Annotated in this window: 52 protein-coding genes; 17 read left to right on the forward strand and 35 right to left on the reverse strand. The window is 71.6% G+C overall.

The features are described 5' to 3' along the window. From JAP66_RS25195 to JAP66_RS25205, 3 genes are all read right to left on the reverse strand, one after another. Positions 1 to 155 (reverse strand): ATP-grasp domain-containing protein (locus JAP66_RS25195; RefSeq protein ID WP_199434334.1); only part of this gene is annotated, 155 nt, incomplete at its 3' end. 116 nt (positions 156 to 271) lie between these two features. Beyond that, positions 272 to 700: a hypothetical protein gene (locus JAP66_RS25200; protein ID WP_199434335.1), complete on the reverse strand. Its 429-nt coding sequence runs from the start codon at positions 698 to 700 to the stop codon at positions 272 to 274. Beyond that, a complete protein-coding gene (locus JAP66_RS25205; RefSeq protein ID WP_235999437.1) occupies positions 697 to 2412 on the reverse strand; it encodes a hypothetical protein in 1716 nt (571 codons plus the stop codon). Before JAP66_RS25205 ends, JAP66_RS25200 begins: the two co-directional genes overlap by 4 nt. A 668-nt stretch (positions 2413 to 3080) precedes the next feature. Between JAP66_RS25205 and JAP66_RS25210 the strand changes: the two genes are divergently transcribed. Next, complete coding sequence (locus JAP66_RS25210; RefSeq protein WP_199434336.1) at positions 3081 to 3908, forward strand: M23 family metallopeptidase; 828 nt, start codon at positions 3081 to 3083, stop codon at positions 3906 to 3908. A gap of 58 nt (positions 3909 to 3966) precedes the next feature. Here JAP66_RS25210 and JAP66_RS25215 read toward each other — a convergent pair whose 3' ends face one another. Both JAP66_RS25215 and pcrA read right to left on the reverse strand, forming a co-directional pair. Beyond that, positions 3967 to 4221, reverse strand: coding sequence for a hypothetical protein (locus JAP66_RS25215; RefSeq protein ID WP_199434337.1), 255 nt, complete (start codon positions 4219 to 4221; stop codon positions 3967 to 3969). A gap of 168 nt (positions 4222 to 4389) precedes the next feature. Further along, complete coding sequence (gene pcrA / locus JAP66_RS25220) at positions 4390 to 6843, reverse strand: DNA helicase PcrA (protein ID WP_199434338.1); 2454 nt, start codon at positions 6841 to 6843, stop codon at positions 4390 to 4392. Positions 6844 to 7025: 182 nt separating this feature from the next. On the opposite strand from pcrA, the gene JAP66_RS32775 reads away from it, so the two are divergent. The 6 genes from JAP66_RS32775 to JAP66_RS25250 all read left to right on the forward strand — a co-directional run bounded on the left by JAP66_RS32775 (position 7026) and on the right by JAP66_RS25250 (position 13229). Then, positions 7026 to 7412: a chorismate mutase gene (locus tag JAP66_RS32775; protein ID WP_307849710.1), complete on the forward strand. Its 387-nt coding sequence runs from the start codon at positions 7026 to 7028 to the stop codon at positions 7410 to 7412. A gap of 59 nt (positions 7413 to 7471) precedes the next feature. Continuing rightward, positions 7472 to 7786: a hypothetical protein gene (locus tag JAP66_RS25230; RefSeq protein ID WP_199434340.1), complete on the forward strand. Its 315-nt coding sequence runs from the start codon at positions 7472 to 7474 to the stop codon at positions 7784 to 7786. A gap of 259 nt (positions 7787 to 8045) precedes the next feature. Continuing rightward, complete coding sequence (locus JAP66_RS25235; RefSeq protein ID WP_199434341.1) at positions 8046 to 9266, forward strand: hypothetical protein; 1221 nt, start codon at positions 8046 to 8048, stop codon at positions 9264 to 9266. 291 nt (positions 9267 to 9557) lie between these two features. Next, on the forward strand, positions 9558 to 10418 hold the full coding sequence (locus JAP66_RS25240) for an NADH-quinone oxidoreductase subunit E (protein ID WP_199434342.1): 861 nt from the start codon (positions 9558 to 9560) through the stop codon (positions 10416 to 10418). 195 nt (positions 10419 to 10613) lie between these two features. Further along, complete coding sequence (locus JAP66_RS25245) at positions 10614 to 12236, forward strand: serine/threonine-protein kinase (protein WP_199434343.1); 1623 nt, start codon at positions 10614 to 10616, stop codon at positions 12234 to 12236. A gap of 60 nt (positions 12237 to 12296) precedes the next feature. Beyond that, on the forward strand, positions 12297 to 13229 hold the full coding sequence (locus JAP66_RS25250) for a serine/threonine-protein kinase (protein ID WP_199434344.1): 933 nt from the start codon (positions 12297 to 12299) through the stop codon (positions 13227 to 13229). An 80-nt stretch (positions 13230 to 13309) separates the two neighbouring features. On the opposite strand, the gene JAP66_RS25255 is transcribed toward JAP66_RS25250, so the two are convergent. Continuing rightward, complete coding sequence (locus tag JAP66_RS25255; RefSeq protein WP_199434345.1) at positions 13310 to 14200, reverse strand: LysR family transcriptional regulator; 891 nt, start codon at positions 14198 to 14200, stop codon at positions 13310 to 13312. Positions 14201 to 14281: 81 nt separating this feature from the next. Here JAP66_RS25255 and JAP66_RS25260 point away from each other — a divergent pair, with 81 nt between their 5' ends. After that, complete coding sequence (locus JAP66_RS25260) at positions 14282 to 15193, forward strand: DMT family transporter (RefSeq protein ID WP_199434346.1); 912 nt, start codon at positions 14282 to 14284, stop codon at positions 15191 to 15193. Between the two features lie 4 nt (positions 15194 to 15197). On the opposite strand, the gene JAP66_RS25265 is transcribed toward JAP66_RS25260, so the two are convergent. Beyond that, positions 15198 to 15872, reverse strand: coding sequence for a response regulator (locus tag JAP66_RS25265; RefSeq protein WP_199434347.1), 675 nt, complete (start codon positions 15870 to 15872; stop codon positions 15198 to 15200). After that, positions 15869 to 17227, reverse strand: coding sequence for an ATP-binding protein (locus tag JAP66_RS25270; RefSeq protein ID WP_199434348.1), 1359 nt, complete (start codon positions 17225 to 17227; stop codon positions 15869 to 15871). Before JAP66_RS25270 ends, JAP66_RS25265 begins: the two co-directional genes overlap by 4 nt. A 130-nt stretch (positions 17228 to 17357) precedes the next feature. On the opposite strand from JAP66_RS25270, the gene JAP66_RS25275 reads away from it, so the two are divergent. Together JAP66_RS25275 and JAP66_RS25280 are read left to right on the forward strand one after the other, a co-directional pair. After that, a complete protein-coding gene (locus JAP66_RS25275) occupies positions 17358 to 18617 on the forward strand; it encodes a PspC domain-containing protein (protein ID WP_199434349.1) in 1260 nt (419 codons plus the stop codon). Beyond that, positions 18610 to 18849 carry a hypothetical protein gene (locus JAP66_RS25280; protein WP_199434350.1) on the forward strand — a complete coding sequence of 80 codons (240 nt, stop codon included), beginning with the start codon at positions 18610 to 18612 and terminating at the stop codon, positions 18847 to 18849. The genes JAP66_RS25275 and JAP66_RS25280 overlap by 8 nt, the downstream gene beginning before the upstream one ends. A gap of 50 nt (positions 18850 to 18899) precedes the next feature. On the opposite strand, the gene JAP66_RS25285 is transcribed toward JAP66_RS25280, so the two are convergent. Next, a complete protein-coding gene (locus JAP66_RS25285; protein WP_199434351.1) occupies positions 18900 to 19685 on the reverse strand; it encodes an E3 ubiquitin ligase family protein in 786 nt (261 codons plus the stop codon). Positions 19686 to 19710: 25 nt separating this feature from the next. After that, positions 19711 to 21255: a glutamine-hydrolyzing GMP synthase gene (gene guaA / locus JAP66_RS25290; protein ID WP_307849711.1), complete on the reverse strand. Its 1545-nt coding sequence runs from the start codon at positions 21253 to 21255 to the stop codon at positions 19711 to 19713. 90 nt (positions 21256 to 21345) lie between these two features. On the opposite strand from guaA, the gene JAP66_RS25295 reads away from it, so the two are divergent. Next, positions 21346 to 22743, forward strand: coding sequence for an aldehyde dehydrogenase family protein (locus JAP66_RS25295; RefSeq protein WP_199434353.1), 1398 nt, complete (start codon positions 21346 to 21348; stop codon positions 22741 to 22743). Positions 22744 to 22753: 10 nt separating this feature from the next. Here the strand turns inward: JAP66_RS25295 and JAP66_RS25300 are convergent, their stop codons facing one another. The 3 genes from JAP66_RS25300 to guaB all read right to left on the reverse strand — a co-directional run bounded on the left by JAP66_RS25300 (position 22754) and on the right by guaB (position 27357). Continuing rightward, a complete protein-coding gene (locus tag JAP66_RS25300; protein WP_199434354.1) occupies positions 22754 to 24466 on the reverse strand; it encodes an FAD-dependent oxidoreductase in 1713 nt (570 codons plus the stop codon). Between the two features lie 94 nt (positions 24467 to 24560). Further along, a complete protein-coding gene (locus JAP66_RS25305) occupies positions 24561 to 25694 on the reverse strand; it encodes a GuaB3 family IMP dehydrogenase-related protein (protein ID WP_199434355.1) in 1134 nt (377 codons plus the stop codon). Positions 25695 to 25851: 157 nt separating this feature from the next. Continuing rightward, positions 25852 to 27357, reverse strand: coding sequence for an IMP dehydrogenase (guaB, locus tag JAP66_RS25310; RefSeq protein ID WP_199434356.1), 1506 nt, complete (start codon positions 27355 to 27357; stop codon positions 25852 to 25854). A 95-nt stretch (positions 27358 to 27452) separates the two neighbouring features. Here guaB and JAP66_RS25315 point away from each other — a divergent pair, with 95 nt between their 5' ends. Further along, positions 27453 to 27848, forward strand: coding sequence for a DUF5319 domain-containing protein (locus JAP66_RS25315; protein ID WP_199434357.1), 396 nt, complete (start codon positions 27453 to 27455; stop codon positions 27846 to 27848). Between the two features lie 61 nt (positions 27849 to 27909). Here JAP66_RS25315 and JAP66_RS25320 read toward each other — a convergent pair whose 3' ends face one another. The 5 genes from JAP66_RS25320 to JAP66_RS25340 all read right to left on the reverse strand — a co-directional run bounded on the left by JAP66_RS25320 (position 27910) and on the right by JAP66_RS25340 (position 32360). After that, a complete protein-coding gene (locus tag JAP66_RS25320; RefSeq protein WP_199434358.1) occupies positions 27910 to 28863 on the reverse strand; it encodes an anti-sigma-D factor RsdA in 954 nt (317 codons plus the stop codon). Next, a complete protein-coding gene (locus tag JAP66_RS25325; RefSeq protein WP_199434359.1) occupies positions 28864 to 29436 on the reverse strand; it encodes a sigma-70 family RNA polymerase sigma factor in 573 nt (190 codons plus the stop codon). A gap of 304 nt (positions 29437 to 29740) precedes the next feature. Further along, positions 29741 to 30337, reverse strand: coding sequence for a response regulator transcription factor (locus JAP66_RS25330; protein WP_199434360.1), 597 nt, complete (start codon positions 30335 to 30337; stop codon positions 29741 to 29743). Between the two features lie 141 nt (positions 30338 to 30478). Further along, entirely contained in the window at positions 30479 to 31348 is an 870-nt protein-coding gene (locus JAP66_RS25335) for a hypothetical protein (protein ID WP_307849712.1), read from the reverse strand. Positions 31349 to 31373: 25 nt separating this feature from the next. Further along, positions 31374 to 32360 carry a MerR family transcriptional regulator gene (locus JAP66_RS25340; protein ID WP_235999444.1) on the reverse strand — a complete coding sequence of 329 codons (987 nt, stop codon included), beginning with the start codon at positions 32358 to 32360 and terminating at the stop codon, positions 31374 to 31376. 329 nt (positions 32361 to 32689) lie between these two features. On the opposite strand from JAP66_RS25340, the gene JAP66_RS25345 reads away from it, so the two are divergent. After that, positions 32690 to 32992, forward strand: coding sequence for a WhiB family transcriptional regulator (locus JAP66_RS25345; RefSeq protein WP_199434464.1), 303 nt, complete (start codon positions 32690 to 32692; stop codon positions 32990 to 32992). A 140-nt stretch (positions 32993 to 33132) separates the two neighbouring features. Here the strand turns inward: JAP66_RS25345 and groL are convergent, their stop codons facing one another. Continuing rightward, complete coding sequence (gene groL / locus JAP66_RS25350; RefSeq protein WP_199434362.1) at positions 33133 to 34752, reverse strand: chaperonin GroEL; 1620 nt, start codon at positions 34750 to 34752, stop codon at positions 33133 to 33135. A gap of 80 nt (positions 34753 to 34832) precedes the next feature. After that, entirely contained in the window at positions 34833 to 35126 is a 294-nt protein-coding gene (gene groES, locus JAP66_RS25355) for a co-chaperone GroES (protein WP_106182079.1), read from the reverse strand. 363 nt (positions 35127 to 35489) lie between these two features. Here groES and JAP66_RS25360 point away from each other — a divergent pair, with 363 nt between their 5' ends. Then, a complete protein-coding gene (locus JAP66_RS25360; RefSeq protein WP_199434363.1) occupies positions 35490 to 37100 on the forward strand; it encodes an alkaline phosphatase D family protein in 1611 nt (536 codons plus the stop codon). Positions 37101 to 37285: 185 nt separating this feature from the next. On the opposite strand, the gene tsaD is transcribed toward JAP66_RS25360, so the two are convergent. The 4 genes from tsaD to JAP66_RS25380 all read right to left on the reverse strand — a co-directional run bounded on the left by tsaD (position 37286) and on the right by JAP66_RS25380 (position 40212). Beyond that, on the reverse strand, positions 37286 to 38332 hold the full coding sequence (tsaD, locus tag JAP66_RS25365) for a tRNA (adenosine(37)-N6)-threonylcarbamoyltransferase complex transferase subunit TsaD (RefSeq protein ID WP_199434364.1): 1047 nt from the start codon (positions 38330 to 38332) through the stop codon (positions 37286 to 37288). Further along, on the reverse strand, positions 38332 to 38805 hold the full coding sequence (gene rimI, locus JAP66_RS25370) for a ribosomal protein S18-alanine N-acetyltransferase (RefSeq protein WP_199434365.1): 474 nt from the start codon (positions 38803 to 38805) through the stop codon (positions 38332 to 38334). The genes tsaD and rimI overlap by 1 nt, the downstream gene beginning before the upstream one ends. Continuing rightward, positions 38802 to 39416 (reverse strand): tRNA (adenosine(37)-N6)-threonylcarbamoyltransferase complex dimerization subunit type 1 TsaB, encoded by a 615-nt coding sequence (gene tsaB / locus JAP66_RS25375; RefSeq protein ID WP_199434366.1) that lies wholly within the window; start codon positions 39414 to 39416, stop codon positions 38802 to 38804. The genes rimI and tsaB overlap by 4 nt, the downstream gene beginning before the upstream one ends. A gap of 76 nt (positions 39417 to 39492) precedes the next feature. Then, a complete protein-coding gene (locus tag JAP66_RS25380; protein ID WP_307849713.1) occupies positions 39493 to 40212 on the reverse strand; it encodes a FadR/GntR family transcriptional regulator in 720 nt (239 codons plus the stop codon). A gap of 182 nt (positions 40213 to 40394) precedes the next feature. Between JAP66_RS25380 and JAP66_RS25385 the strand changes: the two genes are divergently transcribed. Genes JAP66_RS25385 through JAP66_RS25395 form a run of 3 tightly spaced genes read left to right on the forward strand, consistent with a single transcriptional unit; the run spans position 40395 to position 44546 of the window. Further along, positions 40395 to 41741, forward strand: coding sequence for an SLC13 family permease (locus tag JAP66_RS25385; RefSeq protein WP_199434367.1), 1347 nt, complete (start codon positions 40395 to 40397; stop codon positions 41739 to 41741). Positions 41742 to 41782: 41 nt separating this feature from the next. Then, a complete protein-coding gene (locus JAP66_RS25390; RefSeq protein WP_307849714.1) occupies positions 41783 to 43219 on the forward strand; it encodes an acyl-CoA synthetase in 1437 nt (478 codons plus the stop codon). After that, a complete protein-coding gene (locus JAP66_RS25395; RefSeq protein WP_199434369.1) occupies positions 43212 to 44546 on the forward strand; it encodes a carboxyl transferase domain-containing protein in 1335 nt (444 codons plus the stop codon). The genes JAP66_RS25390 and JAP66_RS25395 overlap by 8 nt, the downstream gene beginning before the upstream one ends. Positions 44547 to 44561: 15 nt before the next feature. Here the strand turns inward: JAP66_RS25395 and tsaE are convergent, their stop codons facing one another. The 11 genes from tsaE to glmS all read right to left on the reverse strand — a co-directional run bounded on the left by tsaE (position 44562) and on the right by glmS (position 57293). Then, positions 44562 to 45026 (reverse strand): tRNA (adenosine(37)-N6)-threonylcarbamoyltransferase complex ATPase subunit type 1 TsaE, encoded by a 465-nt coding sequence (gene tsaE, locus JAP66_RS25400; protein WP_210770627.1) that lies wholly within the window; start codon positions 45024 to 45026, stop codon positions 44562 to 44564. Continuing rightward, positions 45023 to 46120: an alpha/beta fold hydrolase gene (locus JAP66_RS25405; RefSeq protein WP_199434371.1), complete on the reverse strand. Its 1098-nt coding sequence runs from the start codon at positions 46118 to 46120 to the stop codon at positions 45023 to 45025. Before JAP66_RS25405 ends, tsaE begins: the two co-directional genes overlap by 4 nt. Further along, positions 46117 to 47247, reverse strand: a complete 1131-nt coding sequence (gene alr / locus JAP66_RS25410) for an alanine racemase (protein ID WP_199434372.1) — start codon at positions 47245 to 47247, stop codon at positions 46117 to 46119. The genes JAP66_RS25405 and alr overlap by 4 nt, the downstream gene beginning before the upstream one ends. A gap of 64 nt (positions 47248 to 47311) precedes the next feature. Next, positions 47312 to 48724 carry a xylulokinase gene (xylB, locus tag JAP66_RS25415; protein WP_199434373.1) on the reverse strand — a complete coding sequence of 471 codons (1413 nt, stop codon included), beginning with the start codon at positions 48722 to 48724 and terminating at the stop codon, positions 47312 to 47314. Further along, positions 48721 to 49518, reverse strand: a complete 798-nt coding sequence (locus JAP66_RS25420) for a DeoR/GlpR family DNA-binding transcription regulator (RefSeq protein WP_199434374.1) — start codon at positions 49516 to 49518, stop codon at positions 48721 to 48723. Before JAP66_RS25420 ends, xylB begins: the two co-directional genes overlap by 4 nt. Further along, the gene (locus JAP66_RS25425; RefSeq protein WP_307849718.1) at positions 49511 to 50548 is read right to left on the reverse strand and encodes an NAD(P)-dependent alcohol dehydrogenase; all 1038 of its coding nucleotides are present in this window, start codon (positions 50546 to 50548) and stop codon (positions 49511 to 49513) included. The genes JAP66_RS25420 and JAP66_RS25425 overlap by 8 nt, the downstream gene beginning before the upstream one ends. 1 nt (position 50549) lies before the next feature. Further along, entirely contained in the window at positions 50550 to 51401 is an 852-nt protein-coding gene (locus JAP66_RS25430; protein WP_199434375.1) for a carbohydrate ABC transporter permease, read from the reverse strand. Continuing rightward, positions 51398 to 52321: a carbohydrate ABC transporter permease gene (locus JAP66_RS25435; RefSeq protein ID WP_210770629.1), complete on the reverse strand. Its 924-nt coding sequence runs from the start codon at positions 52319 to 52321 to the stop codon at positions 51398 to 51400. The genes JAP66_RS25430 and JAP66_RS25435 overlap by 4 nt, the downstream gene beginning before the upstream one ends. After that, entirely contained in the window at positions 52318 to 53775 is a 1458-nt protein-coding gene (locus JAP66_RS25440; RefSeq protein WP_199434377.1) for an extracellular solute-binding protein, read from the reverse strand. The genes JAP66_RS25435 and JAP66_RS25440 overlap by 4 nt, the downstream gene beginning before the upstream one ends. A gap of 200 nt (positions 53776 to 53975) precedes the next feature. Beyond that, a complete protein-coding gene (locus JAP66_RS25445; protein ID WP_199434378.1) occupies positions 53976 to 55421 on the reverse strand; it encodes an NAD(P)H-hydrate dehydratase in 1446 nt (481 codons plus the stop codon). Between the two features lie 9 nt (positions 55422 to 55430). Continuing rightward, the gene (gene glmS, locus JAP66_RS25450; RefSeq protein WP_199434379.1) at positions 55431 to 57293 is read right to left on the reverse strand and encodes a glutamine--fructose-6-phosphate transaminase (isomerizing); all 1863 of its coding nucleotides are present in this window, start codon (positions 57291 to 57293) and stop codon (positions 55431 to 55433) included. Positions 57294 to 57320 lie beyond the last annotated feature (27 nt).

The following is a 57320-nucleotide window of genomic DNA, read 5'->3' on the forward strand; positions in this document are numbered from 1 at the left end:
CCACCCGTCTTCACCTGCGCCTTCACCACAACCGGACCACCGATCCGCTCCGCCGCGGCCTGCGCCTCCTCCGGGCTACTCGCCACCTCACCGGCCAACACCGGGACGCCATGCGCGGCGAACAGATCCTTCGCCTGGTACTCGTAGAGATCCACTACTTCAGTCTCCTGACGACACACCACTGTGTGGAATTCGAAACGTGCTGCTGTTGGACTGAGACGACCCTAGCGATCCGGTTTTGGATCAGGGCCCCCGCATCCGGTGAACTCGGTCACCGATACCCCGCTGAGCTGGTGTCTGTGGCACAGATCGCGGCGCGCTTCACCCGGCCGGTGCCGTCGGCGTCCGCGATCAGGGTGGCGATGGCGGAGAGGCTGCCCGCGTCGAGGATCGCGACGCGTACGGCGGGCACGGCCGCGGCCACCGCGTCCGCGAGTGCATTCCCGGCACCGGGAGCGATCGTCAGCCCGAGCAGGTCGGGGTCCTCCTGCTCCACGATGGCCGCCACCGCACCGGGGTCGGACAGCACGCCGGTGTAGACGACCTCGGCACCGTCGTCGCGCAAGGCGCGGGCCAGCGCCACCGCCGCGTCTTGCGGGCCGCCCAGTTCGGCGAGCACGACGCGGGGGACATGGAGGACGCAGGGCACACGGCCGGAGCGCACGGCGTCGGCATCGGCGCCGCGGCGCTCGCCGGTCACGTTGCGGCGCGCCGGGACCGTCCGGCAACGGCGATACCCGCCGCGATCAGCAGCGCGGCGGCAGCGGCGAGGGCGAACCAGAAGCCGCTGCCGGGCCTCGCCCCGTCGATGTACGCACCGCTGAGCGGCAGCGTGGCCGCGCGCAGCCCGAGCAGAGTGGCGGCACCCGTCAGCAGCCCGGCCCCAGGCACGGGCCTGCTGCGCAGGGCCAACGCGATGGCGCCGAGCACGGTGAGAGCTCCGGCCAGGAGGCCCCAGGACGGAGTCCGGAACTCCGACCACAGCCCGGCGGCCACGTAGTCGGGTGCGGTGACGACCGGCATTCCGAAGGCGGCGACGCTGAGGATCGCCGCGGCGGCCAGCGGGGTGAGCAGGTTGACGTCGACCCGGGACTCGCCGGGCGCGCCGCTCTGGGTGCCGTCGATGTCCCCGATGTCCTCCCGCTCCACGACGCCGGTGACAGCGGAGCAGCATGCGGTCACCGCGGCACCGCACATAGCCAGCCAGGCCGGCAGGACTCCCGGCCCGGTGGAGACGGAGCCGCGGAAGCCGGTGGCGGTGATCGCGGTGTCGAGCACGGCGGTCGCGGCGATCAGCACCCCGGCCCAGGCGACCGACAACACCGGACGCACCACCGGAGCGAGGCGGGGCACGAACATCGCCGCACCGAGCACTCCGACCAGAGCTCCCGCCGTGAACAGCAGCCACCGGGCCGGGCTCTCCGGCGCGGGGCCCGGTCCTGCCGTGGCCAGCTGGGCGGCGAAGGATCCGGCGATCGCGGCCGCGGCCGTGAGCATCGCGAGCACGCCGGTTGCCACCTGCAGGCGGCGCCGTCCGGGTACGGAGGCCCCGCCCGCCTGGTCGTCCGCCTGTTCGGGCACCGCTCGCGCGACGGACGAGGTGCGCGCGAGCCAGAAGAGGCCGGCGGCTCCGGCCAAGGCCACGATCGGGCCGGCGCTGATGCCGGCCACCGGTACGACGGCACCGGCCACCACGCTCGGCAGCGCGAGCAGGACCACGGCGACGCCCAGCCCGGCGAGACAGCCGCGAGCGAAGTCCACGGAGGCGGACGTCATCGCGAGGGCTGCGGCCAGCGGAAGGGCACCGGCGATCAGCAGGTATCCGGCGAGGGCGAAAGCCGGGCCCTCGAACGCGTTCCGCGCCAGCAGGTACACGTCCTCGGAAACGACCGGTGCCATGAGCAGCCCGATCGCCGCGAGTACCGCGGCGAGCACCGCGGGCAGCAGCCACCGCCGACGCCACTGGTCCACGGCGTCGGGGCCTTCCGCAGAGGTCCCGGAGGTCCCAGAAGTTTCGGCCCGCCTGCCTGCCCGCACCGCGAGCACGCCCGCGACCGCTGCCATCACGTGGCCGGACAGCAGCAGCCACAGCCCGGCCGCCGGCGAGTGCTGCGCGAGATCGGTGGGCAGGTAGAGCTCGGTTCGGACCGCCGCCGAGGGGTCCGCCGCGAACTGCAGGTGCAGCACGACACTGCCGGGCGCGAGCGCGGCGAAACCGGCGAGGACACCCGCCGCGCCGGCCTGCCACCCGCGTGCCGCGAGGACGGCGGCCAGCAGGACGGGCAGGAGCGCCAGCGCGACCAGCAACGGAGCGCTGGTGAAGCCCGGCTCGCCACCGTCGACGACCGGCAGCGCGGCACCGGCCGCGAGCAGTGCCGCCGCCAGACCGGCCGCACCGAGGGCGGGCAGCATCGCGGACACGCCCTGCTCGGTTCCCAGCGGCGCCGGTGAACTCGGCGAACTCCGGGAATTCTGGGAACTCGGCGAACTCGGCGAACTCACAGCCACCGGCCTGGGAGGACTGGGCGCGGCCGGGTGGGACCGTACATCGACTCACCTCGGTGCTGGTCGGCTGTCATGAACCCGTGGTCGCCCGGAGCCCGCGGACCTCACTCGGCCTTTGCGGACCACCGTCTGGACTTTCGAGCGGGTCCGGGATGCTTTGACGGTGCCGACGCTAGCAACAGTGGCGCGAGCAGCCTGCGCCGCGGGGTGCGACCGTCCGAGCGCATGGAGCAAGCCGCTGAATAACCGTGAGTGGGAACGCGGAAACCTCCGGTTGCGCATATGTAACGCAAGTCACACCGATTGGAGCAATAGGCTCTCTACCTTGAGTCATTCCGGCATCCGGGGCCGCACACGGCAGCCACGTTCAGCCGACACGCGTGCCGGATCTTGCTCGCGACGGTGCCTCTTCGTTACTGTCCCCCGGTCCCCATTACGGTCAGGTCACGAAAGGACATGGCGAGCAAACCTCCCCAGGTCGGCGAGCCATCGAGCGGTCACCCCGAAGCCGCTCACCGGGATCCCCCGCCCGGCGTCCGAGGCTTGACTTCCCCAAGTAACGGAAGGCCCCTGTCTTGGCTCGACACCGCTCCCCCGGCGGCCAAGCTCCTTCCCCGGCGCTCGAAGATGCACTTGACGGTGCGGTTGTTCGCGTCCGGGGATCTCATAGGCTCCCCGCGCCCTCGTCGGCCCTGCGTGGCCGAGTGGTCGTCGCGGCCGTCGCCGCTGGCGCTTTCGCCGCTGCCGCCGCAGGTCAGACTCTGCAAGCCGCCACCACCTCCGAGACCTCGTCCGATTCCGACCGTGTGACGCCGCTGGCGAATGCTCGTGACGCCAGTGCGGCCTTCGGCGTTGGCGGCGACACGCCCGCGGGTGCTCCCGAACTGCTCCCGGTCGCCCGCACCACCGACGCCTCCGCCGAGGCGGAGAAGCTTGCCGACAGCGCACAGGTGACCGAGGAACGGCTGCAGCGCGAGGCGGAGGCCGCGCGCAAGGCCGCCGAGGAGGCCGCCCGCCCGAAGACGGTCGCGCCCGCGCAGGGCAGCTTCACCTCCGGCTTCGGCGCACGGTGGGGCACGACTCATTACGGCATCGACATCGCGAACAGCGTCGGAACCCCGATCGTCGCGGCCGCCGACGGGACCGTGATCGAGGCGGGTTCCGCCAGCGGCTTCGGCCTGTGGGTTCGGGTGCAGCTGGACGACGGCACGGTGCACGTCTACGGGCACGTCAACAGCTACTCGGTGTACGAGGGCCAGCGGGTGAAGGCAGGCGAGCAGATCGCCGAGATGGGCAACCGCGGCCAGTCCACCGGCCCGCACCTGCACTTCGAGGTCTGGACGGCCGACGGCCAGAAGGCCGACCCCCGCTCGTGGCTGGCCGCCCGCGGGGTCAGCGTCTGAGCACCCGCACCATGATCCGAGCGCGGCTGCGCTGACCCTCGCGGAAGTATCGATACCGTCATTCGGGCGGACGCCGGAGGAAGTAGCCCACGGCGACCTGCCACACCGTGCACAGCCTCCCTCCGCGCCGCCCGCGACATGCCCGGCAGCCGCGCCGGGCCGTCCGGCCGTGCAGCCGGAGCACGAGACGCCAGGCCGCGACGAGCCTGGCGACGTCCGGCGCGAGCGACCCACCATCCGCCGCCGCCCGGCCCGCCAGTTCGTCCAGATACTCCCGGACGCCGCCGCTGACGGCCCGGAACCACGGCTCCACGTCGGCCCCTCAGCAAGCCGCACAGCGGCCACGCACTTTGTCCACACCGCTACCCCCAAACTCCCGGGGACGGGGCACCCCGCCTCCGGCTGTCGAACTTGTGTTCGAATAAGGTTAGCGCGGGGGTACGACGAAATGGGTTGCCGCCGTGGGCTTCACCCGAAAAGGTCAGAGCTTGACCATCGGCACACTGCCGATCAGCATCAGCCGCACCTTGCCGGCGGCGCCGAAGTCGACGGTCGCCGTGGCGCGCGGCCCGGTCCCCTCTGTCGAGACGACCGTGCCGAGGCCGTACTTGTCGTGGCTGACGCGGTCACCGACGTCCAGCTTGAGCGCGACCGTGTCCTTCCAGCCGTCCTTCCAGCCCTTGAACGACGTGCCGCGCGTGCCGCCGGCCGCGATCCCGGCCTGTGCGGAGTCGGCGCCGAAGCCCTGCCGGCGTCCCCACGTCGTCGCCGCACGCGGCGAACCACTCTGGCCGAAGCCGCCGGACGGCTCCACCCGGCGCCAGTCGAGAAGCTCGGCGGGAATCTCGTCGATGAAGCGGGAGGCCGGGTTGCTCATCGGCTGACCCCAGGCAGTGCGCATCAGGGCGCGCGAAAGGTACAGCCGCTGCCGGGCCCTGGTGATCGCCACGTAGGCGAGCCTGCGCTCCTCCGCCAGCTCCTTCGGCTCGCTGAGGGCGCGCATGTGCGGGAAGATGCCGTCCTCCCATCCGGTGCCGAACACCACCGGATATTCCAGCCCCTTGGCGGTGTGCACCGTCATCAGCGTCACCACGCCAGAGTCGCTCTCCGCGTCCTCGGCGCCGTCCTCCCCGTCGGGCGTCGGGATCGAGTCCGCGTCGGCGACCAGCGCCACGCGCTCGAGAAAGGCGGGCAGGGAGGCCGGCTCCGGGGCTCCCGCGTCCGTGTCCGTGTCGGTGTCGGTGTCGGTGTCGGTGTCCGTGCCCTGATCGGCTTCCGGCCCGAGCAAGGTCTCCGCGAACTCGGCGAACTCGCGCGCCACGTTGACCAGTTCGTCGAGGTTCTCCAGCCGGGAGGCATCCTGCGGGTCGTCCGACTCGTCCAGCTCGGCGCGGTACCCGGTGCGCTCCAGCACCGCCTCGAGCACCTCGGCCACCGGCATGCCCGACTCGACCAGCTCGTACAGGCCGTCCATCAACTCGACGAACGACGTGATCGCCTTCTGCGAGCGCGGGTTGAGCAACGCAACCCGGCCGGCCACCGCATCCCGCAGGGCCGTGGCGAAGGAGACCCTTTCCCGCTCGGCGTGCGTGGCCAGCACCGCCTCCGCGCGGTCCCCGATCCCCCGCTTCGGCACGTTGAGGATGCGGCGCAGGCTCACCGTGTCCTCCGGGTTGGCGAGCACCCGCAGGTAGGCCAGCGCGTCCCGCACCTCACGCCGCTCGTAGAAGCGCACCCCGCCGACGACGCGATACGGCAGGCCGAGCCTGATGAAGATCTCCTCGAACACGCGCGACTGGTTGTTGGTCCGGTAGAAGACGGCGACATCCGAGTACCGGGCCTCGCCCCGGTCGGCCAGCGCGTCGATCTCGCCCGCGACGAACGCCGCCTCGTCGTGCTCGTTGTCGGCGACGTAGCCGACGATCTTCGCGCCGTCGCCGGAATCGGTCCACAACCGCTTGTCCCGCCGGTTGCTGTTGCGCGCGATGACCGAGTTGGCCGCCGACAGGATCGTCTGCGTGGACCGGTAGTTCTGCTCCAGCAGGATCGTGCGCGCGCTCGGGAAGTCGCGCTCGAACTCCTCGATGTTGCGGATCGTGGCGCCGCGGAACGCGTAGATCGACTGGTCGGCGTCGCCGACGACGCACAGCTCGGCCGGGTGCACGCCGGACTCGGTGACCTCCGTGCCGACCAGTTCGCGCACCAGCGTGTACTGCGCGTGGTTGGTGTCCTGGTACTCGTCGACGAGCACGTGCCGGAAGCGGCGCCGGTAGTACTCGGCGACGTCGGGGAAGACCTGCATCAGCTCGACCGTGCGCATGATCAGGTCGTCGAAGTCCATGGCGTTGGCCTGCGTGAGCCTGCGCTGGTACTCGGCGTACACCTCCGCGGCCCTGCGCTCGTAGTCGTTGCCCGACCGCGTGGCCGCCGAGTCGGCGTCCAGCAGCTCGTTCTTCAGGTTCGAGATGTGCGCGCCGAGCGCGCGCGCCGGGTACCGCTTCGGGTCGAGGTCGAGATCACGCGCCACCAGGGTGATCAGCCGCCGCGAGTCGTCGGCGTCGTAGATCGAGAAGTTGGACGACATGCCGAGTGTCTTCGCCTCCCGGCGCAGCAACCGCACGCACATCGAGTGGAACGTGGACACCCACATCGCGTTGGCGCGCCGCCCGACCAGCTCGCGCACCCGGTCACGCATCTCGGCGGCCGCCTTGTTGGTGAAGGTGATCGCCATGATCTGGCCCGGGTGCACGTCCCGCTCGGCGAGCAGGTAGGCGATGCGCCTGGTCAGCACCCGGGTCTTCCCCGACCCCGCACCGGCGACCACCAGCAGCGGACCGCCGCCGTGTTCCACCGCGGCACGCTGAGCGGGGTTGAGATCGTCGAGCAGGTCGGCGTGCCTGCTGGATCCCGGGGGGAGGTCGAAGAGGGTGCTCATCGTGGGTTCACGCTACCTGGGGGCTCTGACGAAGTGGCGCCGCTGTGCGGGTTCGCGGAGGCCGGCGCGCCCTTCCGCCGCCGTCGCCGTATATATGCCATACTCGTTTCCATGCGGTACTGCAGCACTCGAGACTTTCGATTTTTCTACGGGACCCGGACTCCGGCTCCCGTGATCGCGTAGTGCCAGACCGCCATCACAGTAAGCCCCGGAGTCCGCGGACCCGGGGCTTTCTTCGGCTCTGGGACCGCAGGCGGACCCGGAAACCACCGGAGGTCCAGATGAACGCCCAGACCCACGAGGACAGCGAGACCGGCGAGCCGACGGCGCAGGACATCGACGCGCTGCGGCAGGAGATCGACTGGCTCGACGCCGAGATCCTGCGGCTGGTGAAGCGCCGCGTCGAGGTGTCCAAGACCATCGGTGCCGCCCGGATGGCCGCGGGTGGCCCGCGCATCGTCTACAACAGGGAGATGGACGTGCTCGCCCGCTACCGCGAACTCGGGCCGGAGGGCCGCCAGCTCGCGATGGCGCTGCTGAACCTCGGGCGGGGCAGGCTCGGGCGCTGACCCGTTTCTCAGGGTAATACCCCGAGCCGGACCGTCGCCTGAACGGGCACACTGGAGCCATGGGAACCATCGTGGGCGTGATCGCCGCCGTGATCGCGATCGCCAGCCTGCTGGCCGCGCTGTATCACGCCGGATACCTCGCCGTCCTGAACAGTGCAGCCAACAAGCGCGCGGGAGGCGCACCGGTCGCGCAGTACGTCCGCAGCCGGTGGCCCGTCGCGGGTGGCACGACCGCAGCCGCACTGCTCGCGCTCCTGCTCAGCACCGGCGGGCCCGCCGCCGACATCCTCGCGATCGTGGTGGCGACGGGGAGTGGCGCCGTGGCCACCAGAGCACTGCGCTCGACCCAGGAGAGGTACCGCAGCGGCGGCTGATAGCACACGCTGCCGACTACTCCGGCCGTTCGGATGCGCCCAGAGGGGTGATATCCGACGGACTTGCCGCCCCAGGCACGCGTCAACCGCCGAAGGCACTTACTCTGGGCGGGGTGAGGAATCTCCGGTGCGTCACCGGCGCGGCAGACCGCCGCGCACGTGCATCGTGCCGTGCAGATGCTCGTGATCTCACTGGTCCAATCGGTTTAATCCGGGCAGGAACGCCGTCAGGTGGAGCACGACGAGGGGTCCACCAGGCATGAGCGGTAGGGCCGACCACACCGAGCACGACACGACCGTTCCCAGCGCACACCGGTCCCGTCCCGGCAGGCATCGCCGTGCCGGGCACGGCACCTGGACCCCGGCGGTGCCGCCCGCACGGCAGTCCGTGCCACCTCAGCAGCAGTACCGGCGCCACGGTGGCGGTCCTGCTGCACCCGATCCGCTCGCGTCGTCGATCACCGGGTCACTGCCGGTACCGGGTCCCGAGTACGCGGCCTCCCAGGGCGAGCTGCCCATCGGCGCCCCGGCCGCGGAAACGGCTGAGCCGCAGCCGGCCGGCTCGAACGAGCCCACGGTCCGGCGCACCAAGGTCTCGCTCACCGCACCGAAGACCGAGCCCGAGCGTGAGCGCGAGGACGACGAGGCGCGCGTCTACGTCGCGCCGCCACCACCGGACGGGCTCGGCAAGTTCGACCTCGGGTCCGTGCCTGCCTCCGTCACGCCACCGCCGACCTGGCGCAAGGCGGCCTGGTTCGCCAGCCTCGCCTCGGGTGGGGTGGTGGTCTCGCTCCTGGTCGCCGGTTCGGTGCTGGTCAGCCAGCCACAGGAGGATCAGCAGGCCATCCAGGGCTGGCCCGACCGGCACGGCGGCGCACCGATGCTGCCGGGCGAGTACGACCTGGACGGCACCGTCCCGCCGAGTACCGACGCGACCGAGTCCCCCACCTCGACGGCTGCCGGCAGCGAACCGACGACGACGCCCGCGCCCGGCACGAACCCGGGCAACGTGGCGGACCGGCTGTCCTCCGGCCGCCCGTCGGGCAGCGCACCGGCGGGCGGACCGGGTTCCGGCACCTCCGGCACCGACGCCCCGTCGTCGCCCACCGCCACGCGCGAGCCCCAGAAGCCGCCGGTCACACCCGCCTCCATGTCGACGTCGAAGCGGCGGTACCTGGTCCGGTCGCACGACCCCAAGACGATGGGTCAGCGCTCGCAGGACTACCTCAACACGGTCACCGAGGATCCCGAGACCGCCCACTCCATGACCACCGGCGAGCTCGCCGAAGGAGGGTCCGACGGGCTCCGCCGGAAGTACGCCGGCATCGCCTACTTCGTGGTCAAGCACGTTTACATAGATCAGAACGAGGGTTTCACCGTGAACACGGTCGAGGTAACCCATAAGAACGGCAACACCACCGAAGAGACACGCAAGCTGTACTTCGGTGACGGCACCAAGATCGAAAAGGACGCCAAGTAAGCGGTCCGCGCGGACCCCCGAATAGCCCCTTCACCTGCGAATGCACGTGCTTTTCGCACTTTCCGCTGCACGTGCAGCGCGGCGGACGGCGAGGAATTCACCTGATCGGATGAGGGCGCGTGCCGCTCGTCGTATCTCCACGACAGCCCACCGACAGAGGCTGGTCGACGGCCCCGTGACGGGGTTACCTATTGCGCAGGGGCGAACCAGTTGTCCACAAGACGAACCAGCTCGACCACGACGGCGGCCGACTCGGCCGCGCCGTCCCCACCGTGAAGACGAGGACCAGCCGTGCACGACCGGCACCGCACCGGACGCGGAACGACCGTTTCGGCCGAGGACGTCATCGATGACGACATCCTCGCCGACGAGATGGTCGACGACGAGTACCTGCGTGAGGTCTTCCGCGAACCACGTCAGTACCTGCCGCCGCCGCGGATGCGCTTCCGCCGCAGGGAACCGAAGCCACCGAGGGAGCCGGAGACCGCGTTCGCCCGGCGCGCCAAGCTCATCGGGCTGATCCTCGCCATCGCCCTGCTGACCGGCTCCGTCGTCGCGGCGGCCGTGCTCGGCGACGACCCCGGCGGGCCGCGATCCTCCGGTTCCGCCGAGCGTCCCGAGATCACCGGGGCCGCGGCGCTCGGCGGGTTCGTGCGGCCGGCCGACGACACGCCGCGCACCGGCTTCCGGCCCGCCGCCGAGCAGGTGGCCGCGATGCCCGCCACGTCGCCGACCGGCCGGCAGCCGGACCCGACGCCGGCGGAGATCGCGCTGCACGCCGCCCGCGAGGCCGCCACCGAGCCGGCAGCCACCGAGCAGCCGGGGCAGTCGGGGCGGTCGGGGGAACCCGGCCGGCTCGACATCGTCCGCGAGTTCTACGAGCTCGTGGGCCGCAGCCCGCAGGACGCGCTCGCCCTGCTCGACCCCGAACTGGCCGGCGACACTCCCGGCGACCTCGTCCGCGCGTGGAGCACGATGCGGTCCGTGCACGTGGAGGACCTGCGGGAGCAGCCCGACGGGACCGTGCGCGCCGTGGTCACAATGGTGGCCGCCGACGGCAGTCCGCTGCGGGTCACCCAGCTGCTGGAGCTCACCGAGGGCACCGGACCGCGGATCAACGGGGCCACGCTGCTCGCCACCCCGAACGAGTGAGTCACGCGGGCGTCGCCGGGACATCAGCCCCGTAGAGTGCCGCCTGCGTGTGCGCAGAGTGAGCGGCCTAACCTGTCACAGGTCGGTCTCGGCAAGCCGGCACAACGATCATCAGCATGTGCCTACGCTCCACGCATGCGACGCGCCGCCGGACGCGCTGCCGCACGCCTGCCGACGGAGCTCGAAGGAGGTCCCGTGAGCGACGAGGGTCGCCTGGTCGCCGGCCGGTACCGCATCGTCAAGCGGATCGGCACCGGTGCGATGGGCGCCGTCTGGCAGGCACAGGACGACGTGCTCCACCGCACGGTCGCGATCAAACAGCTGTTGCTGCAGCCCGGGCTCGACGGGAACGAGGCCGAGGACGCGCGGCAGCGCACCATGCGCGAGGGCCGCATCGCCGCCCGCCTCCACCACCCCAACGCGATCAGCGTGTTCGACGTCGTCACCGACGACAACGGCCAGCCGTGCCTGATCATGGAGTTCCTGGAGTCGACGAGCCTCGCGCAGATGCTCCAGCAGCAGGGCACCCTCCCGCCTCTCGAGGTCGCCAGGATCGGCGCGCAGGTCGCCGCGGCACTCAAGGAGGCCCACGCGGTGGGCATCGTCCACCGCGACATCAAGCCGGGCAACATCCTGCTCGCCGCCAACGGGCTCGTGAAGATCACCGACTTCGGCATCTCCAGGGCCAAGGACGACGTGACCGTCACCAAGACAGGCATGATCGCGGGCACCCCGGCGTACCTCGCGCCCGAGGTCGCGATCGGCGGGGATCCCGGCCCGGAGTCCGACGTCTTCTCGCTGGGGTCGACCCTCTACGCCGCAACCGAGGGCCAGCCTCCGTTCGGGCTGAGCGAGAACACACTTGGCCTGCTGCACGCCGTCGCCGCCGGGCAGATCAACCCGCCCCGTCAGTCCGGGCCACTCGCGAGCGTGCTGGCGGTGCTGCTGCACCCCGACACCCGGCACCGGCCGACCGCGGAGGAGAGCGAGGAGTTGCTCGCCGCCGTCGCCCGGGGCGAGACGCCCATCGGCGGCCCCACCGACGACGCGACCAGGATCGGTCCGGCCGCCGGTCTCGGTGCGGCCGCCGCGGGTGCGGCGGCCGGAGCCGCGCTCGGCGCCGGTGCGGACGAGGTTCCGGCCGGGCACTCCGGCACGCTGGACGCCGACGCCGGGCGGCAGCCTTACTACGACGACTCGGACGACCGGTACGAACCGGCCGCCGGCTACCCGGATGACGACTACGACGGTGCCGCCGGTTACGGCGACACCGGCCCGCAGGCCACTCGCGCCGTCCCGGCGGCGGGTTACGGCGCCTACGACGATGGCTATGGCGACGGCTACGGCGGCGGTTATGACAGCGGCTATGACGGCGGTTATGACGGCGACGGCGAGCCGCCACCCGAGGACGAGCCCGCCAGGAAGGGCAACTGGAAGGTTCCGGCGGCTCTCGGCACGGTCGTCGTACTCGGGATCACGGCGATGGCCATCTGGCTGTTCAACGGGCCCGACGGCGGCGAGGCCGAGCAGCGGGACCAGGTGCCGCAGCCGGTGACCACCTCGTCGAGCACCGGCGTCACCACGACCACCACCCGGCCGCCGGCGAGCTCCACCGAGGAGGACGTGGTACCGGTCGAGCCGGAGGAGCCCTCCTCGACCCGGTACGTGCCGCCCCAGCCGCCCCCACAGACGAACACGCCGAACCCCGAGCCGACCGAGACGACCAGCGAGGAGACGACGACCACGACGACGGAGAAGTCGACCACGCCGCCGTCGACACCACCCCCATCGGTCACACCCCCCGAGGACAGTACGTAAGCCGCAGCCGTCGTCGCGGGTTGATGCCGGTTTGACCGCCGGCGCGGTACAAGGGGTCGTGTGAAAGAAGCTGAAGGCGCTCTCGTCGGCGGGCGTTACCGGCTGGATCAGCCGATCGGACGAGGCAGGGCCGGGATCGTCTGGCTCACCTTCGACACGAAGCTGCACCGCACGGTCGCCGTCAAGCGGTACTACCTCGCTCCGGACCTGGACCCGGAGAGCGCGGAACAGCGCAGAGAGGCGGCGCTGCGCGAGGGCCGCGACGCGATGCGCGTGCTGCACCCCAACGCGATCACGGTGCACGACGTGTTCCGCGACGGCGATGACGTCTGGCTGGTCATGGAGTACGTCCCCTCGCGGAACATGGCCGACTTCCTCGCCGAGCACGGGCCGCTGACACCCGAGCAGGCGGCCTTTCTCGGCGTCCAGCTGTGCTCGGCCCTTGCGGTGGCGCATGCGATCGGCGTGCCGCACCGGGTGGTCGAGCCGGGCAACGTGCTCCTCGCCGACGACGGCGGGGTCAAGATCACCGACATCGGCATCTCCGGCAGGCCGCCGGACCCCGCCTACCAGGCGCCCGAGGTCGCCAGGGGCGAGCCAGCGACACCCGCGGCCGACGCGTACTCGCTCGGCGCAACCCTCTTCGCCGCGGTGGAGGGTGAGCCGCCGTTCGGCCCCGAGGGCACCGGTGACCAGGTCGTTCCCCGGCGGAGTGGGCAGCTCACCGGGGCCCTGCTGAAGCTGCTCCGGGTCGACCCGGACCTGCGCCCGACCATGTCAGACACGGTCGCCGCGCTGAAGTTGATCACCAAAGGACAGCAGAACGGGGTCGTCCCACCGACCGCCCCCGCGATGCCCACGGTACAGCTCGCGCCGCGGGTGGCTCCGCAGTTGTCCGCGACGCCGACGCGCAACCGGCCGGCGACCCGGGTGTGGGTGATCGTGGCGGTCGTGGTGCTGGTGGCCGCGATGGCGGTCTTCGTGGTCTTCTGAACGGGCTGGTCAGGACTCGTGAGTGTTGACACGAGTTAGAACTCGTCTCCGCACTCACGAGGGTTGACCAGCGCAAACGCCTAGCTCTCCCTGCGCATCGCGGCGAGCAGGCTGCGCACCGCGGGCTGGTCGCGCGCACGGGCTGCGATCGCGGCGTGAATGACCCGCACCGGCTCCGGATGGCGGACCCTGCGCACGGCCACGCCCGGATGCGGGGAGCCCAGCGCCAGCACCGGGATCAGCGATACGCCGAGGCCGGCCGCGACGAAACCCTGCGCGGTCTGGTAGTCCTCGGACTCCACGACGAAGTTCGGCGCGAATCCCGCGGCGCCGCAGGCGTTGAGCATGACATCGCGGCACGGACCCGGCGGCCACTCGTTGCCGACCCACGTCTCGTCGGCGAGATCGGCCAGGTCGAGCACGCGCCTGCGGGCAAGTGGATGCGCCCTGGGCAGGACCGCCCGGTAGGGATCGTCGAGCAGGTGGACCAGCTCGACGCCCTTCGCCGGTGGCTTCGACCTGGGGAAGACGACGATGGCCACGTCCGCGTCCCCCGACTCGACCTCCGGCAGCGGATCGTCCGGTTCGACCAGTTTGAGGTCGACCTGGATGCCGGGGTACTCGCGGCGCAGCGCGGCCACCGCGGGCGGGACGAGCGCGGCACCGGCCGTGGCGAAGTACCGGATCGCCAGCCGCCCGGTGCGCCCCTCGCGGAGATCGGCGAGGGCGGCCTCCGCCTTGGCCAGCTGGGTGCTGACCACCTCGGCGTGCTCGGACAGCAGCATGCCCGCGGCGGTGGGCCGCACCCCGCGGCCGGCTCGCTCGAGCAGGATCAGCCCCGCCTCCCGTTCCAGAACGGACAGCTGCTGGCTGACGGCCGAGGGCGTGTACCCGAGGTTCCGGGCGGCCGCGCTGATCGAACCGCTCGTGATCACCGCTCGCAGCACCTGCATCCGTCGCACATCCAGCACGGACGAATCTTACAGTTCTGCTTAACCCTTCTCCACGGCATTTCGCTTGTCCTTATAGCCGGGTGAGGCGAATCTGGACCGGTGCGCGAACTGAGAACACTGCTGCAGCTGGGGGCGCTCGCATTGATGTGGGGCTCCAGCTTCTTCTGGATCAAGCTGGGCCTCAACGCCTTCTCTCCCGTCCAGCTCGTCCTGGCCCGGCTCGTCCTCGGCGCCGTGGTACTGACGGTGCTCTGCTACGCCTACCGGGGCCGGCTTCCTGGGAGCCGCCGCATCTGGCTGCACCTGGCCGTCGCGGCCATGTTCCACAACGCGCTGCCGTTCCTGCTGTTCGCGGTCGGCGAGCAGACCGTCGACTCCGGCATCACCGGGGTGCTGAACTCGACCACGCCGCTGTGGGCACTCGCCGTGGCCCTGCTGTGGCGAACCGAACAGCGGCTGACCCGGACGCGGGCGGCCGGCCTCGCACTCGGCCTCGCCGGCACGGTCCTGATCTTCGCCCCGTGGCAGCGGTCCTCGGAACTGCTGACCTGGGGCGCGGTGGCCATCCTCGCCGCCGCCGCCAGCTACGGCTTCGTGATGGTCTACGAGGGGCGCTTCCTGTCCCGCACGGGTGCGTCCCCGATCGCCCTCGCCGCCGCACAGATGATCACGGCGAGCGGCTTCATCATGCTGGCGGTGCCGGTCGGCGGCCTGAACCCGGTCCACATCGACGCGGGGGCGATCGTGGCCGTCACGATCCTGGGGGTGTTCTCCACCGGCATCGCGTTCGCGCTGAACTACCGCCTGATCGCCGCCGAGGGCGCCGTGGCCACGTCGATGGTCGGCTACCTGCTACCGGTCGTGTCGGTGCTGCTCGGCACCGTGTTCCTGCACGAGCAGCTCAACCCGCGGGTGATCGCGGGCATGGTCGTGGTGCTCGCCGGGGTGGCGCTGACCCGGGTGCGCAGGCGCACTCCTGCCGCGCTCCCCGTTCCCGCCGCCGCGCCCTGACGGCTCAGACCAGCCGCCGGTCGGAGGCCCAGCGGGACAGCTCGTAGCGGTTCGACAGCTGCGTCTTGCGCAGCACGCTCGACACGTGCGTCTCCACTGTCTTCACGGAGATGAACAGCTCGGAGGCGATCTCCTTGTAGGCGTAGCCGCGCGCGAGCAGCCGCAGCACGTCCCGCTCGCGGGGAGTGAGCAGGTCGAGCTCCGGATCGCTGATCGGCGCCGAGCCGGGGCGGTCGGCGAACGCGTCGAGCACGAAGCCTGCCAGCCGCGGGCTGAACACCGCGTCGCCGTCGGCGACCCGCACCACCGCGCGGACGAGCTCGGTGGACGAGATGGTCTTGGTGACGTAGCCGCGGGCACCGGCGCGGATCACGGCGATGACGTCCTCGGCCGCGTCCGAGACCGAGAGCGCCAGGAAGACGATGTCCGGCAGCTCCGGCCGCAACCGGCGCAGCACCTCGGCCCCACCGCCGTCGGGCATGTGCACGTCGAGCAGCACCACCTCCGGCCGGACGCGCGTGATGCCGGCGACCGCCTCGGCGACCGAGCCGGCCTCACCGACCACCCGCACCTGGTCGGTGATCGACTCCAGCTCGGCGCGCACACCCGCGCGGAACAGCGCGTGATCGTCGACGAGGAACACCTGGACCGGTTCGCGCGTCTGCTGGCTCTCCGTCACGTCGCTCCCTGGGTCGCCTTGGCACTGACCTTGCGCGGCATCGCCAGCTGCACCTCGGTGCCCTCCCCTGGCGCCGTCCGCAGCCGGCACGTGCCGCCGTTGCGCTCCATCCTCCCCCGGATCGAGTCGGCGAGGCCATGCCGGTCGTCCGGAACCGCTTCGGGATCGAAGCCCTTCCCCCGGTCGCGCACGAACATGGTCACCGACGTGGGCTCGACCTCGGCGTACACGCTCACCTCCTGCACCTCGGCGTGCTTGGCGGCGTTCACGATCGACTCGCGCGCCGCCTGCACGAGCGCGGTCAGCGGCTCGTCCAGCTCGGCCTCGCCCACCACCACCTGCTGCACCGAGATCGCGAACGTGTCCTCCACCTCGCCGCAGACGGCGGCGACCGCCTGCGACAGCGTGCCCGCGGCCTCGGTGACGGGCTGCTTCGGCTGGCCGTAGCCGGAGGGCCCGTACAACCAGCCCCGGAGCTCCCGCTCCTGGCCACGGGCGAGCCGGGCAACTTCCCGCGGCGTGTCGGCCTGCTTCTGGATCAGCGCCAGCGTCTGCAGGACCGAGTCGTGCAGGTGTGCGGCGATCTCGGCCCGTTCCTCGGTGCGGATGCGGGCCCGCCGCTCCTCGCCGAGGTCGCGGACCATCCGCAGCCAGAACGGCACGGTCAGCACCGCGACGCCGACCAGCGTGGCCAGCACGGCGATGAGGGCGAACTGGATCTGGTCGAGGCTGCTGTCGCGCAGGACGATCACGCCGATGCCGGTCATCACCAGCGCCACCCCGGCGAGGACGCGGACGACCGCGGACCAGCCGCGCCCGCCGAGCACCGCACCGGCGACCCCCGTGCGCGCGCCGTGCCGCCAGCGCCTGCGCTGCGACTCGTCGGCCTCCCGCCACACTACGGCAGCGCCCACAAGTACGACCGCGACCGGCAGGCCGAGCCAGCCGCTGAACAGCCCGCTGAGCGCGCCACCGGCGACCGTGAGCCCGATCCCGAGTGCGAGCAGGCCGATCGCCTGCTGGCGTTCCCGCGCTGACTGCGCCGCGGCAGCCGCCTCCCTCGACTGCTGCGGCACGAACATCCAGAGCAGCCCGTAGGCCACCAACCCGGCGCCGCCGAACGCCGCGAGTAGCGCGAACGTCGCACGCACCCAGAGCACCCGGACGCCGAGGTGGTCGGCGAGCCCACCGGCCACACCGGCGAGCGTGCGCCCGGTGCGCCGCCGGTACATCTTCGGCGGCCCCTCGGGCTCGGCCACGGCCGCGGCGGCGGGCACCTCGACCTCGGCGGCGCCCGGTTCCCGGACGGCGCCCGCGGCGCGCTCCTGCGTGGGCTGTTCCTGCACGTCATCCATGTTCACACGGGACCGGGCGGTATTCATCAGGGAAACCCCTGAACCGTTCCCCCACCCTGAACCCTGCCGGGCGAAGTTCAGGGGTGTTCCCCGATGTGCGGGCCCCTTTCCGGAGCGCATTCTCGATGGCATGAGTGGTGAGACTGATACCTCGAAGCAGCCTGGAGGCTTCGAGGAGACGGTGAAGGACTTCTGGGCGAGCAGGCCCAGGCGCCCTAGGAGGGGCCGCAAGCTGGCCGGTGTGGCGGCCGCTGTCGGCAACCGCTACGGCATCGATCCGGTCGTGGTCCGGGTCGCCCTGGTGGCAATGACCATCTTCGGCGGTATCGGTCTGACCGTCTACCTGCTGGGCTGGCTGTTCCTGCCCGAGGAGGACGACGAGGTGTCCGCCTTCGAGGGGTTGATCGGCAAGGGGCGCAGCTCGGTCTCCAAGGGCTTCGCCGTCGTGCTGTGCTGCCTGCTGGTTCCGGTATCGAGCTGGGCGTTCGCAGGCAACTGGTTCGACGGCGGCGGCTTCGTCGGGCTGGCAATGGTGGTGACCGCGCTCTACCTGCTGCACCGCAGCCGCGGCCACCTCAACCGGCCGGCCCCGCCCACGCCCGCCCCCGCGTACGGCTATCCCACCGAGAACACCTGGCCGGAGGCCTCCATGTACCCGACGAACTCCGCAGGCACGCAGCGGCGGGAACCACCCACGTGGGACCCGCTCGGCGCCGCACCACTGGCCTGGGACCTGCCCGACCCTCCGGCTCCGCCGCAGCCACCTGCGCCCCCACCGCCGCGGCACCGGTCGAAGATCGGTATCGCGACGGCGGGCGTGGCCCTGGCCGTCGGCGGTATCGGCGCCGCGCTGGTGGCCGACGGCGAGCCTTGGTTCACCCCGGCACACGTCATCGGCCTGGTGCTCGGCGTGCTCGGGCTCGGGATGGTCGCCGGCTCGTTCGCCGGTGGCGGCCGGGGGCTGATCGGGCTCGCGGCGCCGCTGTCGGTGGCAGGGCTCCTGCTCACCGCGGTGCCGTTCGAGGACATCCGGGGCGGCGTCGGCGACCTCGACGCGACCCCGCGCACGGCGGCCGAGGTACTGCCCGTCTACCAGCGCGCGGCCGGGGACATCCAGCTCGACCTGCGGCAACTGGAGGCGTCCGACCCGGTGCGCACGAGTGTGGAGAACGGGGCGGGCAACACCACGGTGATCGTGCCGCCGGAGGCGGACGTCACCTACACCTGCCACAACTCGATGGGCAACACGAGCTGCCTCGGCCGCGAGCAGTCGGGCATCGGCACCGGGCCGCTGACCGGCTTCGATCCCGGCACCGACGGCCGCGGTGGCCAGCGGATCACTCTGGACGTCAAGAACGCGGTCGGAAACCTGGAGGTGCACCGTGGCTGAGCACGACAACGAAGGGAACGGCGCGGTGCGGCAGCGCACGCGCGGGGTCGACGTGTTCACGCTGATCGCCGGCCTCGCCACGCTGGGGGTGTCGGGCTACATCCTCTCGGACGGCGCGAGCTGGTTCCCCGGAGTCGACCTGCGCTGGGTGCTTGCCGGTGGCGCGGTGCTGGTGGGTGTGCTGATGCTCGCCGCGTCGATGCGGAGCGACCGCGGCAAGGGCGGCTGCTGACGCTCGTGAGTGCGGAGACGAGTTCTAACTCGTCTCCGCACTCACGAGCGCTAGGTGACCAGGCCGGCGACGACCAGGCCGAGACCGATGAGCGTCGCCGCGATCACGCCGACCGCGAGCAGCTTGTGCCGCGTGACGCGGTCCTGGCGCAGCTCCTCCTCGGTGCGGGTGGAGATCAGGAAATGACCGCCGTTCTCCGGCTTCCCGATCACCAGCGGGCCGATCTTGTCGTGCACCTCACCGAGGATGTAGAGCTGGCGGCCGGGCCGGATCACCCATTCCTGGTAGTCGTAGCCGATGGTGGAGCTGCCGTTGCTGCCCAGGAAGGCGGGCAGCCGGAACCCGAACAGCTCGGTGCTCCCGCCACCGCCGTGGTGCGGCTCGAACCGCTTGATCGTCTGCTCGGCGCCGTCCGGCTTCGTGCCGTTCGGGTCCACCCCGATCGTGCGCCGCTGCTCGTCGATCAGCGCGTAGCCGTGCCCGGAGGTGTGGTCGGCGACGTTCTCGGTGCGCTTGTTGCGGTATCGCTTGCCGTCGCGGTACTCGACGGTCTCGTACTGCCGGTCGACCCGGTAGCGGTACCAGACGGACTCGGTCTTGGACAGCTCGGCGGTGAGCAGGCCCTCGGGACGCGGGTGCGCGGCGCCCACGATCTCGGCGGTCTTGCGGAACGAGCCCTTGGCGCCCAGCTCGTCGGACACCTCGCGGAACCGTTCGAGCTCCGGGATGGACAGCGTCTCGGTGCCGACCATCGCATGCAGCTCACTCTTCGTGTGCCGCATGTAGAAGAATCCGGCCACCGCGGCGGCGATCATCAGGACGCCGAAGATCCACATGACGCATTACCCCCAGTTCGTCGAATCACTCCCACTCGATCGTGCCCGGGGGCTTGCTCGTCACATCGAGCACGACCCGGTTCACGTCGGCCACCTCGTTGGTGATGCGGGTGGAGATGCGTTCCAGCACGTCGTAGGGCAGCCGCGTCCAGTCAGCGGTCATCGCGTCCTCGCTGGAGACCGGACGCAGCACCACCGGGTGGCCGTAGGTGCGACCGTCTCCCTGCACGCCGACGCTGCGCACATCGGCGAGCAGCACCACCGGGCACTGCCAGATGTCGCGGTCCATCCCGGCGGCGGTCAGCTCCTCGCGGGCGATGGCGTCGGCGGCGCGCAGCGTCTCCAGCCGGTCGCCGGTCACCTCACCGATGATCCGGATACCGAGCCCGGGCCCGGGGAAGGGCTGGCGGTGCACGATGGTCTCCGGCAGGCCGAGCTCCAGGCCCACGCGGCGCACCTCGTCCTTGAACAGCAGCCGCAGCGGTTCGACGAGCTGGAACCGCAGGTCCTCGGGCAGCCCGCCGACGTTGTGGTGGCTCTTGATGTTCGACGTCCCCGAACCACCGCCGGACTCCACGACGTCCGGGTAGAGCGTGCCCTGGACCAGGAAGTCGACGTCGCCCTTGGCCTTGAGGTCACGCGCGGCCTGCTCGAAGACCCGGATGAACTCGCGACCGATGATCTTGCGCTTCTCCTCGGGGTCGGTGACCCCGGCGAGCGCGTCCAGGAACCGGGCACGCGCGTCCACCGTGACGAGGTTGACCCCGGTCGCGGCGACGAAGTCCCGCTCGACCTGTGTGCGCTCGCCGGCGCGCAGCAGGCCGTGGTCGACGAAGACACACGTGAGACGCGCGCCGATGGCCTGCTGGACCAGCGCGGCGGCGACCGCCGAGTCCACGCCGCCGGACAGCCCGCAGATCGCGTGACCCTCGCCGACGCGCTCACGGATGGCGGCGACCTGCTCGTCCACGATGGACGCGGTGGTCCACTGCGGGCGGATACCCGCGATCTCGTGCAGGAACCGGCGCAGCACCTCCTGCCCGTGCGGCGAGTGCGCGACCTCGGGGTGGTACTGCACGCCGGCGAGGCCGCGCCGCGTGTCCTCGAAGCCGGCGACGGGCGCGCCCTCGCTGCCCGCGGTGACGGTGAACCCCTCGGGGGCCTTCGTGACGCAGTCGCCGTGGCTCATCCACACGGGATGCCGTGCCGGCAGCTCCTCGTGCAGCGCGCCGCCGGACACGCCCAGCTCGGTGCGCCCGAACTCGCGGGTGCCGGTGTGCTCGACGACGCCGCCGAGCGCCTGCGCCATCGCCTGGAAGCCGTAGCAGATACCGAAGACCGGGACGCCTGTGCGGAACAGCGCGGGGTCGACGTTCGGCGCGTCCGGCGAGTAGACGCTGGCGGGGCCGCCGGACAGGATGATCGCGGACGGATCGCGCTCCAGCAGCTCCTCGACGGTGGCGGTGTGCGGCACGACCTCCGAGTACACCTGCGCCTCACGGACCCGGCGGGCGATCAGCTGCGCGTACTGCGCGCCGAAGTCCACCACGAGCACGGGACCCTCTGCCACCACGAACCTCCAGCCTTGTCGAACGGGCAACTTCATCGTCCCAGGTGAGCTGCCCGGCATCGCCTCCAGGTGGCTATTACGGTGCACGCCATGGACACCATCACCCCGGAACCGCGGCCCGCCTGGATCGCCGGCCGTGCCGAGCAGGGAGCCGGCACGCGCGTCGTCACCCATCCCTACGACGGCAGCGAGGTGGCGACCGTCGCCGTACCGGCCGCCGACCAGGTGGAACGTGCCGTCGCGGCGGCGGCCGAGATCGCCCCGGCGCTGCGCCGCTCGCCCGCGCACGCCAGGGCCGAGGCGCTGGAGCAGGTGTCCAGGGGGCTGACGGCGCGGGCCGAGGAGCTCGCCGAGGTGATCACCGCGGAGAGCGGCAAGCCACTGCGCTGGGCGGAGGCCGAGGTGACCCGCGCGGTGTCCGTCTTCCGCCTCGCCGCCGAGCGCACGCGACATTCTGCGGGCGAAATGCAGCGTGCGGGCACCGAGCCGGCGGGGGCCGGCCGGGTGGCGCTGGTGCGCCGCGTGCCGCGCGGGGCGGTGCTGGCGGTCACGCCGTTCGACTCTCCTCTCGGCCTGGTCGCGGACAGGGTGGCGCCCGCATTGGCGGTGGGCGCGCCGGTCGTGGTGACGCCGGCGCCTCGCACTCCCCTGTCGGCGCTCGTCCTCGGCGAGCTCCTCGCCGATACGGACCTGCCGGCGGGCGCGTTCTCGGTACTGCCGGTCGGCGACGCCGAGACCACGGCGCTCGCGGCCGAACCCCGGCTGCCGGTGGTGTCGTTCACCGGCTCCGCCACGGCCGGCCGGTCGCTGGCCGAGGCCGCCGACCGCAAGCACCTGGTGCTCGAACTCGGCGGGAACACCACCGTCGCGGTGCTCGCCGACTGGCCCGACCTCGACGACGCGGCACGGCGGATCGCGACGTTCGGCACCTGCCAGGCGGGCCAGTCCCGCACCGCGGTGCAGCGGGTGGTCGTCCAGCGGGCGGTCGCCGAGGAGTTCGTGTCCAAGCTCACGGACGCGGTCCGGGCGCAGCGCACCGGGGACCCTTACGACGCAGAGGTGTCGGTGGGCCCTGTCGTGGACGAGGCGGCGGCGGAGCGCATCGTCGCGTGGATCGACGAGGCCACCGCGGGCGGCGCGAAGGTGCTCACCGGCGGTTCGCGCGAGACTTCGACGGTGCAGCCGACGCTGCTCACGGACGTCCCCGCCGACGCGAAGGTGTGGACGGAGGAGGTGTTCGGCCCGGTGCTCGCGGTGTCGGTCGTCGACTCCGCCGACGATGCGTTCGCGGCCGTGAACGTCTCCGCGCACGGCTCGCAGGCGGGCGTGTTCACCCGCGACGTGCGCGCGGCGTTCCGTGCGGCGGACGAGCTGGACATCGGCGGGCTGGTCGTCGGCGACGTGCCGTCCTCGGCGGACGGCGTCGAGGCCACCATGCGGGACCTCACGGAGGAACGCGTCCTCGTCCTGGCCGGCCTGGACCGGTGAGGATGCCGGGTCAGCTGACGATGGGCAGGCGCAGCGCAGCCGGGGCGTCCGCGGGCACGGCCGGCTGCTTCGGGGCGATCGGCTCGAGGCGCCGGTAGCCCTCGTCCTGCGCGGGCCGTGGATCGGGTTCGCCCTTGTTCGGCCACAGCGAGAAGGCCCGCTCCGCCTGCGCGGTGATCGTCAGTGACGGGTTGACGCCGAGGTTGGCGGTGATCGCGGAGCCGTCCACGACGTGCAGGTTCGGATAGTTGAAGACCCGGTGGTACGGGTCGATGACGGCCTTGTCGGGGCCGGTGCCGATCGGTGCGCCGCCGATGAAGTGCGCGGTCAGCGGGATGTTGAAGATCTCGCCCCAGGTGCCGCCCGCGATGCCGCCGATGTGCTCGGCGGTGCGCTCGTTGGCCTCGTGCCCGGCCGGGATGAACGTGGGGTTCGGCTGTCCGTGGCCCTGCTTGGAGGTGTAGCGGCGGCGGCCGAACAGACCGCGCCTGGTGTAGGTGGTGATCGAGTTGTCCAGACTCTGCATCACGAGCAGGATCACGGTGCGCTCGCTCCACCGGTAGCCGTTGAGCAGCTTGACGGTCCGCAAGGGATGCCGCACGAGCGCGCGCAGCGCCTGCCGCCACCGGGGCATCTCCGACGCGCCGTCGGTGGCGATGGTCTGCAGCAGGCTCATCGCGTTGCTGCCCTTGCCGTAGCGCACCGGCTCGATGTGCGTCGTCTCGTCCGGGTGGATCGACGAGGTGATGGCGACGCCGCGGCTGAAGTCGCGTTCGGGGTCCACCGTCGGGCGGCCGGCGCCGATGATCGCCTCGGAGTTGGTCCTGGTGAGCTCGCCGAGCCGGGCGGAGAGGCGGGGTAGCGTGCCCGTGTCACGCATGTTGTGGAGCAGCCGCTGCGTGCCCCAGGTGCCCGCGGCGAGTACGACGTGGTTCGCGGTGAGGGTGTGCGTGAAGTGCCGCGAGGTGGTGCCGGTCTTGCGGATGTCCACCTCGAACGAGCCGTCGCCGTGCTCCCGGAGCGCCGTGACGGTGGTCAGCGGGATGACTTTCGCGCCGCCCTGCTCCGCGAGGTAGAGGTAGTTCTTGACCAGCGTGTTCTTCGCGCCGACGCGGCAGCCGGTCATGCACGAGCCGCACTCGGTGCAGCCGGTGCGGGCCGGGCCGGCGCCGCCGAAGTACGGATCGGCGGAGGACTCGCCGGGCTTGCCGAAGTGGACGCCGACGGGCGTGGGGTGGAAGCTGTCGGCCACGCCCATGTCGGCGGCGACCTTGCGCATCACCTCGTCGGAGGGCGTCACGCTGGGGTTGGTGACCACGCCGAGCATCCGGCTCGCCTGGTCGTAGTGCGGGGAGAGTTCGGCCTCCCAGTCGGTGATGTGCGCCCACTGGCGGTCGGTGTAGAAGGGCTTGAGCGGCCGGTAGAGCGTGTTGGCGTAGACGAGCGAGCCACCGCCGACGCCGGCGCCCGCAAGCACCATGACGTCCTTGAGCATGTGCACCCGCTGGATGCCGAAGCAGCCGAGTCGCGGCGCCCAGAGATAGCGGCGCAGGTCCCAGGAGGTCCTGGCGAACTCGTTGTCGGCGAACCGGCGGCCGGCCTCGATGACCGCGATCCGGTAGCCCTTCTCGGTCAGCCGAAGGGCGGCGACGCTGCCGCCGAACCCGGATCCGACCACGATGACGTCGTAGTCCTGTCCAGTGGTGGTGTTACGCGCAGTCACACGTAAAGCGTAGCCGCGACGTTAACTTCTGACCAGAGGTAAGTTACCGCCGAGTTAGCCCCGCCCCGCGCTGCATTTAGCCCGCTAAAGGCAGTCACCCGCGCACGGTGAGGCCGACCTTCTGAAACTCCTTCAGGTCCGAGTAGCCGGTCTTGGCCAGCGCGCGCCGCAGGGCTCCGAACAGGTTGACCACGCCCTCGGCATCCGACGACGGCCCGTGCAGCAGCGTCTTCAGGTCCACGCCGTGTCCCGGCCCGGGAGCGACCCGCGACCGCGGCAGCGAGGGGTGCGCGGCGGCCGCGGTCCAGTACAGCCCCTGCCCGGGCGCCTCGGCGGACGCCGCCAGCGGCGCGCCCAGCATCACCGCGTCGGCACCGCAGGCGATCGCCTTGGCGATGTCGCCGCTGCAGCTGACCCCACCGTCGGCGAGCACGTGCACGTACCGCCCGCCGGTCTCGTCAAGGTAGTCCCGGCGTGCCGCCGCCGCGTCGATGACGGCGGTCGCCATCGGCACCCCGATTCCGAGCACGCGGTCGGTGCTCGTCACGCCGGGGCTGTAGCCGTGGCCGACGATGACCCCGGCCGCACCGGTTCGCATGAGATGCATCGCCGTGCGGTAGTCGCTCACCCCGCCCGCGATCACGGGCACGTCCAGGTCGGCGATGAACTCCTTGAGATTGAGGGGATCGCCGTCGCGCGCCACGTGCTCGGCGGAGACGATGGTGCCCTGCACCACCAGGACCTCGACCCCGGCGGCCAGCAGGTTCGGGGTGAGCTCGGCCGCGTGCTGCGGGCTGACCCGGGCGGCCACGGTCACGCCGGCGTCACGCACCGTGCGGATGGCCTCGGTGAGCAGGTCGATACGGATCGGCGCCGCGTGCAGCTCCTGGAGCATCCCGACGAGCGCCGACCAGTCGGCGCCGTCCTTGGCGGCCTCGGCGATGCGCGCGAGTGCGTCGTCGGCGTCGGCGTGCCGTGCCCACAGGCCCTCGGCGTTGAGCACCCCGAGCCCGCCGAGCTCACCGATGGACACCGCCGTGGCCGGCGAGACGATCGCATCGGTCGGATGCGTCACGAGCGGCAGGTCGAAGCGGTAGGCGTCGATCTGCCAGCTGGTGGAGACGACCTTGGACGACCGCGTGCGCCGGGAGGGCACGATGTCGATGTCGTCCAGGTCGTACGACCGCCGCGCGGTGCGTCCCATGCCGATCTCGACCAGATCCCGCACGTGAAGTCCCTTCTCGTCGCCAGTGCTGCCCGATCATTGTGGCCACGGTGTCCGGCCCTTCCGCGCACGGGGCACCATCACGCTGCATTTAGCCCGCAGAATGCACCCCGGCGGGCCGTGCGGGCTGCCTTTTGCGGGCTAAATGCAGCCGGCGTGGCTAGCGGGTGGTGTAGTTCGGCGACTCGACGGTCATGGTGATGTCGTGCGGGTGGCTCTCCTTGAGCCCGGCCGCGGTGATTCGCACGAGTTGCGCGTCCATCAGCTCGGCGATCGTCTGCGCCCCGGCGTAGCCCATACCCGACCGCAGGCCGCCGACCAGCTGGTGCACGACGCTGGACAGGGGCCCGCGGAACGGGATCCGGCCCTCGATGCCCTCGGGCACGAGCTTGTCCTCGGACAGCACGTCGTCCTGGGCGTAGCGGTCCTTGGAGTACGACCGGCTCCCGCCACGGGACTGCATCGCGCCGAGCGAGCCCATGCCCCGGTAGGTCTTGAACTGCTTGCCGTTCACCAGCACCACATCACCGGGCGCCTCCGCGGTACCGGCGAGCAGGCTGCCGAGCATCACGGCGGACGCGCCGGCCGCGATGGCCTTCACGATGTCGCCGGAGTACTGGATGCCGCCGTCCCCGATCACCGGGACGCCTGCGGGCCGGCAGACCTTGTCCGCCTCGTGGATCGCCGAGATCTGCGGCACGCCGACACCGGCGACCACGCGGGTGGTGCAGATGGAGCCGGGCCCGACCCCGACCTTCACCCCGTCGGCGCCCGCGTCGACCAGCGCCTGCGCCCCCGCCCGGGTCGCGACGTTCCCGCCGACGACGTCCACGGTGTCGCCCAGTTCCTTCTTCAGCGTCGCCACCGTGTCGATCACCGCCCTGGAGTGCCCGTGCGCGGTGTCGACCATCAGCACGTCGACCCCCGCGTCGGCCAGCGCCATCGCGCGCTGATGCCCGTCGGCCCCGACGCCGACCGCAGCGCCGACGAGCAGCCTGCCGTCGGTGTCCTTGGTCGCGTAGGGGTACTGCTCGGTCTTGACGAAGTCCTTCACGGTGATCAGACCACGCAGCTTGCCCGCACCATCGATGATCGGCAGCTTTTCGATCTTGTGCCTGCGCAGCAGGCCGAGCGCGACATCGGCGGTGACCCCGACCTGCGCGGTCACCAGCGGCGCCTTGGTCATCACCTCGCGGACGGCCCTGCTGTGGTCCACCTCGAACCGCATGTCGCGGTTGGTGATGATGCCCACAAGCAGCCCGGAGGCGTCGGTGACCGGCACCCCGGAGATACGGAACCGGGCACACAGCGCGTCGACCTCGGCGAGCGTGTCGTCCGGGGCACACGTGACCGGGTCGGTGACCATGCCGGCCTCCGACCGCTTGACGATCTCCACGGCCTGCGCCTGCTCCTCGATCGGCAGGTTGCGCTGCAACACACCCATCCCGCCCTGGCGCGCCATCGCGATCGCCATCCGGGACTCCGTGACCGTGTCCATGGCGGCCGAGAGCAGGGGAACGTGCAGGGTGACGTTGCGCGAAAGCCGGGTGCTCGTGTCGACCGCACTGGGCACCACGTCCGACTCCGCCGGCAACAGCAGCACGTCGTCGAAGGTCAGCCCGAGCATCGCGAACTTCTCCGGGGCGGCGGTGGACTCGCTCGTCATGGCTGGCGCCTGACCTTCCTCGGCGGGACTGACAACTGGGTATGCGGACCTGTTAACGATGGTATCTGGACGTACCCGGGGGCCCGCCCGGTACCGTGCAGGCCGTGCCGCACGACGTGTTGCCCCCAGACCCGTTCGCCGACGACCCGAACGACCCGGCCAAGGAGATCGCCGCCTTGGACGAGTCGGCGGGCGAGCCGATCAGCCCCGAGGAACGCACCGAGCTCCTCGCCGACCTGTCGGACCTGGCCGTCTACCAGGCGCTGCTGGAGCCGCGAGGCGTGCGTGGCATCGTCGTGGACTGCGGCGAGTGTGATCAACCGCACTACCACGACTGGCACCTGCTGCGGTCCAGCCTCGAACAGCTGCTGGCCGACGGCCAGATGCGCCCGCACGAGCCGGCCTTCGACCCAGACCCGGCCAACTATGTGAGCTGGGACTACTGCCGCGGATTCGCCGACGGGGTCACGGCGACCGAGAGCGCATACTGACGCACACGAATGGGGGCGCGTGACCGGTCCGGTCACGCGCCCCCATTCGTGTGCGGCGTTGTCAGCCTTCCGGCGAGACCTCAGGGTCGACGACCGACGCGCCGTGCCGCGAGTTGCTGCCGTCCGACTCGGTGCCGGTGCTGCTGTCGCTGGAGGTGCTGGTCGACGGCGCCGAGGTGGAGGTGGTCGGCGGAGTCGTCGGGCTCGCCGAGGTCGTCGGGTCGAGCTGTGAAGGCGGAATCTGCGGCTGGGAAGTCGGCGGGGTGCCGGTGGGGCCGGAGTCCGTGGGAGAGCTGCTGCCGCCGGGAGCCGTCGCCGACGTCTGCTGCTCGCCCGTGCCCGGCGGCGTGTTGAGCTGGGCCATGAGTTCGGTGTGCCTGGCTCTCAGCCGGGACAGCTCCTCCTCGGTGGTCACGTTGCCGAGCGCGTTCTGCGCATCCTCGAGCGCCTTGCGGGCATCGTCGTACCGCTGCTGGGCGATCGCGAGGCTGGCCTCCTGGAGCTCGGTGCGCACCGACGCGGCGGCCTCGACCGACCGGGCATGGTCGGAGTAGAGCACCTTGCTCACGCCCCAGAGGGTGTCGCCGGGCTGGGCGTCCCGCGCAGCCAGTGCCGTACCGGTGAACCCGATCGCGAGCACGGCCGCCGCCGCGGCGACGGGCACGAGCATGCGCCGCCGGCGCCCGCGGCCACCGTGGCGCTTGGCCAGGGTCGCGGTCTTGATCGTGATGACGGCCGTCTCGGTGTCGGCGAGCTCGGCGATGGGCTCGCTGTCGATGTCCCGCCGCCAGGCCAACAGCAGTGCGTTCAGCTCCTGATCGCCCAATCCGTCCGCCAGCTGCGGGTCCGAGCCGCCGAGCGCGTCGAGCAGTGCATCGTCGGCCTGGATCGCCGAGAGGTCGGGGGTGGCCGAGGAGTCCCCGGCCGAGGACGGTGTCTGCTCCGTGGCGGGCCCCGTCTCGTCGAACACGGCTCCGAGCTCACGCTCGTGGTCACCGCCGTCGCGTTCCGTCACTCAGACCACCTCCTCAGCGGCCAGCACCTTGCGCAACCGCGCAAGGGCACGGTGCTGGGCGACCCGGACCGCGCCCGGAGTCGACCCGACGGCCTCGGCCGTCTCCTCCGCGGAGAGACCGACAACCACCCGCAACACCACGATCTCGCGTTGTTTGTCCGGCAGGACCTGCAGCAACTGCGACATCCGCTCGTTCAGCTCGCCCTGCAGTGCACGCTGTTCCGGCCCGACGCCGACCTCGGCCTCATCGGGTACCTCGGCGACTGGTTCGGCACGGTTGCGGGCCGCCGCGCGATGCGCGTCGGCAACCTTGTGCTGGGCGATGCCGTAGACGAAGGCCAGGAAAGGGCGTCCTTGGTCACGGTACGAGGGCAATGCCGTGAGCACCGCGAGACACACCTCCTGGGCTACGTCGTCCGCCGAGGCGAACGACCGTTCCTGCCTGCCGACCCTGGCGCGGCAATACCGCACCACGAGGGGACGGATCGCTGCGAGCAGCCGCTCCACCGCCTGAGGCTCACCCTCGACAGCGGCGGCGACTGACTCGTCCAGTCCATCCCCCACATTGGCCATCGCAGACAACAGTCCCGGTGTTACGTGTAGGCGTGCAAAGAAGACGGCGTGGCGGCACTGATGTCCCTCACGCCGGTGATGCCCACCGTACCGTCCGGCACCTCCGATGCTCGCTCACGGTCACTACTGGCGCGTCCGTGTCCCACGAAGTAGCGGGGGCCCGACTCTAACGCTCTGGTCGAAACTTCAACGAGTCATCCGACCAGACGATAAGGGCAAAATCGTGTAACGAAAGCGGCACGCCACACCCACCGGCCTCCGGCCGGTCACCAGGGCGTGACGCGCGCGCTGTCGGTACCGGGGTTCAGGCCACGAGCCCACGGCGGAAGCCGTGGGCGACGGCCTGAGCGCGGTCGCGCACGCCGAGCTTGCGGAACAGCCGCCTGGCGTGGGTCTTCACCGTGTCCTCCGAGAGGTAGAGCTCCCGGCCGATCTGGCCGTTGCTCTTGCCCTGGCTCATCCCGCGCAGCACCTGAAGCTCCCGCTCGGTGAGCTGGACACCGGGGTCGGACGGCTGGCGGGGCGCCGGCACGGAGGTGCTGGCGAGCGTGTGTGCCAGCGCGGCGACGAGCTCGGGCCGGGAGGCGTCCCAGCGGAGGTAGCCACGCGCGCCGCCTGCGATGGCCGCGGCGATGCTGCCCGCGTCGTCCGGCGCACCGAAGACGATCACGTTTGCCTGGGGATTGGCCGAGACCAGGCGGCGGGTGGCCTCGACTCCGGTGGGCACCGCGCGCTGGGTGCCCACGAGCACGACGTCGACCGGCTGCCGGGAGTACCTGGCGAGCAACTCGTCACCGTGCGCTACACAGTCGATGCGACTGACGCCGGCAACGGCAGACATCACGCGGGTGAGCCCTTCGCGGACACTGCGTCGGTCGTCGCAGATCAAGACCGTCGTCACGGGGTTTCCTTCCTGCAGCCGGGTGACATTCCATATCCCCTATCGGACGCTTTAGGCCCCACCTTGACACGATCCGGTGGCTTTTTTTGAAGAAGACCTCGCCCGTATGTCGGTATAGCCTCTGTGACCCAGGCAACACCGTCAAATCGGTACCCACGCCGATTCGCGGGCGAGCTGCCTCCCCTCGGGGTCCGCAGCCGGTAACAGAGCGTGTAACTCGCGAGTAACCGCGGCGCTGTGCCGGCCGGCGTTTCCGGGATCGAGATCAGCGGCGAGCAGGCCCGCCGGCCACGCCAGCGAGTGCAGCGCATGCTCGCCGGTGGCGGCCAGTGCGGCAGCGGCCAGGTCCGCGGCGCGGTGGCGGCTCGGCGGGTCCCCGGTCGCGGCGAGGGCGGCGGCGAGGACGAGCTCCGACTTGACGGCGTGCCGCAGGGCCCCCCGCTCGCGGCTCAGCCGCACGGCCTCCTCGGCATGCGGCACGGCGGCATCGGCGGCGCCGGCCGCGAGCTCGATTTCGGCGTTCACCCAGCCGGCCCGCACCCGTGCCCGCCAGCCCGAGGACCCCTGGCACGAAGTAACCGCACGCCCGGCCAACCTGCGCGCCGCGCTCAGCCGGCCCAGCGCCAGGTTGTCCGCGGCCAGGCCGAGCAGCGCGTCGGCGAACGCACCCTGCGCGTCGATGCCGTCCTCGTCGGACGGGGCTGCCGCGGTCGAGGCGCGCAGCAGTGCCGCGCCGTCGAGCGGCCGGGCCGCCGCGTGCCCGCCGAGCTGGCGCCGGTGGGCTGCGAGTGTGGCGCCGGCCAGCGCCGCGAGCAGGTCGTCGCGGCCGAGGATCAGGGGGCGGAGCAGCGCCGCCGCGGCCGCGTACCGGCCACGGCCGCCGAGCACGACGGCCGCCAGCCAGCGACAGCGGGGCGTCGCGGAGCGGGCGAGCGCACCGGGACCCATGCCGGGCGCGGCTCCGAACGCCGCGCGGCGCAGTACCGCTTCGTGGTCCGGCACCGTCTGCACGTCGCTCCCGTTCCGAGGTGGGCCCTCATTGTGCCCCGGGCGCACCGCCGAGCAGTACGTACTCGATGCGGTCGACAGCATCCCGCAGGCCGCCGAGCAGCTCCACCTTTCCCGGCAGGTCGCCCTCGGCCCAGCCGGGGCCGTACGCGAACAGGCGGCTGCGCTGACGGCCGCGCAAGATCCGCGTGAACAGCCTCGGCTCGACCACGCTGCCCCGCTGTGCCCACAGCACGACGGCCGCGGGCGCGCTGCGGCGTACGGCGACCGTCAGCACGTCGGCGGGCAGCGGCCCGCCGAAGAGCTGCGTGACCACCCGGCGTTCGCCGAACGCGGCGGCCAGCACGTAGAGCGGCAGACCGTTGCGTTCCCCCGGCACGCAGCCGAGGAACACCGGGCGTTCGTTGCGTGGGTCCGCGAGCACCGGCGTGGCCCTGACGAGCGCCGCGAACACGCATTCGGTCAGCAGATAGTGCACTTCCGCACCGGTCTGGCTCCGCTGCCGGCCGCCGCTCAGCGCCTCCAGCACCGGAGCCAGCACGCCTTCCCAGGCGTCGAGCACGCCATGGCCGGTGATCGCCTCGGCGAGCGTCTGCTGCACCGCGGGAGCGTCCATGGCGAGCGCGGCCGTGCTGAGCCGCCGGGCGAGTCGCGCCAGTCCGGGGTGTGCGCCGTCGCCCCGGGCGTGCGGCGGCTCCTCGGCCGGCAGGACCACGTCGCCGTCGGACGTCTCGATGCGCAGTGAGGCCGTCGGCACGGACGGCTCGGCGGGCACCGGACCACCCGGCTGCTCCGACTTCGGCATGCGTTCGAGTGCGTACCGGGCGGCCTCGGCGGTCGACGCTCCTCGCAACAGGGCCCGCTGCATCAGCTCCAGCCTGCCGATGTCGTCGGGGCCGTATCGCCGATGCCGCCCACCGGTGTGCCTGCTCGGGCCCAGCCCATAGCGGCGGTCCCAGGTGCGCAGCGTGGACGGTGCGACACCGAGCCTGCGAGCGACCGAGGCGACGGGCAGCGTGGGCTCGACGGCCTCTGGTTCCGCAGGCTTGTCCGATTGAGCCCGCTCCCCCACAGCCGGCGCCGGGCCGGCTGTGGGATCTGAGCGGGCCCCGGATCGCACCAGGGTCAATATCCCGGTGCCGCCGCACGGAGGCAACCGGAGCGACCGACGCGGTGTGTCACGTATCACACAACCGGGGGAGACCTAACGGCTGAATCGCTCCGAATTCCTTGAACAAGTATTGGCGCGCTTCTAACGTTACGCGCGTTGCACCGAATGGAGTAGTCGCACAGGACAACTGCAGACGTCCGGTTTGCTCTGACCGGACAGCGGAGGCGGTCATGATGGCAGACACGCGCAGACTCCCTGGCCCCAACGCGGATGTGTGGGACTGGCAACTGGAGGGGGCATGTCGGGGGATGGACAGCGGGTCCTTCTTCCACCCGGACGGCGAGCGGGGACCGGCGAGAGCGAGGAGAGAGGCCAGGGCCAAGGCGATCTGCCACAGTTGCCCGGTCCTGCAGCTGTGCCGGAGTCACGCGCTGGCGGTGCACGAGCCCTACGGCATCTGGGGCGGCCTGTCCGAGTCGGAACGCGAGAACATCATCAAGTCCGGCAAGCGCACGCTGAGCCTCGCCGGCAGCTGACCCACTCTCGTCCGGCGGCGCCCGCGTGCTGCATTTAGCCCGCTAAAGGCAGCGCGCGCGGGGCAGGTGGGCGCCGGACAACGAGAACGGGGCGGCACTCCAGCTGGAGTGCCGCCCCGTTCCGTATCGCAGGGGAGTGACTAGTGAGCGTGCCCGTGGCCCTGGCCACCGGCGTTCTCGTCCTCTTCCTCCGGCTTCTCCACCACGGAACCTTCCGTGGTGAGCACCAGACGAGCGATCGAGGCGGCGTTGGCCACCGCGGACCGCGTCACCTTGACCGGGTCGACGACACCGGCGGCAAGCAGGTCGGTCAGCTCGCCGGTGGCGGCGTTGAGGCCGTGACCCCAGCTCTGCTCCAGCACCCTGGACACGGTGACAGCGCCCTCGTGGCCTGCGTTGCTGGCAATCCAGTAGAGCGGCGCGGTGAGCGCCTCCCGGACGATCTTCACACCGGTCGCCTCGTCGCCGGTGAGGCCGAGGCCGCCCTCCAGCTCCTTGGCGACGTGCACGAGCGCCGAACCCCCGCCGGGCACGATGCCCTCCTCGACGGCAGCCTTGGTGGAGGCCACGGCGTCCTCGATGCGGTGCTTGCGCTCGTTGAGCTCCGTCTCGGTGGCCGCACCGACCTTGATGACCGCGACCCCGCCACCGAGCTTGGCCAGGCGCTCCTGCAGCTTCTCCCGGTCCCAGTCGGAGTCGGTGGTCTCGATCTCCTTGCGGATCTGGGCGATCCGCGCGTCGATGTCGTCCTTCGTGCCGGCGCCGTCGACGATCGTGGTGGTGTCCTTGGTCACGTCGATGCGCCGGACCCGGCCCAGCACCTCGAGGCCGGACTCGGACAGCTTGCGGCCGACCTCCGCGGCGATGACCTCGGCACCCGTGACGACCGCGAGGTCGTCCAGGAACGCCTTACGCCGGTCGCCGAAGAACGGCGCCTTCACCGCGACGACATTGATCGTCTTGCGCAGCGAGTTCACCACGAGGGTGGACAGCGCCTCGCCCTCGACGTCCTCGGCGATGATCAGCAGCGGCTTCTTGGTCTCGACGACCTTCTCCAGCAGCGGGAGCAGGTCGTTCAGCGCCGAGATCTTCTCCCGGTGCAGCAGCACGTAGGCGTCGTCGAGGATTGCCCGCTGCTCCTCCGGGTTGGTCGCGAAGTGCGCCGAGAGGAAGCCCTTGTCGAACTGGACACCCTCGGTGATCTGCAGCTCGGTGGCCAGCGTGGAGGATTCCTCCACGGTGATCACGCCGTCCTCGCCGACCTTCTCCACGGCCTCGCCGAGCAGGGCGCCGATGGTGGCGTCCCGCGAGGTCACGGTGCCGACCTGGGCGATGTTGTCCCGGCCCTTGACCGGGGTCGCCTTGGCCTTGAGCGACTCGACGACCTTGTCCGCCGCGGCCTCGATGCCCCGGCCGAGCGCGGCCGGGTTCGCACCGGCTGCGACGTTGCGCAGGCCGACCTTCACCAGCCACTGGGCCAGCACGGTCGCCGTCGTGGTGCCGTCACCGGCCACGTCGTTGGTCTTGGTGGCGACGCTCTTGGCGAGCTGGGCGCCCAGGTCCTCGAACGGGTCGTCGAGCTCGATCTCGCGGGCGACGGTCACGCCGTCGAGGGTGATCGTGGGGCCGCCGAACTTCTTGTCCAGCACGACGTGACGGCCACGCGGTCCCAGCGTCACCTTGACCGCGTCGGCGAGCTTGTTCACCCCGCGCTCGAGCGCCCGACGAGCGTCCTCGTCGAAGTGGATCTGCTTAGGCATTGAGAAACCTCTCTAAATGCACGCGAACGCCCCGGTCCCCGGCTGAGCGGGATCCGGGGCGTCAACGCATACGCGGGTCGTCAGTTGATGACGGCCAGCACATCGCGGGCGGACAGGATCAGGTACTCCTCGCCGTTGTACGTGACCTCGGTGCCGCCGTACTTGGAGTAGATGACGACGTCACCTTCCTTCACGTCCAGCGGGATCCGATTGCCCTTGTCGTCGATCCGGCCCGGGCCTACGGCCAGGACCTTGCCCTCCTGGGGCTTTTCCTTCGCGGTGTCGGGGATGACGAGACCGGAAGCCGTCGTCTCCTCGGCCTCGCTCGTCTGGACAACGATCTTGTCCTCGAGCGGCTTGATGTTCACGCTCACCGGGTTGACCTCCACGGGTCGTCGAAAGCGTTGGCAGGTACCTAGTTGGGTACGGCTCCTACCACCCCGCCGTCGCGGGTGCCGGGGCGTGTGCGGTGCCGTGCGATTAGCACTCTAGCGACGCGAGTGCTAGCCGCGCAACCAGGGTATCCCGCACGGGCGAAAAGCGGCCCCGCGGTATCTCACCGGCCGGTTCACCCCACCCCCGCGTGCTGCATTTAGCCCGCTAAAGGCAGCACGCGGGGCTGCGGACGCGGCGCACCAAACGTTCACCGCGTGCTCACCCGTTCGGGAAGGAACGGCCACTCTGGACTTGCAGGCTGTGCGGGTTCCGGCTGACCGCCACCCGTTGGGAGAATCTTCGTGCCCGCATCAGGTGAGAACCCCTCCTTCTCGACTTCCCGCCGTCACGTCCTCCTCGGCGGCGCCGCACTCGGTGCCGCCGCCGTGGCGGCGACAGCCACGACGCTGCCGCTCACCGCCACCGCGGCGCAGGGCGCGGGCAGGCCGGTCCCCGGCGACCCGTTCACCCTCGGCGTGGCGTCCGGCGAACCCGACCACCACAGCGTCGTCCTGTGGACCCGGCTCGCTCCCTCGCCGCTCGCCGAGGACGGCATGGGCGGCATGACGGGCAACCGCGTCGAGGTGCAGTGGGAGGTGGCGCTCGACGAAAGGTTCCGCCGGGTCGTGCGCCGTGGCCGTGAGCGCACCGGTCCGGACGCCGGGTATGCGGTGCACGCCGAGGTGGCCGGCCTGCGGGCGGGCTGGGAGTACTTCTACCGTTTCCGCGCCGGCGGCCACGTGTCCCCGGCGGGCCGTACCCGCACCGCCCCGCCGGTCGGCGTGCTCGGCTCCGGCCTCGCGATGAGCTTCGCCTCCTGCTCGCAGTTCGAGCACGGCTACTTCACCGCCTACCGTCATCTCGCCGCCGACGAACCGGACCTCGTTCTCCACCTCGGCGACTACGTCTACGAGTACAAGCCGCAGGTCTACGTCTCCCCCGACGGCAACGTCCGCGATCACGCCGGACCGGAGACCGAGACGCTGGCGAACTACCGGCAGCGCTACGCCCAGTACCGGGCCGACGCCGACCTGCAGGCGGCGCACGCGGTGGCACCGTGGCTCGTGGTGCCCGACGACCACGAGGTGGACAACAACTGGGCGGGCGACGTCCACGAGAAGCCGGAGATTCCGCAGCCCGACTTCATCCAGCGCCGGGCGAACGCGTTCCGCGCCTACTACGAGAACATGCCGCTGCGCCGCCGCAACCGGCCCCGCGGCTCGTCGATCCAGCTGTACCGCACGGTGACGTGGGGCTCACTGGCGAACTTCCACATGCTCGACACCCGGCAGTACCGCGACGACCAGGCCTGCGACGACGGCTGGAAGGTGTGCGAGGACTCCGCCGACCCCGCCCGCACCCTCACCGGCGACGAGCAGGAGGCCTGGCTGCTGAACAACTTCCGCCGCTCGCGCGCCCGCTGGGACGTACTCGGCCAGCAGGTGTTCTTCGCCCGCAGGGTGAGCGCATCCGGCGCCAACAGCATGGACGCGTGGGACGGCTACAAGGGTTCGCAGGAACGCATCACCGAAGGCTGGGTCGAGGCGGGCGTCCGCAACCCCGTGGTACTCACCGGCGACGTGCACACCCACTGGGCGAACGAGCTCAAGGCGAACTACGCCGACGCGGACAGCCCGGTCGTCGGTACCGAGCTGGTCACCAGCTCCATCACCTCCGGCGGCAACGGCGCGGACTCCGACCCGGCGGACGACCCCAACCTACAGCGCAACCCGCACATCAAGTTCCGCAACGCCCAGCGCGGCTACGTGCGCACCCGCATCACGCGCGAGGAGATGCGGGCGGACTTCCGCGTGGTGGACCGGGTCACCGAGCCCGGCGCCCCGGTGCGCACCCGGGCGTCGTTCGAGATCGCCGACCGCAACCCGGGGCTGACCGAGGTGCGGCCGCGCTGACCGGCTCGTGAGTGTTGGGGGGGGGGNGCGTGGTGGACCGGGTCACCGAGCCCGGCGCCCCGGTGCGCACCCGGGCGTCGTTCGAGATCGCCGACCGCAACCCGGGGCTGACCGAGGTGCGGCCGCGCTGACCGGCTCGTGAGTGTTGCCGCGAGTTCTAACTCGCGGCAACACTCACGAGGGACTCAGATCGAGATGGTGCTCACCGGCAGAGCCGGGTCGGCGGAGATGTCCAGCGCCGACGGCTTCGCTCCGGCCGCGACGACGTGGGCGCCGAGCGCAGCGATCATCGCACCGTTGTCGGTGCAGAGCCGGGGCCGCGGCACCCGCAGCTCGATACCGGCCGCCGCGCAGCGCTCGGCCGCCAGTGCCGACAGCCGTGAGTTCGCCGCCACCCCGCCGGAGATCACCAGCGTGTCGATGCCCAGCTCGTCCGCGGCACGGACGGCCTTCGCGGTGAGCACGTCGGCCACGGCTTCCTGGAACGACGCGGCCACGTCGTCGACCGGCACGGCCTCACCGCGCGCCTCGGCCGCCTCCACCCAGCGGGCGACCGCGGTCTTCAGCCCGGAGAAGGAGAAGTCGAACTTCGCGTCGCGCGGCCCGGTCATGCCACGCGGGAACGCGATCGCCTCCGGATCGCCGTTCCTCGCGGCCTTGTCGATCGGCGGACCGCCCGGGTAGGGCAGCCGCAGCACCCTCGCCACCTTGTCGTACGCCTCGCCGGCCGCGTCGTCCACGGTGGACCCGATCTCGGTGATCTTGCTCGCGATGTCGTCCACCCGCAGCAGCTGGGTGTGCCCGCCGGAGACGAGCAGCGCGAGGCACGGCGCGGGCAGCGGTCCGTGCTGCAGGGTGTCCACGGCGATGTGCCCGGCGAGGTGGTTGACGCCGTAGAGAGGCACGCCCAATGCCGCGGCATAGGCCTTGGCCGCGGACACCCCCACCAGCAGTGCCCCGGTGAGCCCGGGGCCCGCGGTCACCGCGATGGCGTCCACGTCCGGCAGGCCGAGACCGGACGTGACGAGAGCCCGCTCCACGGTGGGCACCATCGCTTCCAGGTGTGCCCGGCTCGCCGCCTCTGGCACCACGCCGCCGAAGCGCGCGTGCTGCTCGACGCTGGAGGCGACCTCGTCGGCGAGCAACTCGACCGTGCCGTCGTCGGCGAGGCGCACAAGCCCGACGCCGGTCTCGTCGCACGAGCTCTCGATCCCCATAATCATCCTGGGCATCAGCCGGCCACCTCCTGCGCCTCGCGCGCCTGCCGCATCATCGTGTACGCATCCGCTCCGGAGGGCTGGTAATAGCGCTTGCGCACGCCGATCCGGCTGAAGCCGTGCCTCTCGTACAGCCGGATGGCGGCGTCGTTGTCGGTGCGTACCTCGAGGAACACCGGTGCGCGCAGCTCGTCGGCCCGTTCGAGCAGCGCGCGCAGCAGTGCGGTGCCGATCCCCCTGCCCTGGTAGGCCGGGTCGACTCCGATCGTGTGCACGCTGGTCTCCCGGTCGCCGCGGGGACCGGCCACCGCGAGCCCGGCGTAACCGGCGAGCTCGCCTTCCTCGGTGACCGCCGCGAGGTAGTAGCCGCCCGCGTCGAGCTCGGCGTGGAACGCGCGGGCATTCCACGGGCTGTCGCCGGGGAACAGGATGTGCTCGATCTCGACGCAACGGCGGAGGTGCCCACGGCGGAGCGGCTCCAGTCTCATGGTGTGGTCACCCGCTTCCGCGCACCCGGTTCGGCGGCATCGGGCCTGCGCAGGTAGAGGGGGGTCAGCGGCGCGGGCCGCTCGCCCGCGAGCACGGCCTCGCGCGCGACGGCGGCGATCCCGTACGGGGCGGGCCGTTCGTGCTCGACGACCCGCTGGACCGGCGAGTCGAGTTCGGCGGGACGGGCCACGTGCGGGCCGTCCGTCCGGACGCCGCGCGCGTCGTAGGCGGCCCAGTACACCTCCCGGCGCCGCGCATCGGTGAGGACGAGGAACGGCTCGTCCGCGGTGACGCCTGCGGCGATCGCGTCCAGGCTGCAGACCGGATAGGCGGCGATGTCGAGGCCGTGCGCGAGGGCCGCGGCGGTGACCATGCCCGCGCGCAGGCCGGTGTAGGGGCCGGGGCCGACACCGCAGGCGATGGCGTCGAGGTCGCGCAGGGTCAGTCCGGCTTCGCGGACCGCGTCGAGCACGTGCGGGGTGAGCAGTTCGCCGTGCGCGCGGGCGTCGAGGGTGACGCGTTCGGCGAGCACGGTGCTCCCCTCCGGCCGCACGGCGACCACCCCGGCCGTGACCGCCGGGGTCGCGGTGTCGATGGCGAGAACTAGCACCCTTCGAGCCTACGACCGCCCCCGCACCGCGCACGCCCCACGCTGCCTTTAGCGGGCTAAAGGCAGCGTGGGGCGGTCAGCCGGGTGGGTCCTCGGGGGCCTCCGGGTTCCACGCCAGCAGCCGGACCTTGGCGACGGTCCGCAGGTGGCGGCGCATGGCGGCGGCGGCCTTCCTCGGATCGCCGAGGTCGATCGCGTCGAAGATGCTCTGGTGCTGGCCGAGCGAGCGGCCCGGCCGTCCCGGCTGGCGCAGCGACTCGGTGCGGCTCTCGGTGATCTGGTCGGCGATGGAGCGCATGAACTCGGCGAGCAGTGAGCTGTGCGCGGCGGCCGTCACCGCCGCGTGGAACCGGCGGTCACCCTCGACGCCGCGCTCACCCGCGTCGATCTCCTCGCGCATGTACGCCAGCGCGGCCTCGAGCGCGTCCAGGTCCTGCCGGGTGCGGCGCTCCGCAGCGAGTTCCGCGAGTTTGGTCTCCAGCGCCTCGCGGGCCTCGAGCACGTCCGGCAGGCGGCGCCGCCGTTCGACGAGCTTGTCCACCGGTTCCACGTCGAGGGTGTCCCGGACCAGGTAGGTGCCGCCGCCGTGGCGCACCTCGACCGCACCTTGCACCTCGAGCACGACGATCGCCTGCTTGATCGACGCCCTGCTCACCCCGAGCCGCTGGGCCAGTTCCCGCTCGGCGGGCAGCTTGTCGCCCGCCCGCAGGCCGGCGTCGGCCACGTACTCGCGCAGCCGCTCCAGCACCTGCTCGTACAGCCGGGGCCGGGCCATCGGGCGCAAGGCATCGGACACTCGGTCCCCCTCGCTCGTTGCTGACCTGCTGCCGCGAGCCTAACAGCCGGAACAGTGGCCGAGTGGCCAATTGGACGAGCCACTTTGCCACTCAACCTTGACACCACGGACGACCGGACCGCAAAGTGGTTCAGCCACTTGGCCAGTCAGCCCGGCAGCGACCCCAACGACGGGAGCCCCGCATGTCCGCCGAACTCGTCTCCATCCTCGTCCTCGTCGTGATCTTCGTGATCGCCACGACCAGATCCATCAACATGGGGGCCCTCGCGTTCGCGGCGGCGTTCGGCGTCGGCACGCTGGCCGGCGGCATGGACGCCGACGGCATCTTCGCGGGCTTTCCCGGTGACCTCTTCGTGGTGCTGGTGGGCGTGACGTACCTGTTCGCCATCGCCAGGGCGAACGGCACGACGGACTGGCTGGTACACGCGGCGATCCGAGCCGTCGGCGGCAGGCTGGCGCTGATCCCGTGGGTGATGTTCGTGATCAGCGGCGCGCTCACCGCGATCGGCGCGGTGAGCCCGGCGGCGGTGGCCATCGTGGCCCCTATCGCGCTGGGCTTCGCCTCGCGCTACCGGATCAGCCCGCTGCTCATGGGCGCCATGGTGGTGCACGGGGCGCAGGCGGGCGGGTTCTCCCCGATCAGCATCTACGGCACGATCGTCAACGGCATCGTCGCCCGTGAGGGACTGCCCGGCAACGAGATCGTGCTCTTCCTGGCGAGTCTCGTCGCCAACCTGGTGATCGCCGCGATCGTGTTCGTGGTCTGCGGCGGACTCAAACTGTCCACCTCGGCCACCCCGGCCACCCCGGCCCACCAGCTCGCCGCCGTCGGCGGAGACGGTCCCCCGGCCACGGGCGGCACGGCGGGCACCGGCTCCGGCACCGGCGGCGAGTCCGGCGAGTCCCGGCCGGAGGCCGGCGATGCCACCCGGCTGACGCCCGCGCGCATCGCGACGCTGTGCGGCCTCGCCGTGCTCGTGGTGTCCACACTGGTCTTCGACCTCGACGTCGGCCTCACCGCGATCACGCTCGCGGTGCTGCTCAGCATCGTCTGGCCCGCCACCAGCAGGCAGGCGGTAGGCCATGTCACCTGGCCGACGGTGCTGCTCATCTGCGGCATGCTCACCTACGTCGGTGTGCTCCAGGAGCTGGGCACGATCGACTACGCGGGCAACGCCGTCTCCGATGTCGGCGTCCCGTTGATCGCCGCGCTGCTGATCTGCTACATCGGCGCGATCGTCTCCGCGTTCGCCTCGTCCGTGGGCATCATGGGCGCGCTCATCCCGCTGGCCGTGCCGTTCCTGCTGGAGGGCACCATCGGCCCCGTCACCATGATCGCCGCTCTCGCGGTGTCGTCCACCGTGGTCGACGTGAGCCCGTTCTCCACCAACGGCGCACTCGTCCTGGCCAACGCGCAGGACGTCGACCGCGACCGCTTCTTCAAGCAGCTCATGGTCTACGGGGGCATCATTGTCGCGGCGGCCCCGGCCGCCGTATGGCTGGTACTGCTCGTGCCCGGCTTCGGCTGAGACCCGCAGGCGGTGACGAACCACGACGACAAGGAGACCGTGTGACCGTCCTCTTCCCGGCCCTGCACACCGCGCCGGCCAAGCCCGCGCTGCGCTTCGGCGACCGCACGCTCGGCTACGCCGAACTGGCTGGCGTGGCGGGGGCGCTGGCGCACGACCTGCGTTCCCGCGCGCCGGGACGGGTCGCGGTCTGGGCGACGGCCGGCATGGAGACAAGCGTCGCCGTGGTCGCCGCGTTGCTGGCCGGGGTCCCCGCGATCCCGGTCAATCCCAAGATCGGTGAGCGCGAGCTCGCCCACATCGTCGCCGACAGCGAACCCGCGCTCGTACTCACCGAGCCGGGAGCGAACCTGCCCGCCGCGCTCGACGCCTTACCCCGCAAGGACGTCACCCTCACCGGCACGGCAGGCGAGTTGCCCGAGGAACCCGGCGACGAGGCGCCGGCGCTGATCGTCTACACCTCCGGCACCACCGGCCCGCCCAAGGGAGCGGTGCTGCCCCGGCGCGCGATCGCCTCGACCCTCGACGCCCTCGAGGACGCCTGGCAGTGGACCGCCGACGACGTGCTGGTGCACGCGCTGCCGCTGTTCCACGTCCACGGCCTGATCCTCGGCATCCTGGGGCCGCTGCGGCGCGGCGGCACCGTGCACCACATCGGCCGGTTCTCCACCGAGGCGATCGCCAGGGAGCTCGGCGGCGAGGCCACGATGATGTTCGGCGTGCCCACGATGTATCACCGGATCGCCGGTGAGGTGAACGCCAGCGGCGAGCTGGCGAGAGCGTTGCGTGGCGCGCGGCTGCTGGTGTCCGGCTCGGCTGCACTGCCGGTGCGCGACCACCGGCTGATCACCGCCGCGACCGGCCAGCAGGTCATCGAGCGGTACGGGATGACGGAGACGCTGATGAACACCAGCGTCCGTGCGGACGGCGAGCGCAGGCCGGGCACGGTCGGCGTCCCGCTGCCGGGCGTGCGGCTGCGGCTGGTCGACGACGACGGCCGCACGATCGAGACCAGCGACGGCGAGACCGTCGGTGAGATCCAGGTTCGCGGTCCCAACCTGTTCAGCGGCTACCTCAACCGGCCGGACGCCACCGCCGAGGCGTTCGACGACGGCTGGTTCCGCACCGGCGACATGGCCACCCGCGACGCGGACGGTTACGTCCGCATCGTCGGCCGCAAGGCCACCGATCTGATCAAGAGCGGCGGGTACAAGATCGGCGCAGGGGAGATCGAGAACGCGCTGCTCGAACATCCCGGTGTCGCGGAGGTGGCGGTCACCGGCGAGCCGGACGAGGATCTCGGCGAGCGCATCGTCGCGTGGATCGTGGCCGACGGCGAGCCGCCCGCGGAACGTGAGCTCACCGACCACGTCGCGAAGCTGCTCTCCCCGCACAAGCGCCCCAGGATAGTTCGCTACCTGGACTCGCTGCCGCGCAACGACATGGGCAAAGTGCTGAAACGGTCGCTCGATGCCTGAACCGGTGCGCAGGTTGCTCGACGCGGTGGCGGCCGCGTTCGCCGAGTTCCCGTCCGAGGACGTCCCCGAGTCCGGTGTGGACGGACCGATCGGCTGGCGTGGCTACGACGAAGCACGCGCACGCGCCGGTCAGCGCACCGGCGAGCGGGAGTCGGTGGTGTGTGGCATCGGCAAGGTCGGTGACATCGAGGCCGTGCTCATCGCCTTCGAATTCGGTTTCCTCGGCGGCTCGATCGGCGAGCGGACCGGACTGCGGCTCGAAAAGGCGTTCACCCGCGCCCGCGAGCTGGGGCTCCCGGTCGTGTCGCTCATCGCCACCGGCGGAAGCCGCATGCAGGAGGGGATGCGGGCGCTGGCGCAGCTGCAGCGGGTCGCGCGCCAGTCGGCGCTCACCCGCCAGGCCGGGTTGCCGCAGCTCGCGCTGCTGCGGGACCCGGCGACCGGCGGCGGCTGGGCGACGCTGGGGGCGGGCGCCGACGTCACCCTTGCGTCGCCGGGTGCACAGGTGGGTTTCGCCGGATCGCGGGTCCGCCCGCCGGGCGACCCCCGTCCCTACACCGCTGAGGGGCAGTTCGAGTCCGGGCACGTCGACCAGATCGTCGAGCCGGGCGCGCTACCGGAGCGCCTCGAACGCTGGCTGCGGCTCCTCACCAGCCCGGCCGGGCAGGCCGCTCCCCCGCCGGACGCGCTTGGTGCGGCGACCGCGCCGTCCGCCACGGGGTGGGACGCGGTGCGCCGGGCCCGGGCGGCGGGCCGGCCGCGCGCCGAGTCCTATCTGGACAGCTACTTCGAGTGGCGGGAGGAGCTCAGCGGCGACCGGTGTGGCGGCGTGGACCCGGGAGTGCGGTGCGGGTTCGGCCGGCGCGCGGGTGCGACGATCGCCTACGCGGCGCAGTGCGGCACGGCGACCCTGCCTGCGGGGTTCCGCACGGCGGCGCGGCTGGTGCGTCTCGCCGACCGGCTCGGCATTCCCGTGCTGACGCTGGTGGACACGCCGGGCGCGGCCAACGACGCGGCCGCCGAACGGGCCGGGGCCGGGCCCGCCATCGCCGAGATGTTCGCCGCCGTCGCCTCGGCCAGGGTGCCGGTGACCACGCTGGTGATCGGTGAGGGCGGGTCGGGCGGCGCGCTCGCGTTCGCCGCACCGGATCGAACCTGGGTCACGCCGGACAGCTACTTCTCGGTGACCTCGCCGGAGGCCGCGGCGGCCATCCTCAAGCGTGCCGCGTCCGAGGTGCCGGCCACCGCGAACGAGCTGCGACTGCGCCCCGGCGACCTGGTGGCGCTCGGCGTGGCCCGCGGCGTCGTGAGTGGCCACGCGAGTTAGAACTCGTGTGCGCACTCACGAGGGGTGGACCACGTGCACGGCCCGGTCGGTCCAGGTTCCGTGCGGTTCCAGGTCAAGGACCCGGACGTCGTCCGGCCGGCGATCGAGCCGCACCACGAGGTAGTCGTCGGAGAGGCGCTCCGCCATGCCCTCGCCCCACTCGACCACCACGGCAGCCGCTTCCAGCTCCGTGTCCAGGTCGAGGTCGTCCAGCTCGGACAGGTCGCCGCCGAGCCGGTAGGCGTCCACGTGCACCAGCGGCACCCCCGCCGGTCCGGCCGGGTGCACGCGCGCGAGCACGAACGTCGGCGAGCTGACCCGCCCGGACACGCCGAGCCCTTCCGCGATCCCGCGCGTCAGCGTGGTCTTGCCCGCACCGAGCGGACCGGCCAGCAGCACCAGGTCCCCCGCTCGCAGCACACGGCCGAGCGCGCGGCCGAACCGGATGGTGTCCTCGGGTTCCGATAGTTCCGTTCTCATCTGCGCCACCACCAGGTTCTGCGCGGGGATCGCCCGCCGTTCACACCGGAACACATCTGCAGCAGGTCGATCAGGTGACTGTTGACCAGCTCCGGCTGTTCCAGCTGCACCATGTGCCCGGCGCCGCGGACCCGGACCAGCTCGGCGTCCGGCAGCTCCGCGGCCATCCGTTCGGCGTGCGAGTACGGCGTGAACCGGTCGGCGTCCCCACCCACCACGAGCACGTGCGCGTGCTTCAGCCCGGCGAGGGCGGCATAGCGGTTGTGGCTGCCGAGCGTGTCGACGAAGTTCACCAGCTGGCGCACCGGGGTGATCGCCAGCATCTCCTGCGTGAAGTCCACCAGCCGCGGGCTGACGTCCCGGCTGCCGAACGCCAGCCGCCGCACCGCCTGCCGGGTGAGCTGCCCACCGGAGGCGCGCACGAACTCGACCAGGCCGGGCTGCCAGCCGGCCAGCTCACCGACGCCCCTGGTGACCGGGTTGTACTTCGACAGCAGCGATCGCGGCAGCCCACGGGCCCCCACCTCGCCCGCCGCCGTGGCGATCAGCGCCACACCACAGACCTGCTCGGCGAAGCGCTCGGGGTTCTTCTGCGCGAGTTCCATGATCACCATCGCGCCCATCGAGTGCCCCATGAGGACGATCGGTTCGTCGGCAGCCACGGCGCGCAGCACGGCGTCCAGGTCGAGCGCCAGCTGCTCGATGGTGCTGGTGTCGGTGGCCGCGGCCCCGGAGCGGCCGTGCCCACGTTGGTCGTAGTAGACCTGCCGCACGCGCGGAAGCCGGAGCGAGGCTAGGTCGCGGCGCTGAAAGTGCCAGCTCTGCTGGGACAGCGCGAAACCGTGCACGCCGACGACGGTCAGCGCGGGCCTGCCACCGTCGGCCGGGTCGATCTCGTCCACGGCGAGCGGTGTGCCGTCGTCGGCGGCGACCGTCGAGGTGCGGTCGGGAGCCAGCCGGCCGAGCGGCTCGTCGAGCAGCGGGTCCGGCCCGCTCCGGCGCCACCGGCCCGTGGTGATCGCCGCGGCGGCGGCGCCGGTGAGGACCGCGCCGATCCCGCCCGCGATGCCCAGCACCCTCGCCGACGGGCTCACCGGCCGCCCTCCCCGGTGTAGCGGCGCCGGACCCGTGGCCGGTACATGCCGGTGACGATCTCGTAGTCGATGGTGCCCAGGGTGTCCGCCCATTCACGGGCCGTCGGCTCGCCGCGCGTGCCCGCCCCGAACAGCACCACCTCGGAGCCGACGGCGGGCTCGTCGTCTCCACAGTCGACGACGATCTGGTCCATGCACACCCGGCCGACCACCGGCCGTCGCTTCCCGCCGAGCCAGACGCTCATCCGCCCGGACAGCGTGCGCGGCACCCCGTCGCCGTAGCCGACCGGCACCAGCGCCACCGTCGTGTCCCGCGCCGCCGTCCACGTGTGTCCATAGGAGACGGACTCACCCGTCTCGATCCGTTTGGTGAGCACCACGCTCGACCGCAGGGTCATGGCCGGCCGCAGATCCTCGGGCTGTGGCACGGGGTTCAGCCCGTACATCGCGATGCCGGTCCGCACGAGGTCGAAGTGCAGGTCCGGGCGGGTGAGCGTCGCCGCCGAGTTGGCCAGGTGCCGCATCGGGTCCAGTCCCGCATCCCTGGCAACGCGGTAGGCGTCGGCGAACCGCCGGGCCTGCAGGTCGATGGACGGATGACCGGGTTCGTCGGCACACGCAAGATGCGACCACACCGCGACCACGTCGAGGCCCGGCTCCGCGGCCGCGGCCTTCACCAGGGCGGGCCAGGAGTGCGGCGGGCAGCCGTTGCGGGCCAGGCCGGTGTCGATCTTGAGGTGCACGCGGGCCCGTTCGCCTGCCCGGTCCGCGGCGGCGACAACCCTGGCGAGCTCCCCTGCCGAGCTGACGGAGATGTCGACGTCCTCCGCGATGCCGGCCGTGAAGTCGACGTCCGGGGTGTCCAGCCAGCTGAGCAGGCGCGCGGTGATCCCGGCCCGGCGCAGGTCGAGGGCCTCGCCCAGTGAGCACGCGCCCAGCCAGGTCGCGCCCGCCTCGACGGCGGCACCGGCCACCGGCACGGCACCGTGGCCGTAGCCGTCGGCCTTGACGACCGCCATCGTCGCGGCGCCGGAGGCGGCCGCGCGTGCGGAAAGGAGGCCGAGGTTGTGCCGGACCGCGTCGAGGTCGATCACAACCTCGGCGCGGGGTGGCTGATCAACGCTCATGTCGGCAACGATTTTCCCACAGCCCGCGCGGCCGCCCGCCGGTGGTGGCGAGGAACACGTGCGGCTACAACTCGTGCACCAGGTCGCGCGAGTCGGCGTGCCGCTGCCGGATCCGCTCCCCCTCGGCGGCATCCGCCTCCGCGGGCTCGTCCAGTCGTACGGCGGTGTTGCCCTGCCAGGCAGGCGGTTGCGGGGTGCCTGCCAGTGCCCACGCCGCCTGCCTGGCGGCGCCGATGGCGACGTGCTCGGCCGGTTCGGGGACGACGACGGGGACGCCGAAGACGATCGGCGCGACGGCCCGCACGCTCTCCGACTGGGCGGCACCGCCGATGAGCAGCACCCGGCGCACCTCGATGCCGTGCGCGCGCACCGCGTCGAGCCCGGCGGCCAGCCCGCACAACATGCCCTCGACGGCCGCCCGCGCGAGGTTCTCCGGCGTCATGTTCGCCCTGCGCAGGCCGAACAGCGAACCGGCGGCCTCCGGCAGGTTCGGGGTCCGCTCGCCGTCGAGGTAGGGCAGCAGGGTGAGCCCGCCCGCGCCGGGGGCGGCGCTCAGCGCGAGCCGGTCGAGTTCGGTGAGCTCGACGTTGAGCAGGCGCGCCGTGGCGGTGAGGACCCTGGCGGCGTTGAGCGTGCAGGCCAGCGGCAGGAACCGCCCGGTGGCGTCGGCGAACCCGGCGACGGTGCCGGTGGGATCGGCCGGGGGCGCCTCGCTGACACCGAACACGGTGCCGCTCGTGCCGAGCGAGACGACGACGTCACCCGGCCCGAGCTCCAGCGCCAGCGCGGCGGCCATGTTGTCGCCGGTGCCCGCGGAGACCAGCTTGCCGTCCTCGGTACGCCCGGCGGACTCGGCCGGGCCGAGCACCCTCGGTAGCTCCGGGCGCCGCCCGCCGAACGCCCGCTCCAGGATGTCGGCCCGGTAGGCGCCTTTAGCGGGCGAAAAGTAGCCGGTGCCGGAGGCGTCGCCACGGTCGGTGACCGGTTCGCCGCCGACGAGGCGCCAGGTCAGCCAGTCGTGGGGCAACATGACGCGGGCCACCCGGTCGGCGAGCTCGGGCTCGTGGTCCGCCATCCAGCGCAGCTTCGTGACGGTGAAGCTGGCGACCGGGACGGAGCCCACCGCCTCCGCCCACGCCCGCGCGCCACCGAGCTCGGTGGTGAGGTCGGCGGCGGCACCGGCCGAGCGGGTGTCGTTCCACAGCAGCGCGGGCCGCACCACCTCGCCGTCGTCGTCGAGGGTCACCATCCCGTGCTGCTGACCGGCCACGCCGATGGCCGCGACGTCGTCGAGCAGGCCGTCGGTCGCCTTGTTCAACGCCGTCCACCACCGGGCCGGGTCCACCTCGGTGGTGTCCGGGTGTTCGGCGCGGCCGGTGCGCAGCACACGCCCGGTCCGCGCGTCGCAGACCATCACCTTGGTCGACTGTGTCGACGAGTCGACTCCCGCCACCAGAACTTCGTCGTTGCTGTTCATGTTCCAGAGCTTCCTACGAGCTGGATCCGGGTGTCGAATGTCCGCATCGCGTCGATCTCCTCTTCCGGTGCCGCGTCGTCGACGATCACGAGGTCGTAGTCGCCGACGTCGCCGTATGCGTAGGTGGCCGTCCTGCCGAACTTGGAACGGTCGGCCAGCAGGATGTTGCGGTTGGCCGCGGCCAGCGCGGCCTGCTTGAGCTCGGCGTAGTCCCGTACCGGGTGGTAGAGCCGTCCCCCGGCGACCGTGGTCGCCGACACGAATCCGAGGTCGGCGCGGATCCGGCCGAGTGTGGCCAGCACGTCCGGACCGGAGCACGAGTCGAACTCGGTGTAGCGGCCGCCGAGCAGGATGACCTCGCTTGTCCCGCGGTCCTCGCCGACGATCCGGGCGATCTCGAGGGAGTTGGTGACCAGCACGAGGTGTTCGAGCTCGGTGAGCCGGCGGGCCAGCGGGAACAGCGTCGTCGAGTCGTCGAGGAACACCGTCTGCCCCGGCGACACCTCGTGGATGGCGGCCGCGCACAGCGCCTCCTTCTGGGCCAGGTGCAGGCCCTCCCGGAAGCGCTTCGCCGTCTCCATGGTCAGTGCCGGATAGGCGGCGACCCGGCCCCGCAGCTTGCGCAGCAGCCTGCGGTCCGCGAGGTCGTCGAGGTCCCGGTGCATGGTCATCAGGCTCACGCCGAACCGCCCGGTGAGGTCGTCGATGCGGACCTCGCCCAGGTCGATGACCGTGCGCAGGATCTCCTGCCGCCGCTGCTCCACGGCGGCGTCGGAGGGCCTTGGCTTAGCCACGCTCGGCGATCTGTGGCAGGACCACGGCCTTGATCACGGTCTCGTCCTCGCCCGCGACGGTCAGCGCCCGCTCGACCTCCTCCAGCCCGAACCGGTGCGTGACGAGCCGGTCGAGGTCCACCTCGCCGCTCGCGGCGAGCGCGATCGCCGCCGGCCACGTGTTCGCGTAGCGGAAGGTGCCGGTCACCTCGATCTCGAAGCCCTGCACGTGGGCCAGCGGCAGCGGGATCTCGTCGCCGCCCATGCCGATCAGCACGACGCGGCCCGCGCGGCCGACGAGGCGGATCGCCTCGCTTGCCGCGGCGGGCACGCCGGAGCACTCCAGCAGGACGTCCGGCTCGTACCCGGCGTCGGCGAGCGACTCCCGGGCCACGTCGACGGTCGCCGTGGCCCGCATTTCGCGGGCAGAATGCAGCCGCGCGGGGTTGACGTCGGTGACCACGACCTCGGTCGCACCGAAGGCCCGCGCGGTCTGCGCCGCGACGAGCCCGATCGGGCCGGCGCCGGTGATCAGCACCCGCGAGCCCGGCTGGACCCGCGCCTTCCGGCAGGCCCACACGCCGACGGACAGCGGTTCGAGCAGCCCGGCCGCCTCGTCGCTCACGGTGTCCGGCACCGGGTGGGCGAACTCCTCGCGCAATACCACGTACTCGCAGAACGCGCCGTCGATCGGCGGGGTGCCGAAGAACCGCATGTCCGGGCACAGGTTGTAGCGGCCGAGCCTGCACTGGGTACAGCGCGAGCACGGCACTCCGGGTTCGAGCGCCACACGCGTGCCCGGCTCGTGCAGCCGGGCGCCGGGGCCCCGCGCGACGACCACGCCGCCGGGCTCGTGGCCCAGCACGAGCGGGCTCTTCACGACGAAGTCACCGATCCGGCCGTGCTCGTAGTAGTGGACGTCCGAACCGCAGGTGCCCACCGCCAGCACCCGGATCAGCACCTCCCCCGGGCCCGGCTCGGGCACCGGCCGCTGCTCGGTCACGATGTCGTGGACCCCGTTCAGCACGGAGACCTTCATCGATTCGGGGATGTCATTCACCGGTTACGGCTCCCAACGTCAGTCCGGTCACCAGCCAGCGGCGGACCGCGAGACCGGCGACGATCATCGGCAACACCACGATCGTGCCGATCGCGGTGAGCTGCCCCCAGTCGATCCCAGTCTGGGTCACCAGCTGGTCGGCGGCCATGGGCAGGGTCTGCGAGTTCGGCCCGCTGAACACGAGCGCGAACGCGTAGTCGTTCCAGGAGAACACCAGGCACAGCACGAAGGTGGTCACCAGGCCCGACTTCGTCAGCGGCAACACGATGTGCCGGAACGCCTGCCACCGGTTGCACCCGGCGACCAGCGCGGACTCCTCGAGCGACGCGGGCACCTGCGCGAAGAACGCGCTCATCAGCCAGATCGCGAACGGCAGGTTGAACGTCAGGTAGGCGAGGACGAGGCCGGGAATGGTGTCGATCAGCCCGGCGCCGCGGAAGAGCAGGAACAGCGGCAGCACGACCACCGCGATCGGTGCCATCCTGGTGGAGATGATCCAGAACGCGACGTGCTTCTTGCCGCGCATCCTGCTCCCGGCCAGCCCGTAACCGGCCAGCGCGCCGAGCGCGGTCGCCAGAACCGAGGAGATCCCCGCGGCGAGCACGCTGTGCAGGATGTAGGGGGTGAGGTCGTTCGCGCCGGTGAACAGGTTCGCGTAGTTGTCCAGCGTCGGCTCGAAGAACACCGTGGGTTCGGCCGAGGTGACGTCGGCGTCGGACTTGAACGACGACAGCGCCATCCACACCAGCGGCACGAGTGTCCACAGCAGAGCGACGCCGAGCAGTATCGCCACGCCGATCCGGGCGCGCCGGGGTGTGCGGTCGATCGCTGCGCCTGCGGTCATCGGGTCAGCCCCTTCCGTTCCAGGACGCCCACGAACGCGCGGGCGATCGCGATGGTCACCGCGAGCATCACGAGGCCGATCACGGCGGCGTAGCCGAGGTCGAAGAAGCGGAAGGCCGTCTCGTAGAGCCGGATCGGCACGACCTTCGTCGCGTCGGCGGGGCCGCCGTTGGTGGTGACCGCGATGATGTCGAAGTAACGGATGGCGTCCATCGACCGGATCAGCAATGCCACGAGCAGGACGCTCGAGATCGACGGCAGGATGACCGAGCGCAGCGCCTGCCAGCCGCTCGCGCCGTCGATCGCGGCGGCCTCACGCAAGGGCTGCGGTACCGAGGTGAGCCCGGCCAGCGCGATCAGCGCGATCAGCGGCGTCCACTGCCAGACGTCCATCGCGACGACCGAGATGAACGCGGAGTAGGTGCCGCCGAGCAGGTCGCCCTCGTAGCCGACGAGGCCGAGCAGCCACGAGTACAGGCCGAACGTCGAGTCGGTGAGGAACCGACCGAGCAGGCCGACGATCACCGGCGCGACGAACATCGGCAGCAGCAACAGGCTCAGCAGGGTGTTGCGCCCGCGCATGATCTTCCACAGGCACAGCGCGAGCCCGACTCCCAGCAGCATCTCCAGGCCCACGGTGAGCACGAAGAACACCAGCGTGCGCAGCCACTGCACGGCGAGATCGATGTCGGTGAAGAAGCGCGCCCAGTTCTCACCGCCGACGAAGCCGAACGACACACCGCCGAGCAGGCGGACGCGGGAGAGGCTCATCGCGATGACGGTGAACAGGGGAATGAGCGACAGCACCGCCAGCAGCAGGATGCCCGGCGCCATCATCCGCGCGTGGAACCCGAACCGCCGGCGGCGGGACGGCGACGTGCCGGTGCGCTCGGCAGGGGGTGCTTCGACGGTGAGGCTCATGCCGCCCACCCCCGATCGATGATCCGGTTGAATCGGGCCGTGCTCTCCCGCATCGCTCCGGCGGGAGAGACGTCACCGGCGAGCATCCTGGACAGCTGCGTGTAGATCGCGGTGTCGCATTCGTTCCACATCGGGATCTTCGGCCGGAGGCCGATGTTGTCGTCCTCCCATGCCGTGGTGACCGCCGGGGCGGTGAGGATGTTGGGCATGGCGCTCGGACGCTGCTCGGCGGCCCGCACCTCCGGCAGCTGGTACACCGATTCGCGGGTGGGGGTCCCGCCGCCCGCGGAGCTCTTGAGGTTGGCGAGCTGGGTTTCCGGGGAGGTGGCCCAGTTGACGAACAGCCACGCGGCCATCCGCTCGTTCGGCAGCGTGTTGCCGTTGATGGCAATGCCCGTGCCGCCGTAGATGTTGGCCGAGCGCGCCGGCCCGCGCGGCAGGGGCGCGTAGCCGAAGTCGCCGGGGCGGGCGCTCTCGTTGTCGGCGGCGTACTCGTGCCAGTTGGGACACATCGCGATCCGGCCGGAGGTCAGCGCGGGCGCGAGGCCGTTCCAGTCCCAGGTGCGCGAGGAGGGATCGGCGACCGAGAGCAGCCGCCGGTAGAACTCGGCGGCCTCGATCGCGGCGTCGCTGTCGAGGCGGCAGTCGCCGGGGTCGACGGTGCCGTACCGCCCGATCGCGTCGCCGTTGTCGAAGTAGTCGCCGCCGTGGGCCCAGAGCACGTTGGAGAAGTCGCACATCAGCGAGTCGTGCTGTTTGGCCTGGTGGCCGGTGCCGTAGGCGACGTCGTCGGTGTTGTCGTTGAACCACTGCGCGATCCGGAAGTACTCCTCCCAGGTGCGCTCGGCGCTCGGCGTGGGGTCGAAACCGAGGTCGGCCGACATCCGGTCGTGGTGCTTGGCGAACAGGTCGGCGCGGTACTGCCAGATCATCGTCGGGCAGTCGTAGGGCAGCGTGTAGACGGCCTCGCCGTCACCGAAGCGGCCCGCGGCGTCGAGCTGGGTGGTGATGAAGTCGCCGAAGCCGCCGTCGAGCCCGGGCAGGCTACTGTCGGTGGCCAGTTCTCGCAGGTCGACGAGGCCCTTCGAGTAGGGCGCGAGCACCTGGTAAGGGTCGGCGTAGATCACGTGGTACTGCGACTCACCACCGGCGAGGTCCAGTGCGACCTTCTGGACGAGCGCGGTGAGCTCGAGCGTGATGATGTTGACGTTGATGCCGGTGAGCTCGGTGAACGGCCGCAGGTTGGCGGCGATGGCGGCGGTCGGCGCCGTGTTCTCCGAGATGAAGTTGAGCGTTGTGCCCGCGAACTGTCGCCACCGGTCGTCGGTGGCGATCCGGACCGCGTCCTGCCGGCCGCCACAGGCACTCAGCAGGCCACCGCCTGCCAGGGCGGCGCCACCGGCCAGGGCGCCGCGGAGCACGGTCCGCCGGTCCAGTACCCGACGCTGGGTCATCGTTTCCTCCGGCTACCTGGTCATGAGACATGCGCTCGTGTGCATGCCAGGGCCTGCCATTCTTACCAGAGAAAGCTCGGATTGTTAACACAAAACTCGATAACTTCGGCCAGACACCGCCCCCACCGGCTGCCTTTTGCGGGCTAAATGCAGCCGGCCGGGCTGCGTGTGGTGCCTTCTGCGGGCTAAGTGCAGCGGGGTCAGGGGGCGAGGGTGCGGGCCTGGCGGACGGCATCCGGGACGGCTTCGAGGACACCGGACGCCGACACGGGGACCCCGTTCGCGGCGAGGTGGCCCGCCCGCGAGTGGACATCCGCCGCGACCCCGGCGGCGAGCCACGGATCAAGCCGCGACGCCAGCAGCGCGCCGACGAGGCCCGACAGCACGTCACCGGAACCGGCCGTCGCGAGCCAGGAGCCACGGGCGCGGTTGACCAGCACCCGCCCGTCCGGGTGGCCGACGATCGTGCAGTGCCCCTTGAGGAGTACGACGGCGTCGAAACGGCGGGCGGCGTCGAGCACCGAACGCACCCGGTCCGTGCCGGGCCTGTCACCGGCCAGCCGCTCGAACTCGCCGTCGTGCGGGGTGAGCACGAGCGGCGTATCCGGGTCGCGCGCGTCGAGCACCTCCGGATGCCTCGCGACGATCGTGATCGCGTCCGCGTCCGCGCAGACCGGCACGCCCTGGCCCAGCGCGTGCGCCAGCACGTCCCTGCCGTCGCGGCCGGTGCCGATGCCCGGGCCGACGACCCAGGACTGCACCCGGCCGGCATCGAAGATCGATCCGGTGGCCACGACCTCCGGCCAGTGCGAGCGGACCACGTCCGCCGCCGGCCCGGCGTAGCGCACCATTCCCGAGGTCGAGCGCACGGCCGCCGCGGTCGCGAGCACAGCCGCACCCGGATACGTCGCCGAACCGGCGGCGACACCGGTCACCCCCTGGGTGTACTTGTTGTCGGCCGGCCCGGGGATCGGCCACGCGGCCGCCACATCCGCGGCGTCGAGCTGGACGAGATCCGGCTCGCCCAGCTCGCCGGCCACGCCGATGTCGACAAGCGCGACGTCGCCGCAACGGTCCGGATTGAGCACGTGCACGGGCTTGAGTGCACCGAAGGTGACCGTGCACGCCGCCCGCACCGCGGGACCGTCGACCGCGCCGGTGTCCGGCTCGACCCCGCTCGGCAGGTCGACGGCCAGCACGGGAGCGCTGACGTGCTCGAGGAGCGCGGCGGCGTCCGGGCGCAGCGGTCCCTTCGCGGAGATACCGACGATGCCGTCGATCACGACGTCGGCCCGTCCGATCCACTGTGGACTCTCGGCGGCGGACAGCACACGGCCGCCTGCCCGCCGGAAGGCCGCAAGCCCTTGCGGATGCGCCTTCTCGGGCTTGAGCAGCACAGCCGAGACTCCCGCACCGCGACGGCGCAGGAAAGTGCCCGCCCACAGGGCGTCCCCACCGTTGTTGCCTGCACCGACGAGCAGGGTGACCCGCCGCCCGGATATGCCACCGGCGTGCTCGGCCAGCAGTTCCGCCGCGCGCACCGCCACCCCGAACGCGGCGCGGCGCATGAGCGCGCCCTCCGGGGTCACCGCCAGCAGGCGCCCCTCGGCCTCCCGAACGTGCTCCGTGGTCCAGATTCCCCGCACAGGGCCTGTCTACTCCACCGTCACGGACTTCGCCAAGTTACGCGGCTTGTCGACGTCGTAACCGCGGGCGCGGGCGATCTCGGCTGCGAGTACCTGCAGCGGGACGGTCGACACGAGCGGCTGGAGCAGGGTCGGCACGGCCGGCACCTCCACCAGTTCGTCCGCGAACGGCCGCACCGTCTCGTCGCCCTCCTCGGCGATCACGATCGTGCGCGCCCCGCGAGCCTGGATCTCGCTGATGTTGGACACGAGCTTGGCGTGCAGCACGGCGCGCCCCTTCGGCGAGGGCATGACGACGACGACCGGAAGGCCCTCCTCGATCAGCGCGATCGGGCCGTGCTTGAGCTCGCCCGCGGCGAAGCCCTCGGCGTGCATGTAGGCGAGCTCCTTGAGCTTGAGCGCGCCCTCGAGTGCCACCGGGAAGCCGACGTGCCTGCCGAGGAAGAGCACGGCCTTCGAGTCGGCCATGCGCCGCCCCAGCGCACGCACCTGATCCACAGTGGACAGTACCTTTTGGACGGCCGCCGGCATCGACTCGAGCTCGGCGAACTCGCGGGCCACCTCGTCCGGGTACTTCGTACCGCGGGCCTGTGCCAGCGCGAGGCCCACCAGGTAGTTGGCGGCGATCTGCGCGAGGAACGCCTTCGTGGAGGCGACCCCGATCTCCGGGCCCGCGTGGGTGTAGAGGACGGCGTCGGACTCGCGCGGGATCTGCGCGCCGTTGGTGTTGCAGACCGCGAGCACGCGCGCCTTCTGCTCACGGGCGTGCCGCACGGCCTCGAGGGTGTCGGCGGTCTCCCCGGACTGGGACACCGCGACGACCAGCGTGTCCCGGTCGAGCACGGGGTCGCGGTAGCGGAACTCACTGGCCAGCTCCACCTCGACGGGCAGCCGACACCAGTGCTCGATGGCGTACTTCGCCACGAGGCCGGAGTGGTAGGCCGAACCGCAGGCGATGACGAAGACCTTGTCGACGTCCCGAAGGTCCTGGTCGGATATGCGCTGCTCGTCGAGGGTGATGCGGCCGGAGTGGAAGTGCCCGCGCAGCGTGTTGGCCAGCGCCTCGGGCTGCTCCTCGATCTCCTTCAGCATGAAGTACTCGTGGCCGCCCTTCTCGGCGGCCGAGAGATCCCAGTCGACGGTGAACGGCTTGGCCTGTGCCGGCTCGCCGAGGAAGTCGGTGACCTCGTAGCCCTCGCGGGTGATGACGACCAGCTGGTCCTGGCCGAGTTCGACGGCCTCGCGGGTGTGCTCGATGAACGCGGCGACGTCGGAGGCGACGAACGTCTCACCGTCGCCGACCCCGACCACCAGCGGCGACGAGCGGCGAGCGGCGACGATGAGGTCGGGCTCGTCCGCGTGTGTGATGACGAGGGTGAACGCGCCTTCGAGGCGGCGGCAGACCGCGCGCACACTGGCAGGCAGGTCACCAGCGGTCTCACCGTCGGTGTAGGCGCGGGCGACGAGGTGGGCGACCGTCTCGGTGTCGGTGTCGCTGCTCAGCTCCACGCCGCTGGACTCGAGCTCCGTGCGCAGGGCGGCGAAGTTCTCGATGATGCCGTTGTGCACCACGGCGACGCGCCTGCTGGTGTCCCGGTGCGGATGGGAGTTCCGGTCGACCGGCGGGCCGTGGGTGGCCCACCTGGTGTGTCCCATGCCGGCGGTCCCGGTGAAGCGGTCGTGCCCGTTGGTCCCCAACTCGGCCTCGAGGTTGCCGAGGCGGCCCGCCTTGCGCTCGATGGTGAGGCCGCCCGCGCCGTCCAGCACGGCCACTCCTGCCGAGTCGTAACCCCGGTACTCCATTCGGCGCAGGCCACCCAGAACCACGTCCAGTGCCTGCCGGTGACCGACATATCCCACGATTCCACACACGTCCATCAGCGTAACGAGACCGGGTGA

The sequence above is a fragment of the Qaidamihabitans albus genome, from assembly GCF_016464705.1.
Lineage (GTDB): Bacteria > Actinomycetota > Actinomycetes > Mycobacteriales > Pseudonocardiaceae > Qaidamihabitans > Qaidamihabitans albus.

Excerpts from the sequence above, each read along its gene's own strand:
- JAP66_RS25435 (WP_210770629.1), bottom strand. The coding sequence starts at position 52,321 with ATGAGCCTCACCGTCGAAGCACCCCCTGCCGAGCGCACCGGCACGTCG.
- JAP66_RS25440 (WP_199434377.1), bottom strand. The coding sequence starts at position 53,775 with ATGACCCAGCGTCGGGTACTGGACCGGCGGACCGTGCTCCGCGGCGCC.
- JAP66_RS25325 (WP_199434359.1), bottom strand. The coding sequence starts at position 29,436 with ATGGCCAATGTGGGGGATGGACTGGACGAGTCAGTCGCCGCCGCTGTC.
- xylB (WP_199434373.1), bottom strand. The coding sequence starts at position 48,724 with ATGAACAGCAACGACGAAGTTCTGGTGGCGGGAGTCGACTCGTCGACA.
- JAP66_RS25345 (WP_199434464.1), top strand. The coding sequence starts at position 32,690 with ATGGCAGACACGCGCAGACTCCCTGGCCCCAACGCGGATGTGTGGGAC.
- JAP66_RS25285 (WP_199434351.1), bottom strand. The coding sequence starts at position 19,685 with ATGTGGATCTTCGGCGTCCTGATGATCGCCGCCGCGGTGGCCGGATTC.
- tsaE (WP_210770627.1), bottom strand. The coding sequence starts at position 45,026 with ATGAGAACGGAACTATCGGAACCCGAGGACACCATCCGGTTCGGCCGC.
- JAP66_RS25235 (WP_199434341.1), top strand. The coding sequence starts at position 8,046 with ATGAGCGGTAGGGCCGACCACACCGAGCACGACACGACCGTTCCCAGC.
- pcrA (WP_199434338.1), bottom strand. The coding sequence starts at position 6,843 with ATGAGCACCCTCTTCGACCTCCCCCCGGGATCCAGCAGGCACGCCGAC.
- alr (WP_199434372.1), bottom strand. The coding sequence starts at position 47,247 with ATGAGCGTTGATCAGCCACCCCGCGCCGAGGTTGTGATCGACCTCGAC.
- JAP66_RS25230 (WP_199434340.1), top strand. The coding sequence starts at position 7,472 with ATGGGAACCATCGTGGGCGTGATCGCCGCCGTGATCGCGATCGCCAGC.
- JAP66_RS25395 (WP_199434369.1), top strand. The coding sequence starts at position 43,212 with ATGCCTGAACCGGTGCGCAGGTTGCTCGACGCGGTGGCGGCCGCGTTC.
- tsaD (WP_199434364.1), bottom strand. The coding sequence starts at position 38,332 with ATGCCCAGGATGATTATGGGGATCGAGAGCTCGTGCGACGAGACCGGC.
- JAP66_RS25295 (WP_199434353.1), top strand. The coding sequence starts at position 21,346 with ATGGACACCATCACCCCGGAACCGCGGCCCGCCTGGATCGCCGGCCGT.
- JAP66_RS25430 (WP_199434375.1), bottom strand. The coding sequence starts at position 51,401 with ATGACCGCAGGCGCAGCGATCGACCGCACACCCCGGCGCGCCCGGATC.
- JAP66_RS25270 (WP_199434348.1), bottom strand. The coding sequence starts at position 17,227 with ATGGATGACGTGCAGGAACAGCCCACGCAGGAGCGCGCCGCGGGCGCC.
- JAP66_RS25275 (WP_199434349.1), top strand. The coding sequence starts at position 17,358 with ATGAGTGGTGAGACTGATACCTCGAAGCAGCCTGGAGGCTTCGAGGAG.
- guaB (WP_199434356.1), bottom strand. The coding sequence starts at position 27,357 with ATGACGAGCGAGTCCACCGCCGCCCCGGAGAAGTTCGCGATGCTCGGG.
- groL (WP_199434362.1), bottom strand. The coding sequence starts at position 34,752 with ATGCCTAAGCAGATCCACTTCGACGAGGACGCTCGTCGGGCGCTCGAG.
- JAP66_RS25385 (WP_199434367.1), top strand. The coding sequence starts at position 40,395 with ATGTCCGCCGAACTCGTCTCCATCCTCGTCCTCGTCGTGATCTTCGTG.
- JAP66_RS25205 (WP_235999437.1), bottom strand. The coding sequence starts at position 2,412 with ATGCTGCCCGCCCTCGGTGCGGCCGGTCTGGCGGCGGCACTGCTCGCG.
- rimI (WP_199434365.1), bottom strand. The coding sequence starts at position 38,805 with ATGAGACTGGAGCCGCTCCGCCGTGGGCACCTCCGCCGTTGCGTCGAG.